Source organism: Spongiibacter sp. UBA1325, from assembly GCF_002306875.1.
Taxonomy (GTDB): domain Bacteria; phylum Pseudomonadota; class Gammaproteobacteria; order Pseudomonadales; family Spongiibacteraceae; genus Spongiibacter; species Spongiibacter marinus.
Genome location: NZ_DBTD01000003.1, coordinates 263211 through 311007 on the forward strand (window position 1 = coordinate 263211; position 47797 = coordinate 311007).

44 protein-coding genes (1 of these 44 running past the window's edge) are annotated in these 47797 nt (G+C 54.9%); 23 read left to right on the top strand and 21 right to left on the bottom strand.

The window, feature by feature from the left end:
- Both cysB and thrH read left to right on the top strand, forming a co-directional pair.
- Positions 1-561: the 3' portion of an HTH-type transcriptional regulator CysB gene (cysB, locus tag B3K78_RS02665; protein ID WP_286694211.1), read on the top strand. It extends 414 nt beyond the left edge of the window; 561 of the gene's 975 nt are visible here — the last part of the coding sequence; its start codon lies off the left edge, out of view; it ends in the stop codon at positions 559-561.
- Positions 562-651: 90 nt separating this feature from the next.
- Positions 652-1269 (top strand): bifunctional phosphoserine phosphatase/homoserine phosphotransferase ThrH, encoded by a 618-nt coding sequence (thrH, locus tag B3K78_RS02670; RefSeq protein WP_027872526.1) that lies wholly within the window; start codon positions 652-654, stop codon positions 1267-1269.
- 6 nt (positions 1270-1275) lie between these two features.
- On the opposite strand, the gene pabB is transcribed toward thrH, so the two are convergent.
- Positions 1276-2610 (bottom strand): aminodeoxychorismate synthase component I, encoded by a 1335-nt coding sequence (pabB, locus tag B3K78_RS02675; protein WP_286694212.1) that lies wholly within the window; start codon positions 2608-2610, stop codon positions 1276-1278.
- Between the two features lie 334 nt (positions 2611-2944).
- Here pabB and B3K78_RS02680 point away from each other — a divergent pair, with 334 nt between their 5' ends.
- From B3K78_RS02680 to B3K78_RS02705, 6 genes are all read left to right on the top strand, one after another.
- Entirely contained in the window at positions 2945-4678 is a 1734-nt protein-coding gene (locus tag B3K78_RS02680; protein WP_204995396.1) for an acyl-CoA carboxylase subunit beta, read from the top strand.
- A 52-nt stretch (positions 4679-4730) separates the two neighbouring features.
- Positions 4731-7571, top strand: a complete 2841-nt coding sequence (locus B3K78_RS02685; protein ID WP_027872523.1) for an ATP-binding protein — start codon at positions 4731-4733, stop codon at positions 7569-7571.
- A 75-nt stretch (positions 7572-7646) separates the two neighbouring features.
- Positions 7647-8057 (top strand): methylmalonyl-CoA epimerase, encoded by a 411-nt coding sequence (mce, locus tag B3K78_RS02690; protein WP_027872522.1) that lies wholly within the window; start codon positions 7647-7649, stop codon positions 8055-8057.
- Positions 8058-8123: 66 nt separating this feature from the next.
- Positions 8124-10283, top strand: coding sequence for a methylmalonyl-CoA mutase (scpA, locus tag B3K78_RS02695; protein ID WP_204995394.1), 2160 nt, complete (start codon positions 8124-8126; stop codon positions 10281-10283).
- Positions 10284-10365: 82 nt separating this feature from the next.
- Complete coding sequence (gene meaB, locus B3K78_RS02700) at positions 10366-11334, top strand: methylmalonyl Co-A mutase-associated GTPase MeaB (protein ID WP_286694213.1); 969 nt, start codon at positions 10366-10368, stop codon at positions 11332-11334.
- Positions 11335-11336: 2 nt separating this feature from the next.
- A complete protein-coding gene (locus B3K78_RS02705) occupies positions 11337-11795 on the top strand; it encodes a YiiD C-terminal domain-containing protein (RefSeq protein WP_027872519.1) in 459 nt (152 codons plus the stop codon).
- 3 nt (positions 11796-11798) lie between these two features.
- On the opposite strand, the gene B3K78_RS02710 is transcribed toward B3K78_RS02705, so the two are convergent.
- On the bottom strand, positions 11799-12956 hold the full coding sequence (locus B3K78_RS02710; RefSeq protein WP_204995391.1) for a patatin-like phospholipase family protein: 1158 nt from the start codon (positions 12954-12956) through the stop codon (positions 11799-11801).
- A 15-nt stretch (positions 12957-12971) separates the two neighbouring features.
- Positions 12972-13790 (bottom strand): phosphoenolpyruvate synthetase regulatory kinase/phosphorylase PpsR, encoded by an 819-nt coding sequence (ppsR, locus tag B3K78_RS02715; RefSeq protein ID WP_027872517.1) that lies wholly within the window; start codon positions 13788-13790, stop codon positions 12972-12974.
- A gap of 130 nt (positions 13791-13920) precedes the next feature.
- Between ppsR and ppsA the strand changes: the two genes are divergently transcribed.
- Both ppsA and B3K78_RS02725 read left to right on the top strand, forming a co-directional pair.
- Positions 13921-16290 (top strand): phosphoenolpyruvate synthase, encoded by a 2370-nt coding sequence (ppsA, locus tag B3K78_RS02720; protein WP_286694214.1) that lies wholly within the window; start codon positions 13921-13923, stop codon positions 16288-16290.
- 104 nt (positions 16291-16394) lie between these two features.
- Positions 16395-16727 (top strand): Rieske (2Fe-2S) protein, encoded by a 333-nt coding sequence (locus tag B3K78_RS02725; RefSeq protein ID WP_286694215.1) that lies wholly within the window; start codon positions 16395-16397, stop codon positions 16725-16727.
- Here the strand turns inward: B3K78_RS02725 and B3K78_RS02730 are convergent.
- The 7 genes from B3K78_RS02730 to B3K78_RS02760 all read right to left on the bottom strand — a co-directional run bounded on the left by B3K78_RS02730 (position 16724) and on the right by B3K78_RS02760 (position 23105).
- A complete protein-coding gene (locus B3K78_RS02730; protein WP_286694216.1) occupies positions 16724-17638 on the bottom strand; it encodes a GNAT family N-acetyltransferase in 915 nt (304 codons plus the stop codon). The two genes, B3K78_RS02725 and B3K78_RS02730, sit on opposite strands and share 4 nt — an antisense overlap.
- Entirely contained in the window at positions 17619-18737 is a 1119-nt protein-coding gene (locus B3K78_RS02735) for a cupin domain-containing protein (RefSeq protein WP_204995387.1), read from the bottom strand. The genes B3K78_RS02730 and B3K78_RS02735 overlap by 20 nt, the downstream gene beginning before the upstream one ends.
- 1 nt (position 18738) lies before the next feature.
- Positions 18739-20103, bottom strand: coding sequence for an adenylosuccinate lyase (gene purB / locus B3K78_RS02740; protein WP_286694237.1), 1365 nt, complete (start codon positions 20101-20103; stop codon positions 18739-18741).
- Between the two features lie 58 nt (positions 20104-20161).
- Complete coding sequence (gene hflD / locus B3K78_RS02745) at positions 20162-20806, bottom strand: high frequency lysogenization protein HflD (RefSeq protein WP_036255397.1); 645 nt, start codon at positions 20804-20806, stop codon at positions 20162-20164.
- Positions 20806-21933: a tRNA 2-thiouridine(34) synthase MnmA gene (gene mnmA, locus B3K78_RS02750; protein WP_204995386.1), complete on the bottom strand. Its 1128-nt coding sequence runs from the start codon at positions 21931-21933 to the stop codon at positions 20806-20808. The genes hflD and mnmA overlap by 1 nt, the downstream gene beginning before the upstream one ends.
- Positions 21933-22379: an NUDIX hydrolase gene (locus B3K78_RS02755; protein WP_027872509.1), complete on the bottom strand. Its 447-nt coding sequence runs from the start codon at positions 22377-22379 to the stop codon at positions 21933-21935. Before B3K78_RS02755 ends, mnmA begins: the two co-directional genes overlap by 1 nt.
- A 63-nt stretch (positions 22380-22442) precedes the next feature.
- Entirely contained in the window at positions 22443-23105 is a 663-nt protein-coding gene (locus B3K78_RS02760) for a pseudouridine synthase (RefSeq protein WP_286694217.1), read from the bottom strand.
- Between the two features lie 184 nt (positions 23106-23289).
- On the opposite strand from B3K78_RS02760, the gene icd reads away from it, so the two are divergent.
- Positions 23290-24543, top strand: a complete 1254-nt coding sequence (gene icd / locus B3K78_RS02765; RefSeq protein WP_027872507.1) for an NADP-dependent isocitrate dehydrogenase — start codon at positions 23290-23292, stop codon at positions 24541-24543.
- Between the two features lie 139 nt (positions 24544-24682).
- Here the strand turns inward: icd and B3K78_RS02770 are convergent, their stop codons facing one another.
- Positions 24683-24913 (bottom strand): cold-shock protein, encoded by a 231-nt coding sequence (locus B3K78_RS02770; protein WP_027872506.1) that lies wholly within the window; start codon positions 24911-24913, stop codon positions 24683-24685.
- 212 nt (positions 24914-25125) lie between these two features.
- On the opposite strand from B3K78_RS02770, the gene clpS reads away from it, so the two are divergent.
- Entirely contained in the window at positions 25126-25452 is a 327-nt protein-coding gene (clpS, locus tag B3K78_RS02775; RefSeq protein WP_084497787.1) for an ATP-dependent Clp protease adapter ClpS, read from the top strand.
- 54 nt (positions 25453-25506) lie between these two features.
- Entirely contained in the window at positions 25507-27786 is a 2280-nt protein-coding gene (gene clpA / locus B3K78_RS02780; RefSeq protein WP_286694218.1) for an ATP-dependent Clp protease ATP-binding subunit ClpA, read from the top strand.
- 27 nt (positions 27787-27813) lie between these two features.
- Here clpA and infA read toward each other — a convergent pair whose 3' ends face one another.
- The 4 genes from infA to trxB all read right to left on the bottom strand — a co-directional run bounded on the left by infA (position 27814) and on the right by trxB (position 30521).
- Positions 27814-28032 carry a translation initiation factor IF-1 gene (gene infA / locus B3K78_RS02785; RefSeq protein WP_027872503.1) on the bottom strand — a complete coding sequence of 73 codons (219 nt, stop codon included), beginning with the start codon at positions 28030-28032 and terminating at the stop codon, positions 27814-27816.
- Between the two features lie 105 nt (positions 28033-28137).
- Positions 28138-28842: an arginyltransferase gene (locus B3K78_RS02790; protein WP_204995384.1), complete on the bottom strand. Its 705-nt coding sequence runs from the start codon at positions 28840-28842 to the stop codon at positions 28138-28140.
- A complete protein-coding gene (gene aat, locus B3K78_RS02795) occupies positions 28835-29554 on the bottom strand; it encodes a leucyl/phenylalanyl-tRNA--protein transferase (RefSeq protein ID WP_204995383.1) in 720 nt (239 codons plus the stop codon). Before aat ends, B3K78_RS02790 begins: the two co-directional genes overlap by 8 nt.
- A 16-nt stretch (positions 29555-29570) precedes the next feature.
- Complete coding sequence (gene trxB / locus B3K78_RS02800) at positions 29571-30521, bottom strand: thioredoxin-disulfide reductase (RefSeq protein WP_027872501.1); 951 nt, start codon at positions 30519-30521, stop codon at positions 29571-29573.
- Positions 30522-30743: 222 nt separating this feature from the next.
- Here trxB and B3K78_RS02805 point away from each other — a divergent pair, with 222 nt between their 5' ends.
- Genes B3K78_RS02805 through gorA form a run of 7 tightly spaced genes read left to right on the top strand, consistent with a single transcriptional unit; the run spans position 30744 to position 39536 of the window.
- A complete protein-coding gene (locus tag B3K78_RS02805) occupies positions 30744-33077 on the top strand; it encodes a DNA translocase FtsK (protein WP_414711277.1) in 2334 nt (777 codons plus the stop codon).
- A gap of 9 nt (positions 33078-33086) precedes the next feature.
- The gene (lolA, locus tag B3K78_RS02810) at positions 33087-33686 is read left to right on the top strand and encodes an outer membrane lipoprotein periplasmic chaperone LolA (protein WP_286694219.1); all 600 of its coding nucleotides are present in this window, start codon (positions 33087-33089) and stop codon (positions 33684-33686) included.
- Positions 33683-34975 carry a replication-associated recombination protein A gene (locus B3K78_RS02815; protein WP_286694220.1) on the top strand — a complete coding sequence of 431 codons (1293 nt, stop codon included), beginning with the start codon at positions 33683-33685 and terminating at the stop codon, positions 34973-34975. Before lolA ends, B3K78_RS02815 begins: the two co-directional genes overlap by 4 nt.
- Positions 34976-35021: 46 nt before the next feature.
- Positions 35022-35390, top strand: coding sequence for a fluoride efflux transporter CrcB (gene crcB, locus B3K78_RS02820; protein ID WP_027872497.1), 369 nt, complete (start codon positions 35022-35024; stop codon positions 35388-35390).
- A gap of 32 nt (positions 35391-35422) precedes the next feature.
- A complete protein-coding gene (gene serS / locus B3K78_RS02825; protein WP_286694221.1) occupies positions 35423-36730 on the top strand; it encodes a serine--tRNA ligase in 1308 nt (435 codons plus the stop codon).
- The gene (cysG, locus tag B3K78_RS02830) at positions 36730-38130 is read left to right on the top strand and encodes a siroheme synthase CysG (protein WP_204995378.1); all 1401 of its coding nucleotides are present in this window, start codon (positions 36730-36732) and stop codon (positions 38128-38130) included. The genes serS and cysG overlap by 1 nt, the downstream gene beginning before the upstream one ends.
- Before the next feature lie 53 nt (positions 38131-38183).
- On the top strand, positions 38184-39536 hold the full coding sequence (gene gorA / locus B3K78_RS02835; protein WP_286694222.1) for a glutathione-disulfide reductase: 1353 nt from the start codon (positions 38184-38186) through the stop codon (positions 39534-39536).
- 25 nt (positions 39537-39561) lie between these two features.
- Here the strand turns inward: gorA and B3K78_RS02840 are convergent, their stop codons facing one another.
- Positions 39562-41685, bottom strand: coding sequence for a carboxy terminal-processing peptidase (locus B3K78_RS02840; RefSeq protein ID WP_286694223.1), 2124 nt, complete (start codon positions 41683-41685; stop codon positions 39562-39564).
- A 137-nt stretch (positions 41686-41822) separates the two neighbouring features.
- Here B3K78_RS02840 and B3K78_RS02845 point away from each other — a divergent pair, with 137 nt between their 5' ends.
- The gene (locus B3K78_RS02845; protein ID WP_286694224.1) at positions 41823-42194 is read left to right on the top strand and encodes a nuclear transport factor 2 family protein; all 372 of its coding nucleotides are present in this window, start codon (positions 41823-41825) and stop codon (positions 42192-42194) included.
- 25 nt (positions 42195-42219) lie between these two features.
- On the opposite strand, the gene modC is transcribed toward B3K78_RS02845, so the two are convergent.
- The 4 genes from modC to B3K78_RS02865 all read right to left on the bottom strand — a co-directional run bounded on the left by modC (position 42220) and on the right by B3K78_RS02865 (position 45395).
- Positions 42220-43263 carry a molybdenum ABC transporter ATP-binding protein gene (gene modC, locus B3K78_RS02850; protein ID WP_286694225.1) on the bottom strand — a complete coding sequence of 348 codons (1044 nt, stop codon included), beginning with the start codon at positions 43261-43263 and terminating at the stop codon, positions 42220-42222.
- 32 nt (positions 43264-43295) lie between these two features.
- Positions 43296-43991 carry a molybdate ABC transporter permease subunit gene (gene modB, locus B3K78_RS02855; RefSeq protein ID WP_286694226.1) on the bottom strand — a complete coding sequence of 232 codons (696 nt, stop codon included), beginning with the start codon at positions 43989-43991 and terminating at the stop codon, positions 43296-43298.
- Complete coding sequence (gene modA / locus B3K78_RS02860) at positions 43988-44731, bottom strand: molybdate ABC transporter substrate-binding protein (RefSeq protein WP_286694227.1); 744 nt, start codon at positions 44729-44731, stop codon at positions 43988-43990. Before modA ends, modB begins: the two co-directional genes overlap by 4 nt.
- Before the next feature lie 64 nt (positions 44732-44795).
- Entirely contained in the window at positions 44796-45395 is a 600-nt protein-coding gene (locus tag B3K78_RS02865; protein WP_286694228.1) for a TetR/AcrR family transcriptional regulator, read from the bottom strand.
- 94 nt (positions 45396-45489) lie between these two features.
- On the opposite strand from B3K78_RS02865, the gene B3K78_RS02870 reads away from it, so the two are divergent.
- Complete coding sequence (locus tag B3K78_RS02870) at positions 45490-46281, top strand: crotonase/enoyl-CoA hydratase family protein (RefSeq protein ID WP_286694229.1); 792 nt, start codon at positions 45490-45492, stop codon at positions 46279-46281.
- Positions 46282-46402: 121 nt separating this feature from the next.
- Here the strand turns inward: B3K78_RS02870 and B3K78_RS02875 are convergent, their stop codons facing one another.
- Positions 46403-46732 (bottom strand): helix-turn-helix domain-containing protein, encoded by a 330-nt coding sequence (locus B3K78_RS02875; RefSeq protein ID WP_286694230.1) that lies wholly within the window; start codon positions 46730-46732, stop codon positions 46403-46405.
- A 353-nt stretch (positions 46733-47085) separates the two neighbouring features.
- Here B3K78_RS02875 and B3K78_RS02880 point away from each other — a divergent pair, with 353 nt between their 5' ends.
- Positions 47086-47667 (top strand): hypothetical protein, encoded by a 582-nt coding sequence (locus B3K78_RS02880; RefSeq protein ID WP_286694231.1) that lies wholly within the window; start codon positions 47086-47088, stop codon positions 47665-47667.
- Positions 47668-47797 lie beyond the last annotated feature (130 nt).

A 47797-nucleotide genomic window follows, 5' to 3' on the forward strand; every position in this document is an offset into this window, starting at 1 on the left:
GCAAATTTCGGTGTGGACTTCGCCATCGCCACTGAGGCTCTGGAGCTGTTTAGCGACCTGATAATGATGCCGTGCTATCGCTGGAACCGGGCGATACTGGTGCCGCGAGATCATCCTTTAGCCAACGTCTCCAAGCTGTCTGTGGAGGATGTTGCTGCCCATCCTATCGTCACTTACGTATTTGGTTTCACTGGTCGCTCAAAATTAGACGATGCGTTTTTACAGCGCGGTTTAGAGCCTAAAGTCGTCTTCACGGCCACCGATGCCGACGTTATCAAAACCTATGTCAGACTTGGCCTGGGCATAGGTATTGTCGCGCAAATGGCTTACGATCCCGAGGTTGATAGCGACCTGGTTGCCCTCGATGCCAGCCACCTTTTCGAAGCCAGCGTTACCAAAGTGGGCTTCCGCCGCGGCACGTATATGCGCAAATTTATGTACGACTTTGTCGAATTATTTGCTCCGCATCTGACGCCGGAGCTCGTTGACCAGGCCTACCAATGCCATAGCAAAGCAGACCTGGAAGCGCTGTTTGCGCCTATCGAGTTGCCCACCCTTTAGTGAGATCGCTCCGGTGTTGACCTGAGGCGTTGCTTTTAGCGGGGCAAGCCGTTAGATTGACCGCCTTTATTACTTGAGGAGACTTTCGCCGTGGAAATCGCATGCCTGGACCTGGAAGGTGTACTGATTCCGGAAATCTGGATCGACTTCGCCGAACGCACGGGTATTGAGGCGCTAAAAGCGACGACCCGCGATATTCCCGACTACGATGTGCTGATGCAGCAACGTCTTCGTTTGTTAGACGAAAACGGCCTTGGCCTGCCCGATATTCAAGCGGTGATTGCCGATATGCGGCCGATGGAAGGCGCACGCGAGTTTTTGGATTGGCTGCGGGCACGCTTTCAGGTGGTGATCCTCTCCGATACCTTTTACGAATTTGCTGCGCCATTGATGGCCCAGCTCGGCTGGCCAACCCTGCTGTGTCACAAGCTGGAAACCGATAATGTCGGAAAGGTGGTCGACTATAAAATTCGCCAAGTAAACCCTAAACGCCAGTCGGTATTGGCGCTGAAAACCCTGTATTACCGCATTATCGCTGCTGGTGATTCATACAATGACACCACCATGCTCGCGGAAGCAGACGCCGGGATTTTGTTCAAAGCACCGAGCAATGTGATCGAAGAGTTCCCGCAATTTCCAGCGGTGCACGACTATGAAGCGCTGAAGTTGGAGTTTTTGAAGGCCTCTAACCGCAACCTGAGCTTGTAACGAGCGCTACTCGGGCTCGGCAAGCACCGCCATGAGCTTGCCGAGCTTCTCTTCCGTTTCGACAAATTCCATCTTTGCCTCAGAATCGGCAACAATGCCGCCGCCGGCCCAGCCGCGAATCTGCCCGTTGTGGCAAACAAAGCTTCGAATGGTAATTGAGCTGTCCAGCCGCCCACTTGCCGACAAATAGAACACGCTTCCGCAGTACAGCGATCGTCGGCTTGGTTCAAGCTCGGCAATAATCTCCATCGCCCGTCGTTTTGGCGCGCCGGTGATGGAGCCACCCGGAAAGCAATCCAATAGCGCCTGAAGCGCGGTGATCTCGGGGTTTAGCCTACTGCGAATGGTGCTTACCAAGTGATGAACCGTGTTAAAGCTTTGCAGCTCAAGCAAACGCTCGACCTGCACACTACCCGCTGTGCTGTTTTTACCCAGGTCATTGCGTAGCAGGTCAACGATCATCACATTTTCCGCGCGATTTTTTTCACTGGCCTCCAGGGCCTCGGCATTCGCCTTGTCCGTTACCGGGTCAGGGGATCGTGGCGCGGTCCCTTTGATGGGCTGGGTTAGCATGCTGCCCTTATCGACTTCAATAAAACGCTCGGGGGAAAGGGATAACAGCTGGCATTCCCCTAAATCGAGATAGGCGGAAAAGGGTGCTGCGGCGACCTTTCTCATGCGTTTATACGCCTGCCACGGGGAGCCTGAGTAGGGCGCGCTAAACTGGCGAGTGAGATTGATCTGGTAGCAATCGCCGTCGAGGATATAGCGCTGAATCGCCTCGAAGCAGCGAGCGTAGTCCGGCCAGTCCAGATGGCTATGAAATGGCGCAGTCAGCATAAATGTGGCGTCGTTGACGGCGTGTTCGAGGGCCGATGACGACAGCTGGCACGCTATCTTGCTTTGGCAGCCAGGCTGTAACACCAGCTCTGCGCACTGCGTGTGGTGGTCAACAATAATTGCCCAGTCGTAAATGCCAACGTGCAGCAGCGGCAGTTCCGCAGAGGGGGAGAGGTTTATATCCCTGGCCTCACCAAGCTCATAGTTGATACAGCCAATCGCCCCGCCGCAGAAGGGCAAATCGTCGGCGCTGTGCATGCCGGCAACGGCTTGCTTTATAGCGGCCTCCGCCTGTGAAAGCAATACACCGATAGTCGTGTTATCACGTGGCGCAATGCTGATTATAGTGGTGGGATCGGCACTAATGATGCTGTAGCGGCCGCGGTCGCTATGGGGCTTTCCCGAATCGATAAACACTGGATTCGGCGCCGACGCCACAGCCTCGAAGTAGCGGCTGCTGTCTGCAAAATAGGCTAAAGGACGGCGTTGGAGGTTGGGCATTGCTGCGGCGATAGTGCTCTTGAAAGCGGGTTGGCAAAGACTGATTGTACGTGCTAGGCCTATGAAAAATCTAGCATTTTGTCATTGATAGTGATCGGTATGGTCACCCATATCAGATTGACAGCGCCACCGCCCTAAAGTAATGTTAGCCGCCGCTTTGAGAATCAAATAAGCCGTCGTTGGAATGACACCTAGAACGGCACGTTCTCAATCATCCGTCGCTCACATGCCAGTTGGCAGGAATCTAGGCAGCCTGAAATTCAGTGGCTGTGGATTACTTCAGCCTGTATGCGGGTGCGGAAACAAAACAATATTGCATCTGGGACTGACAGGCATGAGTAAAAAAGAGCAATTGACTCCCTCGCTGAATAATCCATTCGCGCAGAAATCCGAGCTGGAATTCACTGTGCCCGGTCAAATTGACTACGATCCGGGCCTCTATGAAGCTGCGCTTCAAGCAGGTTACGACTTGCAGCAGCGCCCAATGAAGGCTGCGGGAATTAAAGGCGTTCAAAAGCAACACGAAAAGAAACGCATGACTATCTGGGAACGTATCCAGGTGCTTGCAGACGATGGCAGTGAGCCAAAGGTGCTCTACCAAAACTGGGGCAAAAACCTCGATGGAGCCTCACTGGTAACAGCCATTGTTAAGGTTAACGGTCGCGATGTGGCGATGTACGGCCACGACTTCACCGTTCGCGCGGGTTCCATGGATGCCACCAACGGTACCAAGCTGGCTAATCTTTTCCAGCTTGCCGGTAAACTGGGTATTCCCCTGGTCGGCATGAACGACTCTGCGGGGGCATACATTCCCGCGGGTGTCGGCGGCCTTGACGGTTATGCCGAGGCCTTTACGGCACTGCGTAAGATCAACGGTGTGGTGCCGTCGATTATGTGCATGTTCGGCTATAACGCCGGTGGCGGTGCTTACCTGCCGCGTCAGGGCTCTTTTGTTATTCAGCCCAACGACACCTTCTTTGGCTTGACTGGCCCAGGTGTTGTTAAGTCGGTACTGGGTGAAGACGTAACCGCCGATGAACTCGGTGGCCCCAGTGTTCACAGCCAGTCTGGCGTTACGGACTTTGTTGTGCCCGATGAAGTTGCAGCGCTGCGCAAAGTTAAAGAGCTGCTGAACTACCTGCCAGACAACGCATCGTCTAAGCCTCCCTTCCAGCCGACGTCTGACCCGCTGAATCGCAAAACCTGGGATATCGACCTGCTGCTGAAGAAGGCCTTTAACAGCCCAACCGGTTTCAACACGCCCTTTGATATCAGCATTATCATTCAACAGATGTGCGATCACGGCGACTATTTTGAAATTCAGCCAGAGCGCGCTCGTAACACCATTTGTGCGCTCGGCCGTATCGGCGGGAATGTTGTGGGCTTTGTCGCCAACAACTCAGCCGTGTCATCGGGCCAGATCGATATAGACGCCGCCTACAAAAACGCGCGTTTCATCCGCTTCTGTAATGTCTACAACATTCCGGTGATCTTTATGGAAGACACCACCGGCTTCCTGCCCGGTCGCGACCAGGAAACGGGTGGTATTGTTCAAGCCGGACGCGCCATGCTCGACGCGATTATCGACCTGCGCACACCGCGCTTCCTGATGATTGTGCGCAACGCCTTCGGCGGCGCATACGCCTCCTTCAACAACTATCCAACGGGTGCGGATTTCGTCTGCGCGTTGCCAACCACTCGCCTGGCCGTAATGGGGCCTGCAGGGGTTGAGTACGTGTATAAGGATGAAGTGCGCAAAATCCGTGGTTCAATCAAGTCTCGCATCGCCGAGGCAACCCAGCAGAATATTGCCGCTGGCATGGCCGAGGGCGAGGCGCGCAGCCAAGCTGAAGCGGCAGTTGCCGAGTGGCAAAAGCAAGAAGAAGCGCTGTTAACCCAACGCTACGAAAAAGAACTGATGAACCCCAATGAAGCACTGAGCCTGGGATCGATTTCCCAGATCGTCATGCCTGCGGACCTGCGAAAAGTCCTGGGCGAGCAATTGGAGCTGCACTTGAAAGCGTACACGCCTGAGCCGATGTCCGGTCCTCAGCGCGAGTTCCACTAAGCAGCCTTGCTCGACAACAACTACTAGACGATTCGCTTAAGAGGTTATCAACGTGCAGACAAGCAATAATTACTACCTGAACAACCCGCTGATCCACAAAGACCGTCAGCTGGCTAAATCTAACTCAGAATGGGTGAGAAGTTTTTCTTGTAAAGACTTGAAACCATTGATTATTTGTCGCGGCCCCATCCGTAAAGAAGCGATGGATGTTTTCGACGAAATGGGCATTAACGGCTACGGCATTTTGCTGTCCGAGAAAGACTCGATCACCTATACCAATGCCCTGGCGCCAGAACTGCGCACACTGACCGACCCCGATCGTGTGCACCGTGTGCCGGATTACACCGGTGCCACCAAAGAAGAACGCAACAAGCGCATCCAGCAGATCATTCGCATTGCCCACGATAATGGCTACAACGCCATCTTCGCGGGCTATGGCTTTATGTCGGAAGATGCCGACATGGTCGAAGCGATGGAGAAGGCCGGCCTGAACTTTATCGGGCCTTGTTCATTCACGCAGAAATCGGCGGGTATGAAGGACCAGGCTAAGCGCACCGCGCTGGAGACTGGTGTATCGGTTACGCCGGGTGTGAATAACGCCACTAGTCTGGCGCTGTTTGCCAAATACGGTAAAGATGGCCTCGAAGCCTGCGCAAAAGACAATAATCTCAATGTCGACTTCGCTAGCTGCAAAGACGATGAAGAAAAAGCCCTGGCGTTGCTTGCGGCGTCCTATGAAGCGGGTATCGATATTATCGATGCCGCCGACATCGGCGCGGCCCTGCAGGTTGAAGCCAAGCGCATGTTGGCTGAAAAGCCCAACAACCGCTTCCGCCTGAAAGCCATTGCCGGTGGCGGTGGTAAAGGTCAGCGTATCCTGCAATCGGCCAATTCTTACGAAGGCGCCAGCCTCGAAGAAAAGGTTGAGAAAGCGGCTGAAAATGTCCCCTCATTGGTGCTCGAGTGCTTGATTGAGCTGAAAACCAACGGTGTTGGCGACAACAAAAACGTATTGATTGAAATGAACATCGATACCACTCGCCACCAGGAAATCCAGGTGGTGGGTAACGGCGAGTGGTGCATGACGATGGGTGGTCGCGACTGCTCATTGCAGATGCACGAGCAAAAGTTGCTCGAGGTATCGGTGACCGAGGAAGAGCTGGTTGCCGCCATCGCCGTCGCTGAAGCCGAGGGCAAAGAGGGCGAGCTGGCTCAATTGAAGAAAGATCTGGTCATTCTTCAAAAAATGGAAGAAGAGGGCGCCATCTTTGGCCAAGCAGTAAAACTCGACTCTGTCGGCACATTTGAGTGTATCGTCGACGGTGAAGCGCACTATTTCATGGAGATGAATACGCGTATTCAGGTTGAGCACCGTGTTACTGAGCTGTGCTACAAGCTTAAGTTCACCAACCCGGATGACCCCAGCGACTTCTTCATTGTTGAAAGCTTGGTCGAAGTGATGGCGCTGTTGGCCCGTCACGGTAAGCGCCTGCCCAAGCCAGAGCGCATTGTGCGTGAAAAAACCTCGGTGGAAGCGCGTATGAACGCGACCAACCAAGCGCTTCAGCCCCACGCGGGCGGCATTATCGAAAACTGGTCCAACGCGATTCCCGGTGAGATTCGCGATGACCAGGGTATTTCCACCCACAACCCGGATACCGACGTGTTTATGAAGTACCACCTCGCTGGTGCGTACGACTCAAACATTGCACTGCTGCTCACCACCGGTGAAACCCGGATGGACAGCTACCAGCGCCTGGCGGAGATTCTGCGTCGCACTGAGCTGCGCGGCAAGGATCTGGCAACCAACCTGGAGTTCCACTACGGCTTGGTGCATTGGTTTATCGGCAACGGCATCAATGCTCGCCCAAGCACCCGGTTCATCGTGCCGTATCTGACCTTGGTTGGTTTGCTCAAGGAGCAAGCGAATCAGCTCGACCTGGATTACGCCTACGGTGAAATTCGCCAGCGTTATCTGGACGAGAACAGCGATCAGGCCGCGGAGTGGGCGGCTGTGCTCGATGCCAAAAAGCTGCTGTTTACACGCCCGCTGGAGCGCCTGTTCGCAGAGCCTCACTACATGTCGGGCTGGCTGAGCATCAACAAGAAAGCGCTGCAAATGACCGACAACGGCGTGCAGTGGCTGGAAAACCCAATTCTTCTGCTCGATCGTCTGTATCACTACCTGAACATGGATTATGAAACGGGCAAACCCGCGCGTTACATGATCTGGGATCACGATGCAGAGATCCTCAGTGACGCTGTTAGCTTCTACAAGGCCTTGGAAGAGAAGTTGGCGACACAGGACTTCACCGCCATTGAGCAAGCTATCGCCGGTGATGCGCCACAGGGTATTAGCAGCGAAGAATGGGCATCAGTACGCAGCGCTCACGCCGGTTACATGGCGGGAACGGAGCTATTGGCCATTCTTGCGCACATTGCCTCAACCACCGGGTTCTTTGATTTGGCGGTACAGCCGGACTTGAGCATTGATATTCCCGAGCGTCTCACCGATGACGCACTGCAAAAGCGCATGGCGAAGGTGCTGGTACCACCGCCGGTGGCCAAGTCAGACGAAATCCTCGCTGCCAGCGGCGGCATGTTCTACCCGCGCGAAGCGCCGGGTATGGACGTATTCGTCAATGAAGGTGATCATTTCGAAGCCGGCGACACGCTCTACATTGTTGAAGTAATGAAAATGTTCAACAAAGTCGTTGCACCGTTCTCGGGTACCATCGAGAAGGTGTTGATCGACGGCGATGGTGTGATTATTAAGAAGGGGCAACCCCTGTTCAAAGTTAACCCCGACGAGAAGATCGAAGTGGTAACCCCTGAGCAGATTGCTGCCGAGCGTCGCGCTGCGACCGATGGTTTTCTTAAACACATTGCTTAAGCTCGTCTAATCGACGGCGACCGGTGTGGGGCAACTAAGCCCCCGCCGGTTTGCCCTGACGTATTCGGAGTATTTATGATCACTGCACTAGACCATATCGCCATCGCTGTGCCGGATTTGGAAAAGGCCATCAAACGTTTCATGGAAGACTTTGGTTTGCCTTTTGAAGGCACTGAAGATGTTGAAAGCGCGAAGACCTCGACGGCGTTTTTCCCACTTCCCCCAACCAGCATTGAGCTCGTTCACCCGCTTAATGGTGAAGGCCCTATCGCCAAGTACCTGGAGAAAAAGCCAGGCGGCATCCACCACCTGTGCTTTCGCAGCGATGACATCGAGGCCGATGTCGCGCGTTTGAAAGAGAAGGGCTACCAGTTTTTGTCAGATGCGCCATCACCCGGTGCGCATGGCTGCCAAGTTATCTTTATCCACCCCAAGTCTTGCGACGGCGTCCTGATTGAAATCAATCAGCCCGCTGCCGACCACTAATCACTCCTAGTCGCCATAGCTACTCACAGAAGCAGCGTGGCACTGACACACGACAGGTACTCGTATATGGCCGATTACAAAGCCCCAGAGATTTCGTTGGACGAATGGCAGAACATTGCCAATAAATCGCTTGAACGCAGCAACAAGTCATTGGATGACTTGGTTTGGAATACCCCAGAGGGTATTGATGTAAAGCCGCTGTACACCGCAGAAGATACTGCTGATCTGCCGTATACCAATACCTTTCCAGGCGTTGAGCCCTTTATCCGCGGGCCGCAGCCAACCATGTATGCCGGCCGTCCCTGGACAATACGTCAGTATGCGGGCTTCTCAACGGCTGAAGAATCTAACGCTTTCTACCGCAAAGCACTGGCAGCCGGCGGTCAGGGCGTATCTGTCGCCTTTGACCTGGCTACCCACCGCGGTTACGACTCGGATCACCCCCGTGTGACCGGCGACGTCGGTAAAGCCGGTGTCGCAATCGATTCTGTCGAAGACATGAAAGTGCTGTTCGACGGTATTCCTCTGGACAAAGTCTCCGTATCGATGACGATGAACGGCGCGGTACTACCCGTGCTGGCGGGCTACATTGTGGCGGCCGAAGAGCAGGGCGTTGGTCAGGATATGTTGTCAGGCACTATCCAGAACGACATTCTGAAAGAGTTCATGGTGCGCAACACCTATATTTACCCGCCCGCGCCCTCAATGAAGATCATCGGCGATATTATTGCCTATGCTTCGGAAAACATGCCGAAGTTTAATACCATCTCCATTTCTGGCTACCACATCCAGGAAGCCGGTGCTGATGCCGCGCTGGAGCTGGCCTACACCCTGGCAGATGGTAAAGAGTACATCCGCACCGCGATCGCCGCTGGCCTGGACATCGATAAGTTTGCCGGCCGCCTGTCCTTCTTCTGGGGCATTGGCATGAATTTCTACATGGAAATTGCCAAAATGCGTGCCGCGCGTCTACTGTGGGCAGAAATCGTCTCTGAATTTGAGCCGAAGAACCCGCGCTCTAAGATGCTCAGAACGCACAGCCAGACCTCGGGCTGGTCTCTCACCGAGCAGGATCCGTACAACAACATCGTTCGCACCACGATCGAAGCGATGGCGGCAGTATTTGGTGGCACACAATCGTTGCACACCAATGCACTGGATGAAGCGATCGCCTTGCCGACGCAATTCTCATCACGCATCGCGCGCAATACTCAGCTGATTATCCAGGAAGAAACCGGCATCACCAAGGTGGCTGATCCCTGGGGCGGCTCGTACATGATGGAGTCGCTGACCAAAGATATCGCCGACCGCGCTCGCCAACTGATTGCAGAAGTTGAAGAAAAGGGCGGTATGGCCAAGGCCATTGAAACCGGCATGCCGAAGCTGCGTATCGAAGAGTCGGCGGCGAAGAAACAGGCGCGTATTGACCGCGGTGAAGACGTGATTGTCGGGGTGAACAAGTACACCTTGTCTGAAGAAGACGATGTTGAGGTACTGGACATCGACAACGAAAAAGTGCGCCAATCGCAGGTCGATGCGCTGGCTCGTATTCGCGCTGAGCGCGATGAAAAAGCCGTTGAAGACGCGCTGGAAGCCATCTATCAATGTGCCTGCAGCGGCGAAGGCAACCTGCTGGATCTGGCCGTGAAGGCAACGCGTCTGCGTGCAACAGTTGGGGAGATCAGCTTTGCTATGGAACGTGAATTCGGTCGCTTTAATGCTCAGGCGCAAACGGTTTCAGGTGTCTACGGTAGTGCCTATCAGGACGACGAGAACTGGCAGGGTATCAGCAGCGACATCGAGCAGTTTGTTGAAAAACACGGTCGTCGCCCACGTATGCTTGTCTGCAAAATGGGTCAGGATGGTCACGACCGCGGCGCGAAAGTGATCGCCACGGCCTTTGCCGATGTCGGGTTTGATATCGACCTGTCGCCGATGTTCTCAACACCCGAAGAAGTAGCTAAGCAGGCCGTCGAGAACGACGTGCACGTGGTCGGCGTTTCTTCCCAGGCTGCTGGCCACAAAACGCTGGTTCCCCAGTTAATTGAGGAGCTGAAAAAGGCGGGCGCCGATGACATTATTGTTGTCGCCGGTGGCGTTATTCCCCGTCCTGACTACGACTTCCTGTATAACGCTGGCGTAAAAGGTATTTTCGGTCCCGGTACCAAGATTCCCTTGGCGGCACGTGATGTACTCGATGCGATCAATGAGGCCTACAAAGGCTAATCACGCATAGAGAACAGCAGGCGGGAGGCGGAGCTCAGCGTTGCTGATGGTCCGGCCTCCCGTTTTTATATTGGCAGGGATTATGACTATTGATATAGAAGCGTTAACCAAGGGCAATTCACGCGCACTGGCCAAAGCCATCACCTTGGTAGAGAGCAAAAAAGTCGAGCATCGCGCGCAGGCGCAGGAGCTCTTAGAGTCGGTGCTGCCGCAAACCGGCAACAGCATTCGTATCGGTATCACCGGCATTCCCGGTGTCGGCAAGTCCACGTTCATCGAGGCGTTCGGCCTGTATTTGGTCAGCCAGGGCAAGCGTGTCGCGGTGTTGGCAGTCGACCCGAGCTCGCCCATTGCGGGCGGCTCAATTCTGGGTGATAAAACCCGCATGGAAATGTTGTCGCGCAGCAGCGACGCTTTCATTCGACCGTCGCCTTCCGAGGGCTCACTGGGTGGCGTAGCGCTGAAAACCCGCGAAACCATGTTGCTGTGCGAGGCGGCTGGCTACGACGTTATTTTGGTCGAAACCGTGGGTGTCGGACAGTCGGAATACGAAGTGGCCAGTATGGTCGACTTTTTTATGGTGCTTATGCTGCCCAATGCCGGTGATGAACTGCAGGGCATCAAAAAAGGCATTATGGAGCTGGCCGATGCACTGGTGATTAACAAGGCCGACGGAGAGAGTATTAACCTCGCAACGCAAACCCGGCGTCATTACCAAAGTGCGCTGCATTTGCTCCGCCACAGCAGCTTCTGGACGCCACAGGTAATGACCTGCTCGGCGATCAAAAACGAGAATATCGAAGCGGTGTGGGGCATGATCAGCGACTTCCAGGTCGACGCCACAAAAAACGGAGCGCTTGCCGGCAAGCGTGCCCGCCAGGCCAAGGAGTGGATGAACAAACTGTTGCACGAGATGCTGGATATTAAGCTCAAGGAAAACCCGTCTGTTAAAGCGCTGCTGCCGGAACTGAATAGAAAGGTGACCGACGGACAGACCACGCCATTTTTAGCGGCGCAAAAACTAATAAACCTGCTGTTTGAGGACGCGTAATCATGTCGCAGCCTATCGCTCACCGCCTGAGTGAATTTATTGCTGAACACTTACCCACGGCGCGCCATATGCGGCTTTCTGTTAGCGACTATTCCGATGGCGCATTAACGCTGACCGCCCCGCTGGGGCCGAGCATTAACGATAAGCAAACCGCCTTTGGTGGCAGCATCTATGTGGTGGCAGTGATGGCTTGCTGGGGCAGCGTGTATCTACATTGTGTTGAGCGCGGCCTGGACCCGGATATTGTGGTGGCCAAAGCGGAGATCGAATACTTACTGCCGGTGCCCAGCGATATTGTTGCGCGCTCGCTGCCCGCAGAGGACGCCGATTGGCAGGGATTTTTTACTCGCTTTGAGGAGCGCGGTCGCGCCAAGATCGAGCTGTGCTCAGAGGTGATTGTTAACGGCGAAGTCGCGGCGCGCTTTAAGGGCTTGTACGCGATCGTCGGCCTAAAACAGTAGCTTTTATTGGTAGAGAAAAGCGTTGATGTCATCGCGCTGAGCAAGCCCGTCACGGTAGCCTAGATCGATCAGCTTGGCGCAATATTCCTCGGTAAATAACAGGTAGCTGGCAATACTCACGCTACCTCCGCGGCTACTGCCGGTGCGCCCCAGGAAAGCACGTAAACTGCGTGGTAGTTCTTTCACATGCTCGTCGGCAATGGCGTCAATATCTTCGCTGGGGCTGATTACCAGGCACTCAACCGGCAGTAATTCACGCCCCATCATTTGCATATTTTCCCGTGGTATCAGCGCCAACAATTCGTTGATTCTTTCCAGACGCTCAATATCGGTTTCGATGCTGTCGATAAAGGCGCTGTTAAGTAACTGACCAATAATCTGTCCGAACGCCGGAGACTGAATAGGTTTTGGGGTGTGGTGATAAACCCGTTTATGCCCGTTGGCGGGAATCACCAATACCCGGTTTGCACCCAAATGGATGGCGGGGCTGATCGGGGTCAATTGGCGCAGCGCGCCGTCGCCGTAGAAATAACGGCCTACCTTGGCGGGTGGAAAGATCGTCGGGATGGCTGTGGACGCCATCAGGTGTTGCAGCTGGATAGGTGTCGCCAGCCCCTGTCGCCGCCAGCGCTGCCAGCCAGCATGCTGCGGCCCGCCCTGAAAGAAGGTCTCCGACAAGCCGAGGCTGTAGTTCATCGCCGTGAGCGAGAGTGCGTCCAAGTCACCGTTGCGGATGTTCATGCCGATCGACTCAAAGCGGATTCGCTCTTCTAGCAGTTCGCGCAGTGGGCTGTTGTCCAGCAGTGCCACCGGTCGACCGACGGCAATGCCCGAGTTAAACAGGGAGCCGGCCAGTCGCAGGGCATTGCGAAGAACCCCCATTAAATCGGCGCGATAAATCCGGTCAGTGGAAAGCTGCTTCCACATGATTTCCAGGGTTTCCACCGTGCCGGTAAAGTGGTGTGCGCCGGCTGCAAGGGAGGTGGCATTGATCGCGCCGGCCGAGGTTCCTGCCAGGATAGGGAAGGGGTTGCTGTGCCGCTTGCCGTGTAGCGATGCAATGGCTTTTAGCACGCCAACCTGGTAGGCCGCACGAGCGCCACCGCCGGGTAGAATGAGCCCGGTGTTGGCGTGACTGGCGCTGGCGTCAGGACAAGACATCGCGAGACTTCCCGGCTATGACCGCTGACCGCGCAGGCCGGTTTCAACCAGCACGCGCGTAGCAATTTCCTCGACAGAGGCATGCGTCGTATCCAAGTAGGGAATGCCAAAGCGGCTAAAGAGCGCCTCGGCGTCGCGCACCTCATCCTCGCAGCGGCGCAGGCTGGCGTAGGGGCTGTCGGGACGGCGTTCGCTGCGAATTGCGGCAAGTCGCTGCGGTTCTATGGTCAAACCAAAGAGCCGGTCGCGATAAGCAGCTAGTGGTTTTGGCAGCCTGCGTTCTTCTAGGTCTTCTTCGGTGAGCGGGTAATTGGCGACGAAAATACCGCCCTGCATCGCCAAGTAAAGGCAGGTTGGGGTTTTGCCACTGCGGGAAACGCCGATCAATATCACTTGGGCTTGGTCGTAGCGGTTGATTCTTGCACCGTCGTCGTTGTCCAGTGCGAAGTTAACAGCGTCGATGCGATGTTTGTACTGGGCGTCGCGGTCGGCGTTTTTGACGCGGCCAACCGTGCTGGAGGGTTTCTCCCCAAGGGCGCTTTCCAGCTGGTTGAGGAAGGTGTCGAGCACGTCGATGATAAAACCATTGCTGGTGGCAATTACGGCGCGAATCTCTTGGTTGACCAAAGTGTCAAAGATAATCGGCTGGCGCCCCGTGGCCTCGGCGACCTGATTGATTTTATCGACGGCGGCGCGCGCTTTCTCCACGGTGTCTACATAGGGCACGACAACGTGGTCAAATTTTAACTGTTCAAATTGGGAGAGCAGGCTGCTGCCCAAGGTTTCTGCGGTGATGCCTGTACTGTCAGAAATATAAAAAACGGTTCTCATCATGTAGTTTTTTTACCGAATGCTGCGTTGTTTTCGACGGGAATTTCCAGAATAGCTGTTTTAGTATGCTCGCGTCGCATTTTTTTACGCTTATTGCACTATGCACCAAGCATAGCAAAAGGAGATACACCGCATGGCTGAATACGTTATCTGGTTCAGGGACCTGGGAATGAACGATGTCGAAGTCGTTGGGGGCAAAAACGCCTCTCTCGGTGAGATGATCAGTCAATTGTCTAATGCCGGTGTATCGGTACCCGATGGCTTTGCGACTACGGCGCAAGCCTACCGCGACTTCCTCGACCAAAGTGGCCTGAACCAGCGTATTCAGGACATGCTCAAAGGTCTGGATATCGACGATGTAAAAACCCTTGCCAAGGTAGGCAAGGAGATTCGCCAAGCCATCGTTGATACGCCATTTCCCGCGCCATTGAATGACGCGATCAGCGAAGCCTACGCTAAAATGATCGACGGCAACCCCGCAATGGCCTGCGCAGTGCGCTCCTCGGCCACAGCAGAAGATTTGCCCGACGCCTCATTTGCCGGCCAACAGGAAACCTTCCTGAACATCAACGGCCTCGACAATATTATGATCGCGATCAAGGAGGTCTTTGCCTCACTGTACAACGATCGCGCTATTGCCTACCGGGTTCACAAGGGGTTTGAACACGCCGATGTTGCCTTGTCTGCCGGTATTCAGCGCATGGTGCGCTCAGAAACCGGCGCCGCAGGCGTTATGTTCAGCATGGATACCGAGTCTGGCTTTGACGGTGTGGTCTTCATTACTGCCAGCTACGGCCTGGGTGAAACCGTGGTTCAGGGCGCTGTTAACCCCGACGAATTTTACGTTCACAAGGCCACGCTGGAAAAAGACCGCCACGCCGTGCTGCGCCGCAACCTGGGTAGCAAGCTGATCAAAATGGTCTACGGCAGTGAAGCATCGGCCGGCAAATCGGTAGAAACCGTCGATGTTCCCGAAGCCGATCGCAGCCAGTTCTGCATCACCGACGAAGAAGTCATGTCGCTGGCCCGTCAGGCGCTGATTATTGAAAAACACTACGGCCGACCCATGGATATTGAGTGGGCGCGCGACGGCGACGACGGCAAGCTCTACATCGTTCAGGCTCGCCCGGAGACAGTAAAGAGCCGCGAGTCGGCCAACATGATGGAGCGCTACCTGCTGAAAGAAAAAGGCGAAGTGCTTTGCGAGGGCCGCTCTATTGGTCAGCGCATTGGCGCGGGCCCTGTACGGGTGATCGACAACCTGGCGGAGATGGATCAAGTACAACAAGGCGATGTCTTGGTTACTGATATGACCGACCCAGACTGGGAGCCGGTAATGAAGCGCGCAGCCGCCATTATTACCAACCGTGGCGGCCGTACCTGCCACGCGGCTATCATCGCTCGCGAACTGGGTATTCCTGCGGTCGTTGGCTGTGGTGATGCCACTGAGCGTTTGAGCTCAGGTCAGGACGTGACCGTGTCCTGCGCGGAAGGTGATACGGGCATGGTGTACGCCGGCCAGCTCGACTTTGATATCAGCCGTAACAAGCTCGATGCCATGCCCGAGCTGCCCTTTAAAATTATGATGAACGTGGGCAACCCCGATCGCGCGTTTGATTTTCAGGCATACCCCAACGCCGGTGTGGGCTTGGCGCGTTTGGAATTCATCATTAACCGCATGATCGGTGTGCACCCCAAAGCACTGATCAACTACGACACTTTACCCCGCGATGTTCAGCAAGCGGTGAAGCGTCGTGTGGCTGGCTACGCCGACCCTGTGGAGTTTTATGTCGAGAAGCTAGTTGAGGGCATCTCTAGCATTGCTAGCGCGTTTTACCCGGAGCGGGTAATTGTGCGGATGTCCGACTTTAAATCAAATGAGTACGCACACTTGATTGGCGGCAGCCTCTACGAGCCCTCAGAAGAAAACCCCATGCTGGGTTTCCGAGGTGCCTCACGCTATATCTCTGACTCGTTCCGCGAGTGCTTTGAGCTGGAGTGCCGCGCGCTGAAGAAAGTGCGTGAAGAGATGGACCTGCAAAATGTTGAGATTATGGTGCCCTTTGTGCGCACCGTAGGCGAAGCGAAACAAGTGGTAGAGCTACTGGCCGAAAATGGCTTAAAGCGCGGTGAAAACGGCCTAAAAGTCATTATGATGTGTGAGCTACCTGCCAATGCCCTGTTGGCGGAGCAATTCCTCGAGCATTTTGATGGCTTCTCAATTGGTTCAAACGACCTCACTCAGCTGACACTGGGTCTGGATCGCGACTCCGGCTTGATCGCCCACCTGTTTGATGAGCGCAACGAGGCCGTTAAGGTACTGCTCTCCAATGCGATTCGGGCGTGTAAGGAGCAGGGCAAATACATCGGTATTTGTGGACAGGGCCCCTCAGATCACCCGGACTTCGCGCAATGGCTGATGGAGCAGGGCATCGACAGCGTGTCACTGAACCCGGATTCGGTACTGGAGACCTGGCTGTTCTTGGCCGACAAGCTGAAATAAGTTCGGTAAACTACGCTAAAGCCCGGTGAGCGAACTGCTACCGGGCTTTTTTGTTTCTGCTGGCAGGGTGTTCCGCCAAACGCTACTATGGCGCAAACGTCTCGGTGAACCCTTTAATTATGCGTTATTACAGCCTTGAAAAGCTGATCAATCTTTACGATGGATACCGAAAAGTCTTCAAGATTGATGATGCACAATTGATGCTGCTGCAGCTCGACGGTCAGCACTATTTGATCGAAAGCAATTGCCCCCACCGTGCCTGGCCTCTCGATACGTCGGATATCCGAGGTGAGAATTTGGTTTGCCCCAAGCACCACTACCGCTTTGACTTGCGCAGTGGTGAGTTACTTCACGCGACAGAAGAACCCTGTCGGGGCTTGAGGTGTTATGAGGTGGTCTACCGAGACAACGAGCTCGGTGTAATGCTGGGCGATTAGACCAGCGGGCGCAGCCAGGGAGAGGGTTTTGCGTGCTGCCACAGGCGGTCAAACTGTTCTCGGTAGGCACTTGCGGTCGGCCGCGAATGAAAACAGCCCCAGGCCCGGCCGCCGCGCCGCATACTGTGAACGAGGGTTGCCTCGTTGTCGGCGAGCAAGAAGTATTCACTAAGTTCGCCGTGCTGCTTTGGATTAGAAACCCGAATATGAATACTGCTGCTCAGCCGCTGACTGAGTTCTACCAAGGGATGGCGACTCTCTCGCAGCGGCCTGTCGTCGCAGATCAGCAGTCGTATTTCACTGTCGCGATGCTTTCGAGCGAGGGTAGAGACAATATCAATCAGGCGCGGTTGGGCATAAACCTCTGGCTCCAGACTGTGGCAAAACACCCACAACTGTCGGCGACTCAAACTGGCTAAGGCCAGGGCGCTGTCGGGCAGTGACTCAACAGCAAATTTGCGGCCATCTTCTCCCAGGCGTTGCGTACCCCGCAGCGTTCGCGTCATTGACTGGTGAGCGATACCGGCGTCCATAAAACTGTCGCCGATGGGCTGAAAACCTTCTTTCCGGTAGAAGTCGATGGCGTGTGTTTGGGCCGCGAGCTCCAATTTGGGCAGTTGCTGTTGGATCGCGTCATCAATTACGGCATGTAGCAGTGCGCGACCGATACCTCTGCCGCGATAGTCAGCGGCGACGGCCATACGCCCGACGTGGCCGTCAGCCAAAAGACGAACGGTTCCGACGGCTTCGCTGCCATATCGCGCCAGCCAGTGACGCGCGGTGAAATCATCTTCGTCAAGTTCCAGTTCAATGGGAACGCGTTGCTCTTCAACAAAAACCCGACGCCGAATTTCCGTTAATTCCCGCCAATGTTCTGACCAGCGTACGCGCTCAATCTTCAACATCGTCATCGAAATACACCGTGCCTGTTTGGTAGAGCTGATAGCGTAGCTCAACCACCAGCCCCATCACATCATCACCGCCTTCTTGTTCACAGAACTCAGCCACGGCGGGGCGCAAGTCACTGGGGTAGGGGTAGGCAATACCGTCGGCAAACAGATAGTGGGCGTCGAAGGCCAAGCGCGCACCCAGGCGCAGGCAGGCTGGCACCTGTTGTTCGCGGAGAGCATATTCCTCAAATGACAGCGCTGGGTTATCGAAGCGCTGCTGCTGGTCGACGTGAGTCATCATCTGTCCAAACCAGCGTGAAAGGGCTTGATCATCGTCTAGCCCTGCGCTCAGGCGCTCTCGCAGTTGCGGGAGAACGTCTTCAGGGATCCAGCCACTGGGCGCGCTGGCATTTAGGGCCTGATCGCTAAACCGCTGCCCGTCGCTCAACACGGTTTCTCGCTCGATTGACCAGCTATTCAGTAACTCGGCGTCGGAGGGGGCTCTAAAGCCCACCGACAGGGTGATGCAGTCATCGCCGACAGCGGTTCCCCAATGTGCGACACCCGGGGGAATGTAGAGTATGTCGCCGGCTTCAAGAATCACTTCCTGTTGACAGTCGAAGTGTTTAAGCAAGCGTAATTCAGGGTGGCCGAGCAGTTCGCTGCTATCGTCGCAGTGCTGGCCCAGCTGCCAGCGACGGCGGCCGCCGCCCTGAATGAGAAATACATCGTATTGATCGTAGTGGGGGCCCACGCTGCCGCCATCGGCCGCGTAGCTGACCATAATGTCATCGATACGCCAGCGCGGTAAAAAACGGAAATCGTTTAGTAATTCTGCAACGCCGGGTATCCATTGGTCGACCGATTGAACCAGGAGAGTCCAATGGCTGGCGGGCAGCTCGGCGAAGTCACTCTCCTTCAGCGGCCCGTGTTGTAGCTGCCAGTCGCTGCCGTGTTGTGAGATTAGCCGTGAATCAACCTCGTCTTCACAGGCCAGACCAGCGAGGTCATCACCGTCCACGGGGCATTCAAAACCCTGCAGGGCGCCGCGCAACACCCGTGGACGGCGCTGCCAATCCTCGTCGAGGAATTGCTGCGCATCGAAGCCCTGCAGCGCCATTTTATATCCGCTTGGCTTGCGCGACGGCGTTGCCGATATAGCTCGCGGGGCTTAGCTGACGAAGCTCCGCTTTTGCTGCCTCGGGGATCTCCAGCGTGTCAATAAAGCTGGCCAAAGTCTCCCGTGTGATGCGCTGACCGCGGGTTAGGGCCTTCAGTTTTTCGTAGGGCTCTTCTACGCCGTAGCGACGCATGACGGTTTGAATGGGCTCAGCCAGTACTTCCCAGGCATCATCCAAGTCAGCGGCCAGTCGCTCTGGGTTGATTTGCAGCTTGCCCAAGCCTTTCAGCGTGGCTTGATAGGCGATCATGCTGTACGCCATGCCAACGCCCATATTGCGCAAAACCGTCGAGTCAGTCAGGTCGCGCTGCCAGCGAGAGATCGGCAGCTTCGCCGCCAGGTGTTGCAGCACCGCGTTGGCAATGCCGAGGTTACCCTCGGAGTTTTCGAAGTCGATGGGGTTGACCTTGTGAGGCATGGTGGACGAGCCAACTTCACCGGCGATGGTGCGCTGTTTGAAGTAGCCCAGTGAAATATAGCCCCAGATGTCGCGATCTAAGTCGATCAAGATGGTGTTGAAGCGTGCAATGGCATCAAACAGCTCAGCGATATAGTCGTGAGGTTCGATCTGTGTGGTGTAAGGGTTCCAGCTAAGCCCCAGGCCCTCAACAAAGCTCTGCGCGTTGGCTTCCCAGTCTACGTCGGCATAGGCACTGATGTGGGCGTTATAATTGCCCACCGCGCCGTTGATTTTACCCAGCAGGGCAACGTCGGCAATGCAGGCGCGTTGGCGGCGCAGGCGCGCAACCACATTGGCCAGCTCTTTACCCATTGTGGTGGGGCTCGCCGTTTGGCCGTGGGTACGAGACAGCATCGGAATGTCCGCAAACTCGCGGGCTTGCTCGGCCAGCTCGTTAACGATAGCGTCGATGTCCTGCAGCAATACCTCGCGGCCTTCACGAAGCATCAGGGCGTGGGAAAGGTTGTTGATGTCTTCTGAGGTGCAGGCAAAGTGAACGAATTCTGAAATCGCCGCTAATTCAGCATTGTCTGCGATGCTTTCCTTAATGAAGTATTCAATCGCTTTAACGTCGTGATTAGTGGTGGACTCAATCTCTTTGACTCGCGCCGCTTGTGTTTCACCGAATTCAGCGATCATGGCCTCTAATCTAGCGGCTGCGTCTTCTGAGAGAGCTGGTACTTCTTCAATGCCAGGATTTGCCGCCAATTGGGCCAACCAGCGCAGCTCGACGATTAAACGGCTTTTGATCAAACCGAATTCGCTGAACACCGGGCGCAGCGAAGCTGTCTTACTGCCATAGCGGCCGTCGACAGGGGAAATAGCAGAGAGCGCGGACAATTCCATCATGGGGTTACCTTTCTATACGCGGAGGGCAAATTAATGGGGCGCAATCATACACTGCTCAGTGCTGAATTTCAGTGCCCAGTAGCCGCTGCGCTTCGGTAAAAAGGCGATTTCTGAGGAACATCAGGCTAAAGCGATTGCCGCCCGCCGCCCGCCAGAGATAGGCACCGCGAATGGCCGCTAACAGCAGTGCACGAATTTTGGCGGCATTGTCATTGTTTTGCAGTTGCTGAGCGCTACCACTGACCTGAATGCGAAAGCGATATTTGGATAGGGTGTCTTGATAGATATCAGCCAAAGCCGGCGCCAAGCTCGTTAATTCACCGCCAAACTCCCGCTGTTTAGCGCAGTGCTCTAGTCGATTACGCATGATGCTTGCGGCCGCATGGTCCCGGCGCAGTTTGTTTTGTAAGAACAATACGCCCATACAGTAGCGCGTAACGGCCTGGCGCTCGCCGTAATCATTGCCACTGAGCAAATCACGCAGGGCGCGGATACCCAGCTCAAGTGCATTGATATTGCCGAACACACTGCGGGTGTCATTCCCTGAGAAGGCAAACAGGCTGGCCAGGGAGGCGTCGAGCGCTGCGGGTTCAGCTTGCCCGGTTCGGGCAATTTGATCGACCAGTGTCACGGCCTGCAGAACGCCGGCCAACGCCAGGGTTTGTTCTGTGAGTTGCTCTGCATTGGGAAAGAAAGCCATTAGCGATTGTATCCCGATTCAATAATGCCGCCGCCCAGGCATTGCTCACCCAGGTAGAAAACCGCTGACTGCCCAGGGGTGATTGCGCGCTGGGGAGTATCGAAAATTACCTCGTAGCCGGCTTCGGTCGCCAACAACTCGCAGGGTTGATCGGCCTGGCGGTAGCGCGTTTTTGCACTGCAACGCAGCGGCAGCTGGGGTGGCGGGGGAGTGATCCAGTGAATGCTGGACAGCCGCAGGCAATTTTTAAACAGCGCAGGGTGCTGGCTGCCCTGGGCAACCAGCAGAACATTGCGTGACAAGTCCTTATCAACAACGTACCAGGGCTGTTCACCGGCACCGCGCACACCGCCGATACCGAGGCCCTGACGCTGGCCAATAGTGTGATACATCAAGCCGCTGTGCTGCCCCATATCCTGGCCATCGAGACTTTCGATACGGCCCGGTTGAGCAGGCAGGTATTGCTGCAAAAAATCCTTGAAGCGACGCTCGCCGATGAAGCAAATCCCGGTGCTGTCTTTTTTGTTGTGGGTGACGAGCCCGTGCTCCTCGGCGAGGGCGCGGACGGCAGGTTTCTCTAATTCCCCAACTGGGAACAAGGTCTTGGCCAGTTGATCGGCGCTGACTGCATGCAAGAAGTAACTTTGGTCTTTGTTGTTGTCTATGCCTTTTAGGAGTTGGGTATGTTCTCTGCCCGGGCTGCGCCGGGTGTAGTGACCGGTGGCAATGCCATCGGCGCCCAGCTGCAATGCGTAGTCCAAAAAGGCCTTAAATTTAATCTCCCGATTGCAAAGAATATCGGGGTTAGGGGTGCGGCCCGCGCGGTACTCTTCGAGGAAGTGCTCAAAGACATTGTCCCAGTATTCCTGAGCGAAATTGGCGGTGTGCAGGTAAATATCCAGTTTTTGGCACACGGCAGCAGCGTCGGCGAGGTCGTCCATGGCGGTGCAGTATTCTGTGCCATCGTCCTCATTCCAGTTCTTCATGAACAGGCCTTCGACCTGATAACCCTGCTGCTTTAACAGCAGTGCCGTTACCGATGAGTCGACACCACCGGACATGCCGACGATCACTTTTGTGTCGGCAATCGCCTTGTCGGCCAGAGGGTTGTAGTCGGTGGCGCTCATTAAGGTTCTCCGTAGATCATCGCCAGTGGAAAGCGTTGGCCTTCTAGATAGCGTTCAACGCAGTCGAGCACCATGGGGCTGCGCAGCTGATGGCGGCGCTCGCGAAGTTGCTCAATAGTCAGCCAGTGAACGCTATCGATATCGCTATCCAGCGGGCTCTCGGGGCAAAACGCCATGGGGCGGCCAAAAAACGTGGTGCGATGATATGTGGCGTTTTTTGCTGGAGGGCTATACAGGCCAATACCGACGACGCCCTGTAGCTCAACCTTCCACTGAGTTTCTTCCAGCGTTTCTCGCAGCGCCGCTTCACAAAGCCCTTCGTCGGCCTCCAGGTGGCCGGCGGGCTGGTTGAGCACACGCTTGCCGTCACGGATCTCTTCAACGATCAAAAATTTACCGTCATTTTCTATTACACACGCGACCGTGACTCTTGCCTGCCAGTCCATAGTGGTTCCTAGTCTGTTGTGAATTGTCGCAGCACCGAAAGCCGGGCATTGTACCGCCACCGCTCAGCGTGGGCTACGTTTGCCACGCCGGGCTGGCGAAGTTCGCGGCCTGGGTTTGCGCGTTTTAGCATTGCCTGTACTACCGCGCCCGGCCTTCGGAAATAACTTACGTTGCTCTGAAGTACTCAGTTCTACTATTCGCGATTGTCCGGGGGCCAAATCGTCGAGTGACCAAGGGCCAATGCTCGCCCGAATCAACCGAAGTGTTGGAAAGCCTACCGCTGCCGTCATGCGGCGAACCTGCCGGTTTCTACCTTCGGTGATTTCCAGTGACAGCCAGCTGGTGGGAATCGCAGCGCGATAGCGCACCGGCGGTTGCCGGGGCCACAGTCCGGCAGGCTCGTCAATCGCGTGCGCCAGCGCGGGCTGGGTCAGGCCGTCTTTTAGCTCCACACCATTTTGCAAGGCGTTAATTGCCGATTCATTGATCTCACCCTCCACTTGTACCCAATAACATTTGCTAAGCTTGTGGTCGGGGTGGCTGATACGGTGCTGAAGTGAACCGTCTCCGGTGAGCACCATTAACCCTTCTGAGTCAAAATCCAGTCGGCCAGCGGGATAGATGGCGGGAATATCAATGTAATTCGCCAGCGTTTCGCGGTCGTCGCAGGGGGTAAATTGGCTCATAACCCGAAAGGGCTTATTAAAAAGATAAAGAACTGTCACGGGAATCTAATATTCATGGAAGAAATTCGACTATAAAGTGTTATAATGCGGCGCTTTTTAAAGAAAGCTAGGCTTTAAAGCGCTCGCTGACCAGACTTGGAGGGGCGGCATTGTAGCAGCGACACTGCGCTGTTGCCGCCACCGAACGAGCTCAGATACTAACCTATAAACCATGGAGTCAAAAATGGGATACCAACATATCAAGGTACCTACAGAGGGTGAGAAAATCTCCGTTAATGCGGATCTTTCCCTGAACGTACCCGATCGGCCAATTATTCCTTTTATCGAAGGCGATGGCATCGGGATCGACATCACTCCGGTAATGATCAACGTTGTGGATGCAGCGGTTGAGAAAGCTTACGCCGGCAATAAAAAAATCAGCTGGATGGAAATCTTCACTGGCGAAAAAGCCGCCGAGCTCTACGACGGCGACTGGTTCCCCGCAGAAACACTGGATGCCATCAAAGAATACGTCGTGGCGATCAAAGGTCCACTAACTACCCCTGTTGGTGGTGGTTTCCGCTCTTTGAACGTTGCACTGCGCCAGGAACTGGACCTCTACGTTTGTCAGCGCCCCGTTCGCTGGTTTGAAGGCGTTCCTTCTCCCGTTAAAGAGCCAGGCAAAACCAATATGGTGATCTTCCGTGAAAACTCGGAAGACATTTATGCGGGTATTGAATGGAAAGCGGGCACTCCTGAAGCTGATAAAGTGATCAACTTTATGCAGGAAGAAATGGGTGTCACCAAAATCCGCTTCCCGCAGGAGTGTGGTATCGGTGTTAAGCCGGTATCGGAAGAGGGTACTAAGCGCCTGGTACGCAAAGCGATTCAGTACACTATCGATCAAGACCTGCCTTCGCTGACACTGGTTCACAAAGGCAACATCATGAAGTTCACCGAAGGTGCCTTCAAGAACTGGGGCTACGAGTTAGCCATGGAAGAGTTCGGTGGTGAGCTGCTAGACGGCGGTCCATGGGTCAAGCTGAAAAACCCAAACACTGGCAAAGAAATCATCATTAAAGACGTAATTGCCGACGCGATGCTCCAGCAAGTATTGCTGCGTCCGGATGAGTACAGCGTTATCGCGACGCTGAACCTGAATGGCGACTACCTCTCTGATGCACTTGCCGCGCAGGTTGGCGGTATCGGTATCGCACCCGGTGCAAACCTCAGCGACAACGTTGCACTGTTTGAAGCCACTCACGGTACAGCACCAAAATACACCGGCCAGGATAAGGTTAACCCCGGTTCACTGATCCTGTCGGCTGAAATGATGCTGCGCCACCTCGGCTGGAATGAAGCAGCGGACCTGATTATCGACGGCATGAACGGCGCGATTCAGGCCAAAACCGTCACCTATGACTTTGAGCGTTTGATGGAAGGGGCAACCTTGCTGAAATGTTCTGAGTTCGGTGATGCGATCGTCAAGCACATGTAAGTGTGTCGGCCACCCCTGGCGGGGTGGCCTTGCTGTCGATGTGGGCGCATTTATTGAGCGCCTGGATCACAGCGCGGAGTAACTGCCCACGTACTCGTGGCGACCAAGGCACTTTGCAAACCTTAGCCTTTTTCTTGGTTCACTGCTCAACTTCTTGTTCTAATTCAGAATCTGCCTGAATATTTGTTGCATGTAGGCCTTTCGGGCCCTGCTGGGCATCAAAGCAGACGCTCTGGCCTGCCTTAAGCGTTTTGTAGCCTTCCATTGAGATCGCCGAGTAGTGCGCAAACACTTCTTGATTGCCATCTTCGGAGAGAATAAATCCGTAACCTTTGGCGTTATTGAACCACTTTACAACACCATTTTGCATAGCCTTACACCCTGATTTCTCGTTATAGTTATTGTCACATTTAACGCGATAGACCTTGTTTTTCTCGCGCTAATACCCATTTTTAAAACACGGAGTGCTTGGCGTCAAGCCGCGACTTCTCGCTAGCCGCGCTTCGTGAATACCCCTATTGTGGGGGAATACCGCGATGCTAAGCTCAGGTAAACAGAATTATGCCGTACCCGAACACAGTTATGAGCCAGGAAGATCACTCCGATTATGAAGGAGGCACCGCTCTACAGGAGTCGAAACCACAGCTGAAAAAGCCGCCGCTCTATAAAGTGGTGCTGCTAAACGATGACTACACCCCAATGGAGTTTGTCATCGAGGTACTCGAAGACTTTTTTTATATGGATAGACAAAAAGCAACACAAGTGATGCTAACCGTTCACACCCAGGGGAAAGGGGTTTGCGGCGTATTTACTCGCGATATCGCTGAAACAAAAGCGGAGCAAGTTAATCAGTATTCACGTGAAAGCGGCCATCCTCTACTCGCCGAAATCGAAGAGAACGAAGGCTGATCATGTCACGTACAAAGCAGTACCCATGTGCAACAACAGAAGGCGTAACAGGCTATGTTGAGTAAAGATTTAGAAACGACACTCAGCCAGGCATTCAAGTCTGCCCGCAGCCGTCGGCATGAATTTATGACGGTAGAGCACTTATTGCTTGCCCTTGCAGACAACGAAGCCGCCGTGAAGGTGCTACTGGCCTGTGGAGCAGATTTACCCCAGTTAAAGGGTGAACTAAGCGAGTTTGTTGACGCGACCACGCCGCGTATTCCCGACGATGACGTCGAGCGAGATACCCAACCCACTTTGGGCTTCCAGCGCGTTTTGCAGAGAGCCGTGTTTCACGTGCAATCCTCCGGCAAACAGGAAGTGACCGGCGCTAACGTTCTGGTTGCTATTTTCAGCGAACAGGAAAGCCAAGCAGTCTATTTCCTGAAGTCGCAGAGTGTTAATCGCCTGGACATCGTGAATTACATCACCCACGGCATTTCCAAGGTGTCCGGGGGAGAGTCCGGTGAGCACGAGCAACACGGCGAGCACGAGGGTGAGGGTAGTGATCCCGAGCAACGTCCACTGGAAAGCTTCTCCACCAACCTCAACGAAGAGGCGCAGTCCGGTCGCATTGACCCCTTAATTGGTCGCACAGAGGAAGTAGAGCGCGTTGCCCAGATACTCAGCCGCCGTCGTAAGAACAACCCTTTGCTCGTCGGCGAGTCTGGTGTCGGTAAAACCGCTATTGCAGAAGGCTTGGCAAAGCGGATTGTCGATGACGATGTCCCCAGCGTGCTGGCCGACAGTGTCGTTTACTCTTTGGATATGGGGGCGCTATTAGCCGGGACCAAATACCGCGGCGACTTCGAAAAACGCCTGAAGGGCCTGCTTGCAGACCTTAAAAAGCGCGAAGGTGCGATCCTGTTTATTGACGAGATCCACACGATTATCGGCGCAGGGGCCGCGTCGGGCGGTGTTATGGATGCCTCGAATCTATTAAAGCCGCTGCTCAGTAGCGGACAAATTCGCTGCATAGGCTCTACCACTTTCCAGGAGTATCGCGGGATCTTTGAGAAGGACCGCGCCCTGAGCCGCCGCTTCCAAAAAGTGGATATCGGCGAGCCCAGTGTGGAAGATACCTTCCATATATTGAAAGGCCTGAAGTCACGTTTTGAAGGGCACCACGAGCTCAAATACAGTGACGCAGCGCTGCGAACCGCCGCAGAATTATCGGCGCGTTATATCAATGATCGCTTTTTACCCGATAAAGCCATCGATGTAATAGACGAAGCCGGGGCGTATCAACGCCTGCGGCCCGAGGATCAGCGCGTAGATGTTATCGATGTGGCAGATATTGAGGCCATTGTCGCCAAAATTGCTCGCATACCGCCAAAGAGTGTGTCGTCGGACGACAAAGCGTCACTGGCCAAACTCGAAGACAACCTCAAAATGGTGGTCTTCGGTCAGGATCAGGCAATCACCGAGCTCAGTGCATCCATCAAGCTGGCGCGAGCTGGCTTGAAAGCCGGGGACAAGCCCATTGGCTCGTTCCTGCTGGCCGGCCCCACCGGCGTGGGTAAAACAGAAGTTTGTCGCCAATTGGCAAAAATACTGGGCTTGGAATTGATCCGCTTCGACATGTCGGAGTACATGGAACGCCATACGGTATCGCGCCTGATCGGTGCGCCTCCAGGCTATGTCGGCTTTGACCAGGGCGGGTTATTAACCGATGCGGTGACCAAGCACCCACACTCTGTTGTGTTGCTCGATGAGATCGAAAAAGCACACCCAGAGCTTTTCAATCTGTTGCTGCAGGTGATGGACCACGGTTCACTGACCGACAACAACGGCCGCAAAGCGGATTTCCGCAATGTTATCTTTATCATGACAACCAATGCCGGGGCCGAGAGTATTAGCCGCCGCTCTATTGGTTTCACCGAGCAGGATCACCACACTGATGCCAGCGAGGCGATCAACCGGCTGTTTACGCCGGAGTTCCGCAACCGCCTGGACAGCGTGATTAACTTTGCGCCCCTGCCTGAAGAGGTCGTGCTTACTGTCGTGGATAAGTTCTTGGTTGAACTACAAGCTCAGCTCGACGACAAAAAAGTCGCTCTTCACGTTGATGACGACGCGCGCCGCTGGCTGGTGAAAAAAGGTTACGACCGCACAATGGGTGCCCGCCCGATGGCGAGAGTCATTCAAGAACACATCAAAAAGCCGCTGGCGGAAATGGTGTTGTTCGGCAGCCTGGAAGAGCAGGGAGGTGTTGTGCACATCAGTGTGAATAGCGAGGCAGATACGCTAACACTGGAAGCGGAAACTCAGCGGGAAACAGAAACAGAGGCCTGACACAGGTCTCTGTTTCATTGCTAGCGCTTAACGGCCGCGGAAAGTAATGCGGCCTTTGGTCAGGTCGTAAGGCGTGAGCTCAACCTTAACTTTATCGCCGGTCAAAATACGGATGTAGTGCTTGCGCATCTTCCCTGAGATGTGGGCAGTAACAACGTGGCCGTTTTCCAGCTTTACGCGAAACGTGGTGTTGGGCAGGGTATCAATAACCTCGCCTTCCATTTCAATCTGGTCTTCTTTCGCCATTCGGCAGCAATCCTCAGATGTGGTTGAAAGTAGAGAGTGGGGCCTAGTGACCCGGAAAAAACTGCGCGCATTTTGCCCTAAATAGCGGGATTAGGCAATTTGTGATCAATTCAATCGCACCCAGCGCTGACTCATAAGCAGCTCCAAGGGGCGATAATCAATTTTGTAGCGCATTTTTTGGCAGTCTCGTATCCAATAACCGAGATATAAATAGGGTAGTTGTCGCTGCCGGCAGGTTTCGATCATATGCAGGACCGCCAGCTTGCCGAGGCTGCGACGTTGCGCTTCTGGCGCATAAAACGTGTATATCGCCGACAGCCCGTCCCCCATCTGGTCGCATACACTGACCGCTAGCAGCTGACGTTGATGGTATATATGCAGGTAAGTCGTGTCCTGACGGCTGTCGGCAATAAAGCTGTCGAACTGTTCGCGCGACGCGGGGTACATATCGCCATCGCGGTGACGCTCGTTGATGTAGCGTTCATACAGCGGGTAGGCCTCAGCATCTAACGATTCACGCCAGTAGTAATCCAGGTCTTTGTTGCGGGCGATTTGCCGCCGCTGATTGCGACTCAAGCTGAAGTCGGCGACAGGAACCCGGCTGGCAATGCAGGCGTTGCAACCGTCGCAATTTGGCCGGTAATAGTGGCTGCCACTGCGCCGAAAGCCGGCTTGGGACAGGCGAGTATAAAGGGGAGAGCCAACGTCGCAGGCTGGGTCTACAAACAGGGTCTGCGCCTCGCGGTCATCAAAGTAACTGCACGGGTGAGGGGCCGTGGCATAGAGCTTAATTTGTCGGTCGTCATTCATAGCTATCTAGCAGGTCTGCGTCCAGCGTCCAGTGGCTCGCATCACTGGCTGTCGGTTGGGCGAAGGTCTCCAGCATCGATTTAAAGTCTGCGCGCGCTAGGTCTTCGGCGCCCATGCTGTAAAGGTAGTCATTGCCGACCTGGCAGTCGATAAGTTCAAACCCCCATCGCTGTAGTTGTTTGCACAGCCCCAGCAGCGCGAGTTTTGAACCATTGCTGCGATGGCTGAACATCGACTCGCCAAAGAACATTCGCCCCAATGCCAAGCCGTACAGGCCGCCAACCAGTTCTCCTTGCTGCCAAACTTCGATGGAATGCGCCCAGCCGAGTTCATGCAATTGTTTATAGGCTTTCCGCATATTTGCGGTGATCCATGTGCCTGGGCGCTTTGGACTCAGTTCAGCGCAGGCATCCAGCACTTCGCCAAAACATTGATCGGCAGTGATCCGAAAACGCTCTCGCTTTAACTGCTTGCGCAGCGTTCTGTTCACATAGATCTTTTCGGGGAAAAGCACTGCTCGCGGTTGTGGCGACCACCACAAAATGGGTTGTGGGTCTTCATACCAAGGGAAAATCCCCTGTCGGTAGGCTTCCAAAAGGCGAGCAGGGGAGAGATCACCGCCAACGGCGAGCAGGCCGTTGGGGTCATCCAGCGCGGAGTCAATCTCTGGGAATTGCAGCGAATTTTCGCTTAACCAGGGAATGCTGGGCACAGCAACGTGCCCGTATTTAGGCGAGGTTGTCTAAATAGCGCTCAGCGTCCAGTGCCGCCATACAGCCAAAGCCTGCAGAGGTCACCGCCTGACGGTAGATATGGTCGGCCACGTCGCCCGCCGCGAACACGCCCTCTACTGAGGTTTGGGTCGCGTTGCCCTCTGTGCCGCTGGCGATCTTCAGGTAGCCGTTGTGCATATCCAGCTGCCCCTCGAAGATACCGGTATTGGGTTTGTGACCGATCGCAATAAACACACCGGCAACGTCAATTTCCTGAGTACTGTCGTCTTGTGTGCTGGCCAGACGCAAGCCGGTTACCCCTGAATCATCGCCCAGGACTTCATCGAGAGTATGGTTCCATAAAATATTGATGTTGCCATTCTCAGCGCGCTCAAGAATTTTATCCTGCAGGATCTTTTCAGAACGCAGCGCGTCTCTGCGGTGCACTAAGGTCACCTCTGAGGCAATGTTTGACAGGTATAAGGCCTCTTCAACAGCGGTATTACCACCGCCAATAACGGCTACTTTCTTGCCGCGGTAGAAAAAGCCATCACATGTTGCACATGCCGATACGCCTTTGCCCATAAAGGCTTCTTCTGAGGGCAGCCCCAGGTATTGAGCAGAGGCTCCCGTTGCAATAATTAGTGCATCACAGGTGTAAGTATTGCTGCCTGTGAGCGTGAAGGGGCGCTGCTTCAGGTCCACGCTTTCGATGTGGTCGAACAACACTTTGGTATCAAAGCGCTCGGCGTGCTCCTGCATACGCATCATCAGTTCAGGGCCTTGAACGCCGTTTTGATCGCCGGGCCAGTTGTCGACGTCCGTGGTGGTAGTCAGCTGTCCACCCTGCTGCATACCCGTAATCACCACTGGGTCGAGGTTGGCGCGGGCAGCATATACAGCGGCGGTGTATCCAGCAGGGCCGGAACCAAGAATAATCAGACGGTGGTGTTGGCTGTCGCTCATGAAGGCAGAATTCCGTGTTTGGGGATTGAACTTGTACTCATCCCGGGTGACTGAGATTAGGCGCTTATCATAGGGTAAAAGGCCGGGGTCAGCAAAAGCTAACACGGCGACAAACGCCACTTCGAAGTGCTAATATTGGGCCAAATTTCGCGGTTTCAACCGCTTCGCTTGCGCCCGCGCAGTGTTTTATCGCTACGAAGATAAGAAGGAAGCCGATTTCCCTTGGCAAAGACCACGAAGTCAAAGAACAACACTCCCGACAAAGGCCGCGACACCCTGCATTTGCGTTTGCGCGAAGGGCTGCTTATCGCTCTGGTCGCGGCCTGCCTGTACATTTTTGTCTCGCTAATCAGCTATAGCGCCGCCGACCCCGGTTGGTCGAGAACGGGCAGTGGGGAAGATATCGCTAACGCCGGTGGCCCCGTCGGCGCCTGGCTTGCCGATGTGTTTTATGCATTGTTCGGCTACATGGCCTATCTCTTTCCCGCCATGCTGGCCTTTCGGGCGATACAACTGTTTCGCGACCGCCTGCATGCCAACGGTTTCGACTCTGTTGTCTTCGCCTTGCGTTGCATCGGTTTTGTGTTGGTAATGATCGCCAGCACCGGCCTGGCCGCCACGGAAGATCACGGCAACAGTGGCTTGCCATTCGGTGCGGGGGGCGTTCTGGGCGATGCCATCGGCAGCGCAACCGTCGCCGGTTTCAGTTACTTCGGCAGTCATCTGCTGCTATTGGCGATCTTTTTGTTCGGAATGACGGTATTCACCGACCTGTCCTGGCTGAAATTAATAGACCGTCTTGGGGGCATTACGCTCACGCTTTATGCGCGCCTTCAGGATCGCTACTACCAATTCCTCCAGCAGCGGGCAGAGCGCAAGGCCTCTCGCGAGGCGCAGCAACAGCGCAAGGAGTCGGTGGCCAAGAAAAACGAGATACAAAAGACCCGAACTGCACCGGCTATCGCGCCGCCGCCCAAGCCTGCCGCACCATCGGCGCGTGTAGAGAAAGAGCGTCAAACTTCGCTGTTTGACGGCATTGTCACCGGCAGCTTGCCATCATTGTCGCTACTCGATCCGGCGGAACACCACCCAGACAAAGGCTTCTCTCCTGAGACGCTGGAGGCGATGTCGCGGCTGCTCGAAATTAAGCTGTTGGATTTTGGTGTCTCAGCAAAGGTTGTCGCAGTGTTTCCGGGACCGGTAATTACGCGCTTCGAACTGGAGCCAGATGCAGGCGTTAAAGTAAGTAAAATCAGCAACTTGGTTAAGGATCTTGCTAGATCACTTGCAGTCGTCAGTGTGCGCGTCGTGGAGGTTATTCCAGGCAAGCCCTACGTTGGCATAGAAATTCCCAATGAAGATCGCGAGATCGTGAACTTCCGCGAGGTGCTTTCCTCTCAGGCTTTTGAGGCCTCTAAGTCCGCACTCACGCTGGCCCTGGGGCACGACATCTCGGGAGAGCCGGTTTGCGCCGACCTCGCTAAGATGCCGCACTTATTAGTTGCCGGTACGACGGGTTCCGGTAAATCGGTCGGCGTTAACGCGATGCTGCTTAGCTTGCTGTACAAGTCATCGCCGGAGGAAGTTCGCCTGCTGTTGGTGGACCCCAAGATGCTTGAGCTATCGGTCTACGACGGCATTCCCCATCTGCTGACGCCAGTCATTACCGATATGAAAGATGCCGCCAACGGATTGCGCTGGTGTGTTGCTGAAATGGAGCGGCGCTACAAATTAATGTCAGCAATGGGCGTTCGGAACCTGGCGGGCTTCAACCGCAAGATCAAGGATGCCATCCAAAGCGGCGAACCCATCAAAGACCCCTTGTTCGTGCCAGACGAGAACTACCAGCCCGGCCTTGAAGAGGCGCTCGCGCCCGACCTTGAGCCGCTGCCCGCTATTGTGGTGGTCATCGACGAATTTGCTGACATGATGATGATCGTGGGTAAAAAGGTTGAAGAACTTATCGCACGAATTGCTCAAAAGGCCCGTGCGGCGGGTATTCATTTGATTCTTGCCACCCAGCGCCCGTCTGTTGATGTCATTACCGGCTTGATCAAAGCCAACGTGCCCACACGGATTGCGTTTCAGGTTTCGTCGAAAATCGATTCGCGCACAATTCTTGACCAAGGTGGTGCAGAGCAGCTGCTTGGCCACGGTGACATGTTGTACTTGCCACCCGGTTCCGGCCTGCCTGTGCGGGTGCACGGCGCCTTCTGTAGTGATGATGAGGTGCACAGAGTTGTTGCCGATTGGAAAAAGCGGGGAGAACCTCGCTATATCGATGGTCTATTAGAGGAGGGTAGCAGCAGCGATGCCATGCCAGGCATGGCCCCGGAAGGGGGCGATGACGACGGTGAGGCCGATGCGCTCTACGATGAAGCGGTTCGCTTTGTTACCCAAAGCCGTCGGGCGTCGATCTCCTCTGTGCAGCGTAAACTGCGCATTGGCTACAATCGCGCTGCTCGATTGATAGAAACCATGGAGTCTGCAGGTGTGGTCTCCGAGATGGCCAGCAACGGCAGCAGAGAAGTTCTGGCGCCGCCACCGGTCGAATAGGATCTTCTTATGTACAACGCCTTTATGGCCCTCGTTATTAGCGTAATATTCGCGGTGCCAACACACGCCAGTGATGTTGCGCAACTGCACTTGCACTTATCCTCTCTGGAAACCCTGCAAGCCCAGTTTGAGCAAGAGGTTCGCGATGAAAGCGGCAACGTTTTGCAGCTCACCCGCGGCGAACTTGCGGTAGAGCGACCCAACAAGCTTCGCTGGGAGAGCCGTGAGCCTTTTCACTACCAACTTATTAGCGACGGTGTAACGCTATGGCGTTACGACGCCGACTTGGAGCAGCTCAATAGCGAGCCATTTAGCGAGGAGCTGGCAGAAGCACCGGCGATGATTATTGGCGCCAGCATTGAACAGCTAGAAAGCCAGTTTGATGTGCGGTTTAACAAACAGGGTGCACTGCGGGAGTTTATTCTCACGCCGAAACAACCCGGCATGTTCAGCCAAATGAGTATGCGCTTTCGCCAGGGCAAACTTATCGGCATGAGTATGCGCGACAACCTGGAACAGTACACAGAGGTGAAATTTATCAAGCCGCGCTACAACGTACCGCTGGCTGACGACACCTTCATCTTTTCTGAAACCAATGCCCCCTCATGAGTAACCCCGCGCCGCTGGCGGCGCGTATGCGCCCGCAATCACTCGCTGAATACCGCGGACAGGCGCATTTGCTCGCTGAAGGCCAAGCGCTGCGCACAGCGCTTGATTCTGGCCAGCTTCACTCGATGATTTTTTGGGGGCCGCCGGGAGTTGGCAAGACCACCCTGGCGAGATTGATCGCCCAGCATAGCGACGCTCACTTTATTACGGTCTCAGCGGTACTCGCGGGCGTAAAGGATATACGTCAGGCCGTTGAAGAGGCCAAGCGGGAGCGCCAGTACGGTCGCCGGACGGTCTTGTTTATCGATGAAGTACACCGTTTTAACAAGGCCCAGCAAGATGCCTTTCTTCCCTATGTGGAGGATGGAACACTAATTTTCGTCGGTGCCACTACCGAAAACCCCAGTTTCGAGATCAATAACGCACTGCTATCGCGCGCCCGGGTGTACCCGCTTCACGCGCTTGATGCCGAGAGTCAGCTGGCAATTTTACGCCACGCCTGTGAAGAGGAAGGCTGGCAGTGTAGTGATGAACTGTTGTCAGAGCTCGCTCTGCAGGCAGACGGCGATGCGCGCCGAGCGCTTAACCTGCTAGAGCTCGCAATGGACATCATGCGCGACCGGGGCGACGAACAAACGATTGACGCCGACGCTGTCTCGCAGGCAATGAGCCATCAACCCCGGCGCTTCGACAAAGGCGGCGACCTGTTTTACGAGCAGATCTCCGCCTTGCACAAGTCGGTAAGAGGCAGTTCACCCGACGGTGCTCTGTACTGGCTTATTCGCATGCTCGACGGCGGCTGCGATCCTATTTACGTCGCGCGGCGCTTGGTACGGATGGCCAGCGAAGATATCGGTAATGCCGACCCCAGAGCCCTGAGGATCTGCCTTGACGCCTGGGATGTACAAGAGCGCCTCGGCAGTCCGGAAGGCGAGTTGGCACTGGCGCAAGCCGTGGCCTATTTGGCTGCCGCGCCCAAGAGTAACGCTGTCTATACGGCCTTTAACGCCTTAAAAAAACGCATCGCCAGCGACCCAAGTCACGATGTGCCCATGCACCTACGCAACGCGCCCAGCAAGTTAATGAAAGCCCAGGGCTTTGGCGAGGGCTATCGCTACGCCCACGATGAGCCCGACGCATACGCCGCCGGGGAGAGCTATTTGCCGGAAGCCCTTCACGGTGAGCATTTCTACCAACCCGTCGACCGCGGTTTGGAGCGAAAAATTGCTGAAAAAATGCGTTATTTACAGCAACTGGATGCACAAAGCCCGCATAAGCGTTATCCGTGAGCGCAGTTCTTGCTAAAATGCCCGCTTTAACCAACAGGGAAAGCGCGTGCTGCAATATCTACTGATCGCCTTAGGTGGTGCCAGCGGCGCGCTGAGTCGCTACGGTATTGGCCGGCTTTGCCAGGTGCTACCCGCGAGCCAATGGCCAGTGGCAACCTTTGCAGTGAATGTGCTCGGCTCCGCCGCCATTGGCGTTGTATACGTGCTGATTACCGAGCGCAGCACCTTGCACAGCGACTGGCGCTATGTGTTGATGGTCGGCTTTTTTGGTGCCTTCACCACCTTTTCCACGTTTTCCCTTGAGTCTGTGGCGCTGTTGGAGGCGGGCAAACCGCTGCTGGCGCTGGCCTACATGCTCACTACTGTTACCACATGTGTACTGGCCTGCTGGCTAGGAATAATCGCTACAAGATAGCTTAAATATCAAAGGTTTGGAGAGTTTATATAATGTTGGATATCAAGCAGCTTCGCCAGGACCCGGACGCCGTGGCAGCCGCCTTGAAGAAAAAGGCCTACGACTTCGACGTGGCGCATTTTCAACAACTCGATACCCGTCGCAAGCAAGCCGATGTGGAAAGTCAGGAGCTGCTTGCACAGCGCAAACAAGCCTCTAAGCAAATTGGCGAATTAGTAAAGAGCGGCCTGTCGGTCGATGAGGCCAAAGCCAAGGTAAATGAAACCCTGGCAACTATAGAAGCGAGCCTCGAGCGCGTAAAAAATGAAGCCAAGGCTGCGAACGACGAACTCGACGCGGTGTTGATGGCTGTACCCAATGTACCGGTAGAGGAAGTGCCCGAAGGTGCAGACGAGGACGCCAATGTAGAGATTTCGCGCTGGGGCGAGCCGCGCCAGTTCGACTTCGATGTTAAAGATCACGTGGATGTCGGCGGCAACCTCGGTGGGCTGGATTTCGATACCGCAAGTAAAATTACCGGCAGTCGCTTTGCCATTATGCGCGGCGGTTTGGCGCGTCTGCACCGCGCACTCACGCAGTTTATGCTCAACACGCACACCGGTGAGCACGGCTACCAAGAAGTTTACGTGCCCTATATCGTCAACAGCGATTCACTGCGCGGCACCGGGCAGCTGCCTAAATTTGAAGAAGACCTGTTTCGCCTTAACAGCGAATCTGAGTACTACCTGATCCCCACCGCGGAAGTGCCGGTTACCAATATGCTGCGCGATGTTATCGTCGAAGCGGACGAGCTGGGAGAGGGCTTAAAGTTCACCGCCCATACACCGTGCTTCCGCTCAGAGGCGGGCAGCTACGGCCGTGATACCCGCGGAATGATTCGCCAGCACCAGTTTGAAAAAGTGGAGCTGGTGCAGTTCGTTAAGCCCGGCGATTCTGCCCAAGCGCTGGAAACCCTGACAGGGCACGCCGAAGCCATTTTGCAAAAGCTGGAGCTGCCTTACCGCAAGGTCTTGCTCTGCGGTGGTGATCTTGGCTTTTCCGCGCAAAAAACCTACGACCTGGAAGTGTGGCTACCGGCCCAAAACACCTACCGGGAGATCTCCTCTTGCAGTAATTTCGGCGACTTCCAGGCGCGCCGTATGATGGCCCGCTGGCGCAACCCCGAAACCGGTAAACCTGAGCTGCTCCACACCCTGAACGGCTCAGGGCTGGCAGTGGGGCGAACACTGGTCGCCATACTGGAAAATTACCAGCGCGCCGACGGCTCGGTGGCCATACCGAGTGTATTGCAGCCCTATATGGGCAATATTGAGCAACTCAGCGCTGAGGAACTTGGCTGATGGACTTTTTGCCGCTGTTCACCAAACTCGACGGTAAGACCTGTTTGCTGGTGGGCGGTGGCGAAGTCGCCTTGCGCAAAGCCCGGCTTCTCAGTAAAGCAGGAGCGATACTGCGCGTTGTCGCCCCGGATATTGCCCCTGAGCTGGAACAGCTTGCCCGTGAATCGGGGCAATGTTTGCACGCGGATTACCGCTTGGATTACCTGGATGGCGTGTTTTTAGTCATCGCCGCCACCGATGACCAAGCCCTCAATGAGCAAGTGTCGCGGGACTGCAACGCGCGCAATATTCCGGTAAATGTGGTGGATAACCCGCCGCTGTGCAGCTTTATTTTGCCGGCAATTATCGATCGTTCGCCCATCGTGGTGGCAGTGAGCAGTGGCGGTAAAAGCCCGGTGCTGGCCCGGATGATTCGCTCGCGGTTGGAATCGAGCATTCCCGCCGCTTACGGGCGACTAGCCGGTTTGGTCGGACAATTTCGCGACGCCGTTAAAGCCCGTTTTGACGACATAGAAGATCGCCGTGACTTCTGGGAGCAAACGCTCCAGGGGCCTGTGGCGGAGATGGTCTATGCCGGGCAAGAACAAGCGGCCGGCGAAATGCTCAGCAAATTGATCAATGAGGCAGAGCTTCGTCCTGGCGGCGAGGTATACCTTATTGGTGCTGGGCCCGGCGACCCCGACTTAATGACGTTTAAGGCGCTGCGGCTATTACAGCGCGCGGATGTTGTGCTGTACGACCGCTTGGTCGCACCGGAAATCGTCGAGTTGTGCCGCAAAGATGCCGAGCGTATTTTCGTGGGCAAAGCGCGCTCGAATCATGCGGTGCCCCAGCAAGACATCAACGCCTTGTTGGTTGAACACGCCAAGCAGGGCCGAAAAGTCGCTCGCTTAAAAGGCGGTGACCCCTTTATTTTTGGGCGCGGCGGTGAGGAAATTGAGCAGCTGGCAAACGAATCGATCCCTTTTCAGGTTGTGCCAGGCGTAACTGCTGCGGCTGGTTGTGCGAGCTATGCCGGTATACCGTTGACCCACCGCGACTACGCGCAGTCAGTGCGTTTTGTTACCGGCCATTTGAAAGATAACAGCATCAACCTGCCCTGGGCCGAGCTGGTTCATGGCCACCAAACGATCGTTTTTTACATGGGCCTGGTTGGCCTGCCGGTGATCTGCGAGCAGCTCATCGCCCACGGTCGAAGCGCCGATACACCAATCGCTCTGGTGCAACAGGGCACCACGCGCCATCAAAAGGTCGTGGTAGCCACCTTGGCAACCATGGTTGAGGAAGTGGCAAAAAATCCCGTTAAAGCCCCCACGCTGATTATTGTTGGCGAAGTGGTCAGCTTGCGAGAAAAACTGGCCTGGTACGAGCACTACGATCTCGCGTCGCCAAGTTTGTAACATCGGTCGCTGCGGCGAGTCCCAATGCCATATTCACTTGATTCGGAGGTTTTGTGAGTCAGTTTGATTACGATCTGTTTGTCATTGGTGCCGGTAGCGGCGGTGTTCGCGCGGCGAGAATGTCAGCGTCGATGGGCGCCCGAGTGGCCGTGGCCGAAGCCCGTTATCTGGGTGGCACCTGCGTTAATGTCGGCTGCGTGCCTAAAAAACTGTTTAGCTATGCGGCCCACTTCACCGAGAACTTCCACGATGCCGCCAGCTTTGGGTGGGATGTTTCGCACGGCCCGATCGACTGGCCGCGCCTGCGCGACAATAAAACCCGCGAAATTGAGCGTTTGAATGGCATCTACGGCAATATTCTCAAAAATGCCAATGTTGACCTGATCAACGGTCACGCGCGCTTTGTCGACGAGCATACAGTGGACGTGAACGGCAAACACTATCGCGCCGAACGGATTCTTATTGCTGTTGGGGGCTGGCCCTATATCCCCGATGTGCCGGGGAAAGAGCACGCCATTAGCTCCAATGAGCTGTTTTATCTCGATGAGCTTCCCAAGCATGCCACGGTAGTGGGCGGAGGCTATATTGCCACCGAATTTGCCGGCATCCTCAACGGCCTGGGGGTTAAGGTCACACAAATTTACCGTCGCTCGCTGTTTCTGCGTGGCTTTGATGAGGAAATACGCGGCCACCTTGCAGAGGAAATGCGCCAGCGCGGCATCGAACTGCGTTTCAATGAAAACGTCACTGCAATCGAGAAAACCGCCGACGGCTTGCAGCTTCAGCTGGAGAGCGGCGGCGTGCTGAATACCGGCGCTGTGCTTTATGCCACCGGGCGCCAGCCGCTACTCGAGGGACTTGGGCTCGAAAACACCCGGGTTGCACTCAACGAGCAGGGCTTTATTGCCGTGTCGGACACCTTCCAAACGGCGGCGCCCAGTATTTACGCACTGGGTGATGTCATCGGTGGCATGGAACTGACGCCTGTGGCGCTCGCCGAAGGAATGAATCTCGCTCGGCGACTCTATGGCGGCATTGACCAGGCGATGGACTACGAATACATTCCCACCGCGATCTTCTGCCAACCCAATATTGGAACGGTTGGCTACAGCGAGGAACAAGCGCGGGAGAAATTTGGCGATATCAGCGTGTTTACGTCGCATTTCAAACACCTGAAACACACCCTCACTGAGAATCCGTCAAAGGTATTTTTGAAGCTGATCGTCGATAAAGCCTCAGACCGCGTTGTCGGCGTTCATATGCTCGGAGATGATGCCGGCGAGTTAATCCAGGGCTTTGCAGTGGCGATAAAGGCGGGGGCAACCAAAGCCGTTTTCGACGCCACTATTGGCATTCACCCCACGGTCGCTGAAGAGTTTGTGACCATGCGCGAGGCCAGCCGATAAGCTGGCCTTCAAGGGAAGGCCCTTTTTAGGGCCGCCCGGCGAGTCTTTCCTGCTGGAACGCGGGAATCGCGTCCACCAGAATATGGCCGGCCTCATTTAGCAGCGGGTCAGGGCGTTTGTCTTTCTCTTCACCCTCATTCTCCGCCTCGGTATCCGGGCTGATCAACAGATCATCCGGGGTATCGAGCTCGTCATCTTTCAGCACATCCAAGGGCTTTTCACCCTTGGCCACACGACGGCGGTTTTCCATCGCCAGCTGCAGGGCTTTTTGCTCTTCGCGCTCTTTTTTACGCTTGGCAATATTCAGCGACAGGTACTTTCTGTCGCGATATTTTTCTATTGCCGCTAATTGCTCTTTCAAAAACCGAAAATCAGGGTCTTTAGCAACGCGCTCCTCGTGGCGTTTTTCCAATTTATCCAGACCGCTGCGCAGGTCGTAATAATAGCTGTGGCGAGCGCGCGCGATGCGGTCCCACGCCATCGCATTGTCGAGAATGCTCTCGCCAATCTGCTCGGAATCGTAGAGGGGAGGGAAACTGATATCGGGAATCACGCCGCGGTTTTGGGTGCTGTCACCCGAAATGCGGTAAAACTTCGACTCGGTCATTTTTAACTGACCGTGACTCAGCGGGTTTACCGACTGCACCGTTCCCTTACCGAAAGACTGGGTACCGATCACAATACCGCGCTGGTAGTCCTGAATGGCACCGGCGAAAATCTCCGACGCAGATGCGCTCATGCGGTTGATCAATACCGCCAGCGGGCCGGTGTAGTAGGGCGAGCTGCGGCGCTTACCTTCGCGAATCACCCGGGAATTGGACTGGCGTATCTGCACCGTCGGCCCCGATTCAATGAACAGGCCCACCAAACCGTTGGCCTCGGCAAGCGAGCCGCCGCCATTGTCACGCAGGTCGATCACAATACCTTCCGCGCCCTCAGCCAGTAGTTCACCTAAGATGCGATGCACATCGCGGGTGGTGCTGCGGAAGTCTGGGTCACCCATGCGGAAGGCGTCAAAATCCAAGTAAAAGGTGGGGATATCGATAACCCCAATCTTTCTAACCTTGCCCGAGGCATCTTCAATATCAAGGATCTCTCCCTTGGCACTTTGCTCTTCGAGCTTCACCTCGTTGCGCTCGATCACAATTTCCTTGCGCTCTTCGTCGCTATGCGCCAGCGCAGGAATAACCTCTAAGCGCACAACCGATCCCTTCGGGCCGCGAATCAGGTCGACAACATCGTCCAGGCGCCAGCCAATTACATCCTGCATATCACCCTTCTTGCCCTGGGCAACACCGACAATACGGTCTGCAGGCTGCAACTCACCCTGTTTATCGGCAGGGCCGGCAGGCACCAGTCGCACGATCTTGGTGTAGTCGTCTTCCATTTGCAGAACAGCGCCGATCCCCTCGAGCTTCAGGCTCATATTAATCTGGAAGTTTTCCGACAGCCTTGGCGAAAAGTAATCGGTGTGGGGGTCATACAGCGACGCGAGCGCGTTCGCGTAGATTTGAAAGGCGTCTTCCGCCTCGAGCTGAGTCAGGCGTTTCACCTGATTGCGGAAACGCTTCTCCAGTAACTCAACGATGGCTTTATCTTCTTTGCCCGCCAGCTTTAAACCGAGAACACGATTTTTCAGTTGCTTGCGCCAAATCTCATCAGCTTCGGTCTGATTTTTTGGCCAGGGCTGTTCGGAGCGGTCCAGCAAAAAGCTCTCGTCGACACTGAAATCCATCGCTGCAACGGTTTTTTCCAGATCGTCTAGGCTGCGCTCCAAACGGCTCACGATACGTTGACGATAGCGGTTAAAAATCAGAAAACCTGTATCCAGGCGACCTTTTTTCAGTTCATCGTCCAGGCGGTCGCGGTATTGCTGAAAACTGGCAATGTCCTCGGCGAGTAAAAACTGTCGATTAGGGTCCAGGTCATTGAGGTAGGCATCCAACAAACGCGACGATGAGGCGTCATCAACCGCCAATTTTACATAGTGGCTGCTATTGAGTTGGTTGAGCATGTCGCGAATCGCCTTGCGATGCTCTTTGCTGGGTTCTAAGTCGGTCAGCGCATGGGCGGGCGACAGCAAGAATAAAAAGAAGAGTGAAACGCTAGCGAAAAGGGTGCGCGACGAACGATGTTGAGTAAAAAGCATAAATTACCTGTGTTTTTCCGCTGTGGTTCAGCCTTACGACTAATTTTCCGGTGATTTCCTATCAGCGGATTTCCCGTATCGGTATACCGCGTTACACTGAAAATATCCACTTAGGCTAACTGATGGAGCCCGCAATTGTGAGTAAAAACCCTAAAGTGACAGCCGTTGAAACATATATCAAGGCACTGACTGAGCACGACCTCGGCGCAATTGACGCACTTTTTGATGACAACGCTACCGTGGAAGACCCAGTCGGTGGAGATGTCATTCGCGGTAAGGACGCTATTCTAGGATTCTACAAGACCGCATTTAGTTCCGGCATTTCTGCAAGATTAGAGGGCGCGGTGCGCTTAGCCGCTAACCATGCAGTGTTTCCCTTTGTGGTAGAACTCAACCCCGGCAACGGCGAAATGCGCCTGGAAGTCATCGACCAATTCACCTTTAATGACGACGGAAAAATCTGTGCAATGAAGGCATTTTGGGGTGAGGAGAACATGACAACCCCCTAACTCAGCCCCGCCAAATGCCTGTCACCTAGCGAATGATCGCCACCGACTTAATTTGTGCAAAGACCGACATACCCACGGTTAAGCCCAAGTGGTCGATACTTCGCCGGGTGAGCCTCGCCAATAGGCGCTCGCTACCCAGCTGCAATGTTAGTACCTGCATGGCGCCTACCGCCTCATCACTGATTGCCGTTATCGAGCAGGGCAGCACATTCAAAATACTGCTGTCGCCGTGGGCCGACAGGCTAATACTCACGTCCTGCGCCCGAATACGCAGGCGCTGCTCGCTCCCTAAGGCTTCATCGTTGTGTTGTACCCAAAGTGCACCCCCATTAAAGGCCAATTCCGCGAGTTGCCATTGCTCATCAATGCGGTTCACCCTGGCACGCAGTACCGCCGACACATCCGCGCTGCCCGGTCGGGCGATCACCTGCTGCATGAGCAGCTCTTCCATTGGCCCGTAGTGGCTGACTTTGCCGTTTTCCAGCATTAGCAGAGTATCAGCGAGGCGGCACACCTCATCAACAGAGTGGCTGACATACAGAATAGGAATATTCGACGCGCGGCAGAGTGTTTCCAGATAGGGCAATATCTCGGCTTTTCTGCGGTCATCCAGGCCGGATAAGGGCTCGTCCATCAGCAGCAACTCTGGGCCGATTAACAGCGCTCGCGCAATCGCCACACGCTGGCGTTCTCCCCCTGATAACTGATCTGGCCGGTGCGACATCAATGCGGCAAGGTCCAACAAGCCCACCACTTCTTCCAATGCCGGCGCCTGGGGCGCTGCACGCCGCTGAGCATAGCGGAGGTTGCCCGCCACACTGAGGTGTGGAAACAAGCTCGCCTCTTGAAAAACGTAGGCGATCGGCCGGCGGTGGCAGGGTAGGCAGTGGCGCCCTTGCTGCCAGCAAGCGTCGCCAAAAAACAACTCGCCGCGAGCGCGCTGTAAGCCTGCGATGCAGCGCAGCAACGTTGTTTTCCCGGAGCCGGAAGGACCAAATATCGCCGTAACACGGTCCATTGGCAGCGAGAACTCGGCATCAAGCGCGAACTTGTCGCCGGGAAACGCCAATCTAAAATGACCTGAAAGCTGCTTTACCACGGCTAGAAACCCAATACTTTTGCTGAGCGCTTGCGGCTGCGAAGCCCATGCAGCAGTAGCATGGTAATAAAGGATAGCGCCAACATCAGCGCGGCGAGGCGATGCGCACGGGGGTAGTCGAGGGCTTCCACATGTTCATACAGCTGCACCGAGAGCACCTGGGTTTCACCCGGAATATTGCCGCCAATCATCAGCACCACACCAAACTCACCCAGCGTGTGGGCAAAACCCAGCACCGCCGCGGTGATAAACCCCGTTCGGCACAACGGTAATAACACCGTGAAGAAACGGTCAATCGGGCCGGCACGCAAGGTGGAGGCCACTTCAAAAGGGCGCTCGCCCATGCTTTCCATTGCGTTTTGTATGGGCTGTACCACAAAGGGCAGCGAATAAAACAAGGAGCCAATCACCAAGCCCGTAAAGCTGAACGCCAGGCTCCCCATCCCCATACGCTCGCTCAGGTAGCCTATGGGCCCGTCCGGCCCCATTGCCAGGAGCAAATAAAAGCCAAGCACTGTAGGCGGTAGTATCAATGGCAGGGTGATCAGCGCCGCTACCGGAGCGCGCAACCAAGAGCGGCTGCGGCTTAGCCACCACGCCAGCGGTGTCGAAATCACCAACAGTAAAACAGTGACGACCAGTGCCAATTTCAGGGTAAGTAAAAGCGCGGTCATATCCTGGCTATCGAACCCAATCATTCTGCGCCCTCCAGTGTGGGCAGCTGATAACCATCGTTACGAATGATCTGCTTAGCAACATCGGTTTGTAAAAACATCAGAAACGCCCGGGCTGCCTCAATATCGTCACAGCGAGTTAGCACCACTCGCTGCTGCCTGATCGGCCGGTGCCAGTCATCGGGAATTAACCAATAATCGGTGGACGAGGGGGGCATCTGGGCGCGCGCTAACAGGCCCGCGTCCGCATTTTTGGAATGCACAAATTGGTAGGCCTGGGCGATATTTTCACCGACTACCAGTCGTTTTGCCGCCGCTTTTTCTAGCTTCAAATGCCGCAAAACATCTTGTGCTGCTCGCCCGTAAGGGGCCAAACGCGGATTGGCAATGGCAAAGCGCGAATAGTGAAATGCTGCCAGTTCACGCTGCCCATCTTTTTTTACCGGCCACAGCACTAAGCGGCCACGCGCATAGTCCTGGCGGCTGCCATCGATGACGAAGCCGCTTTCCTCCAGCGCTTTCGGGCGGGCGATATCAGCCGAGAAAAACATATCGAAGGGCGCACCTTGGCGAATTTGTGCGTATAGCTTGCCCGACGAACCGCGAACAAGCTCAGGTGACACTCCACCCAAGGTCGCGTAATGAGCGGCGAGCTTCTCCAGTGTGGGAGCGAAATTCGCGGCCACAGCAATACGCAGCGGCGCCGCTACTGCAGCGCCAGACCACATACATATCAATAACAGGCCAAACAGTCGGATCAACAACACAGGCACCCTAAAATCAGGCAGCTAGTCTCGACCAAATTTAGGTACGACACAAGCGGGCCCTCTACTTAGCCTCTATTCTGTTAGCCTCTAGTGCGTTTTGTGCGACAAGGGCTGCTGCGGCCTGACCCGCGTCGGTAATGTAGGCAGGGTCATGGTGGATCAACATACTTGACAGAGCGCCTTCCAGAAGTAAAAACACTTGCCTTGCGGTAAGCGCCGGCGTGGCCAGCCCTGCGGCGCTAAAGGCCTCAGTTAACCATTGCTCCACATTCTTTTTATGCCAAGATGCGGCTTTCATCGCCGGGTGCCCCGGTTTGTTCGCCAGCTCTCCGGCTGTGCGCTGAAAACCGCAGCCGCGCCATTTTGGGTGGCTGGTCGCCCTGGCCACATTGGCAAATATCGCTGCTACCTTGTCGGTGACTTCCCCATCTTGCTCGGCGAACGCCTGCTGATAAGCAGCTAAATTCTGTTGGTCCCGCGAGCGTAAATACGCCGCTATCAAGTCATCCTTGCTGGCAAAGTGGTAGTACACCGTGCGTTTGGTAACCCCCGCCTTGTCGGCGATTGCATCAACACTCGTCGCCTTCACGCCCAGCAGGTAAAACAAAGTATTGGCCGCCTGCACAATCTTATCTTTGGTGTCGCCCTTGGCTTTCGTCATTAGGTATACCGTATAGTGAGTGTACTAAATGTTACGCCACTCCTATCCTCGTGAACAAGGTCTTTAACATCCCATTCACAACGAGGAAACGACGATGGACAGTACCGTATTATTTGAGCAACAGGGCGCGGTCGCACTGCTGACCTTAAACCGGCCAGAAAAATTAAATGCACTGAATTACGCCACAAATGATCGCCTACTACGCCTGCTCGACCAGATAGAAGATGACCCCAGCATTGCTGCCGTAATTCTCACTGGGGCAGGGGACAGAGCCTTTTCTGCTGGCGGCGACATTCATGAATTCACACAGAGCATTGAGCAAGGCACCGATATCGCTGTAAAAGCATTCGTTAACCGTGGCCAGCGCATGACGGCAAGGCTGGAGTCATTTCCCAAGCCTATTATCGTCGCCGTAAATGGCATCGCCTTTGGTGGTGGCTGCGAAATTACCGAGGCCGCTCACTTAGCGATTGCCAGCGAACGAGCCGTCTTCGCCAAACCGGAGATTAATATCGGCATTCCACCGACCTTTGGTGGCACCCAGCGCCTACCTAGGCTGGCAGGAAGAAAACGCGCACTAGAACTGCTGCTAACCGGAGACCAATTTTCAGCGCAGCGAGCCTATGAAATCGGCCTGGTAAATAGCGTCGTGCCCCATGAACAAATATTAAGCAGCGCCATGCAGATGGCCGAGCGCATTCTGCGCCATTCACCACTTGCGGCGGCGCGTATACTCTCGGCCGTTACACGCGGCATCAATACCACCATAGGCGAAGGCCTTGAGATCGAAAAACAACAGTTTGCTCGCATGGCCAGCACCGGCGACTGCAAAGAAGGCCTTCATGCCTGGATAGAACGGCGGCAACCACAGTACACAGGTAAGTGAGCACGACGGTAACGATTTCAAACAAAACCGACGATGAAGGCGAGCTGTGGTTAAAAGCTAAAAGCCCGCCATAACAAGGGGTCGCAAATGCCAACCTCTCGTTTTCATGCAAATACCTTATTTAACATAATATATATTGCGGCGCTGTTGATAAGGCCGGGAGCAGGGCGCTAACGCTCAGAATTGATGCCGCAGCTCCCGCGAACTTTAGCCAATAGTTTTTAACCACTTCGCTTTCTGCTCTTTCAGCGTGCTGGTCGGCAATTATCTTGTCAGCGCTGATACCAACAAATTCAGCAATTAGAATGCACTGCTCGTCGTCAAGAGTATGTCGCTTTCCATTTTTGTGGTTACTGAGCGCGCCCTGTGTCATCTGGATTTTTTCGGCCAGCTCGTAACCTCTGAGCCCGCTTTTTTCCATAGCCTGTTCTATCCAGTACTTTGACTTCATTTTTACTGCCTCTGATGTTGTCGCCTGTGAATATATTCAGCTGAAAAGCGAAAATAATCAACTTTGTCACTTGACATATATGTCAGGCGTGAATATTGTCACCTGTAAATATGTCGGGTGACAATAATACGGATTGGGTCAATGGATAGATCACAAAGGCTTACAAAGGGCGATAGGGCGGCTTTGCACGTTTTCTTCCTTTTTTGCTGCCCTGTATTTCTCGTCGCCTCAGCGCACGTTTCCGGCTTCTCATGGCCCCACGCTCTTGTCTCTGTAGCCTCTAGTATCTGGGCGGTGTTTGCCGCTTTCGGGGCGTGGGCCTTTTTTCTTCGCTCGCGCCAGGTGCGATTCTGATGACTTGCCCTGTTCTTGTTGGTTGTGAAGAGAGTCAGGTACTGACCAAAGCGTTTCGCGATAAGGGTATAGAAGCATATTCCTGCGATGTTCAGCCTACCAGGGGCAACCCTGGCTGGCATTTCCAGGCAGATATATTCGACGTCATTCCTATTTCTAGGTGGTCGTTAATTGTGCTTCACCCTGATTGCACTGCAATGGCGCTGAGCGGTAATCGTTGGTATGGGCAGGGCATGCCTCTTCACTCAAAGCGCAAGCAGGCAGTGGCTTGGACGATTGCGCTTTGGGAGCTGGCGCTCTCCTATTCGGATCGCGTGGCACTAGAAAATCCCGCAAGTGTCATATTCCCGCATCTTCCAGGCGTTCAATATATTCAGCCGTGGCAGTTCGGCCACGGTGAAACGAAGAAAACTGGCTTCGCTCGACACGGTTTACCCGAGCTTTCTCCCACTCAGATTGTCGAGGGCAGAGAACCGCGTATATGGAAGATGCCGCCTTCTCCGACCAGGAAGCGTGATAGGTCGGCCACCTTTCCTGGCATAGCCGCTGCGATTGCAGATCAGTGGGGGGGTGTAATCTAATGCCCGCTATCTGGCAAAACGAAGACGGCACTCTGCGCGATTTCAAGCGCGCCCCGTACTGGGTCGAGGAAGACTATCGCCAGTGGGGCCGCGGTTATCACTATGCCCACGTTCACAAGATGCACGAAGT

What these genes read in the sequence shown, in the direction of transcription:
- B3K78_RS02755 (WP_027872509.1), bottom strand. Translation starts at nt 22,379, where the DNA reads ATGGACTGGCAGGCAAGAGTCACGGTCGCGTGTGTAATAGAAAATGAC.
- clpS (WP_084497787.1), top strand. Translation starts at nt 25,126, where the DNA reads ATGAGCCAGGAAGATCACTCCGATTATGAAGGAGGCACCGCTCTACAG.
- cysG (WP_204995378.1), top strand. Translation starts at nt 36,730, where the DNA reads ATGGACTTTTTGCCGCTGTTCACCAAACTCGACGGTAAGACCTGTTTG.
- pabB (WP_286694212.1), bottom strand. Translation starts at nt 2,610, where the DNA reads ATGCCCAACCTCCAACGCCGTCCTTTAGCCTATTTTGCAGACAGCAGC.
- B3K78_RS02865 (WP_286694228.1), bottom strand. Translation starts at nt 45,395, where the DNA reads ATGACGAAAGCCAAGGGCGACACCAAAGATAAGATTGTGCAGGCGGCC.
- B3K78_RS02735 (WP_204995387.1), bottom strand. Translation starts at nt 18,737, where the DNA reads ATGGCGCTGCAGGGCTTCGATGCGCAGCAATTCCTCGACGAGGATTGG.
- B3K78_RS02870 (WP_286694229.1), top strand. Translation starts at nt 45,490, where the DNA reads ATGGACAGTACCGTATTATTTGAGCAACAGGGCGCGGTCGCACTGCTG.
- B3K78_RS02790 (WP_204995384.1), bottom strand. Translation starts at nt 28,842, where the DNA reads ATGAATGACGACCGACAAATTAAGCTCTATGCCACGGCCCCTCACCCG.
- ppsA (WP_286694214.1), top strand. Translation starts at nt 13,921, where the DNA reads ATGGCTGAATACGTTATCTGGTTCAGGGACCTGGGAATGAACGATGTC.
- B3K78_RS02680 (WP_204995396.1), top strand. Translation starts at nt 2,945, where the DNA reads ATGAGTAAAAAAGAGCAATTGACTCCCTCGCTGAATAATCCATTCGCG.
- B3K78_RS02705 (WP_027872519.1), top strand. Translation starts at nt 11,337, where the DNA reads ATGTCGCAGCCTATCGCTCACCGCCTGAGTGAATTTATTGCTGAACAC.
- B3K78_RS02815 (WP_286694220.1), top strand. Translation starts at nt 33,683, where the DNA reads ATGAGTAACCCCGCGCCGCTGGCGGCGCGTATGCGCCCGCAATCACTC.
- infA (WP_027872503.1), bottom strand. Translation starts at nt 28,032, where the DNA reads ATGGCGAAAGAAGACCAGATTGAAATGGAAGGCGAGGTTATTGATACC.
- mce (WP_027872522.1), top strand. Translation starts at nt 7,647, where the DNA reads ATGATCACTGCACTAGACCATATCGCCATCGCTGTGCCGGATTTGGAA.
- modB (WP_286694226.1), bottom strand. Translation starts at nt 43,991, where the DNA reads ATGATTGGGTTCGATAGCCAGGATATGACCGCGCTTTTACTTACCCTG.
- meaB (WP_286694213.1), top strand. Translation starts at nt 10,366, where the DNA reads ATGACTATTGATATAGAAGCGTTAACCAAGGGCAATTCACGCGCACTG.
- ppsR (WP_027872517.1), bottom strand. Translation starts at nt 13,790, where the DNA reads ATGATGAGAACCGTTTTTTATATTTCTGACAGTACAGGCATCACCGCA.
- icd (WP_027872507.1), top strand. Translation starts at nt 23,290, where the DNA reads ATGGGATACCAACATATCAAGGTACCTACAGAGGGTGAGAAAATCTCC.
- scpA (WP_204995394.1), top strand. Translation starts at nt 8,124, where the DNA reads ATGGCCGATTACAAAGCCCCAGAGATTTCGTTGGACGAATGGCAGAAC.
- clpA (WP_286694218.1), top strand. Translation starts at nt 25,507, where the DNA reads ATGTTGAGTAAAGATTTAGAAACGACACTCAGCCAGGCATTCAAGTCT.
- serS (WP_286694221.1), top strand. Translation starts at nt 35,423, where the DNA reads ATGTTGGATATCAAGCAGCTTCGCCAGGACCCGGACGCCGTGGCAGCC.
- B3K78_RS02875 (WP_286694230.1), bottom strand. Translation starts at nt 46,732, where the DNA reads ATGAAGTCAAAGTACTGGATAGAACAGGCTATGGAAAAAAGCGGGCTC.
- purB (WP_286694237.1), bottom strand. Translation starts at nt 20,103, where the DNA reads ATGGAATTGTCCGCGCTCTCTGCTATTTCCCCTGTCGACGGCCGCTAT.
- B3K78_RS02770 (WP_027872506.1), bottom strand. Translation starts at nt 24,913, where the DNA reads ATGCAAAATGGTGTTGTAAAGTGGTTCAATAACGCCAAAGGTTACGGA.
- mnmA (WP_204995386.1), bottom strand. Translation starts at nt 21,933, where the DNA reads ATGAGCGCCACCGACTACAACCCTCTGGCCGACAAGGCGATTGCCGAC.
- B3K78_RS02880 (WP_286694231.1), top strand. Translation starts at nt 47,086, where the DNA reads ATGACTTGCCCTGTTCTTGTTGGTTGTGAAGAGAGTCAGGTACTGACC.
- trxB (WP_027872501.1), bottom strand. Translation starts at nt 30,521, where the DNA reads ATGAGCGACAGCCAACACCACCGTCTGATTATTCTTGGTTCCGGCCCT.
- lolA (WP_286694219.1), top strand. Translation starts at nt 33,087, where the DNA reads ATGTACAACGCCTTTATGGCCCTCGTTATTAGCGTAATATTCGCGGTG.
- B3K78_RS02710 (WP_204995391.1), bottom strand. Translation starts at nt 12,956, where the DNA reads ATGTCTTGTCCTGACGCCAGCGCCAGTCACGCCAACACCGGGCTCATT.
- B3K78_RS02730 (WP_286694216.1), bottom strand. Translation starts at nt 17,638, where the DNA reads ATGACGATGTTGAAGATTGAGCGCGTACGCTGGTCAGAACATTGGCGG.
- hflD (WP_036255397.1), bottom strand. Translation starts at nt 20,806, where the DNA reads ATGGCTTTCTTTCCCAATGCAGAGCAACTCACAGAACAAACCCTGGCG.
- B3K78_RS02840 (WP_286694223.1), bottom strand. Translation starts at nt 41,685, where the DNA reads ATGCTTTTTACTCAACATCGTTCGTCGCGCACCCTTTTCGCTAGCGTT.